Raw genomic sequence first — 56,187 nt, 5'->3', positions numbered from 1 at the left:
CGCGCCCGCCGCCCCGCCACCGGCCGCCGCCGTCCCGCCGCCGCCCCGCCCGCCCCTCCCTCTCGACGAGGACCCGCATGAAGACCCGCCGCTCGTCCCTGCTCAGCGGTTCCCTCGCCGTGGCCCTGCTCGCCACCAGCGCCTACCTGACCGTGGAACTGCGCGAGCGCGAGCAGCCGGCCGCGGCCGACGGCGCCCCCGTCCTCACCCTGGCCGCCCCGGCACCGTCCGGCGGCCCGACGGCCCGCGCCGCCGAGTCGTACCGCTACGAGAGGCTGACCGCACCCGCGCGCACCGTCGTCCGGGACGGCCGCGGCGCCGTCCTCGCCACCCTCACCGACGGTGCCCGCACGGCCGCCCTGACCGGCCCCGGCCGCACCTTCGCCGAACCCGGCACCACCAGCGCCACCGTCGTCGGCGACACCTGGGTACGCCTGATGCCGCAGCCCTGGAAGGCGGGCGCCGAGACGCAGGAGTGGTTCCGCACCTGGTTCCGGCAGTCGCTCGGCTCCACCTCCGACGACGTGCTCGCCGTCGCCGTCCAGTACCTGGCCGAGGCCCCGGAGGGCAAGGACGCCAAGGGGATCCGGTTCAAGGGCAACGCCTCGTTCGGCCCGCTCAACCCCAACGGCTCCAGCGGCAACGACCTGCGCCTGGAGGAAACCGACTTCCTCGACTACCTGGGCACCCCGTACACCTTCGCCGACAAGGTCACCCGCAAGCCCGACAGGGCACGCTACGGCGCGTTCGACTGCTCGGGCTTCGTCCGCATGGTGTACGGCTACCGCACCGGCTACCCGCTGCTCAGCAAGGACGTGACCGGCCCCGGACTGCCGCGCACCGCCAACGGGCTGGCCCGCCTCGGCCCCGGGATCCCCGTACTGCCCCTGGCCACCGCCCCCGGGAGCGACACCACCCTGCGCCCCGCCTCCACCGACCCGCTGCTCCCCGGCGACCTCGTCTTCTTCGAGATCGACGCCCGCACCGGCACCCGGCTCGACCACGTCGGCATCTACCTCGGCCTCGACACCGACGGCCACCCCCGCTACGTCTCCAGCCGGGAGGAGGCCGACGGCCCCACCTTCGGGGACAAGGGCGGCACCTCCCGCCTCGACGACAACGGCTTCTACGCCCGCGGCCTACGCAGCGCCAAACGCCTCTGACCCCCACCGGCCCCGGCCCCCCTCCACCTCCAGGGCGACCCCACCCCGCCGCACCCCACACGGCCGGGTGCCGTGGATTGTCAGTGCCGGTCGGCAGGATGCGGGTGACACAGCAGCCCGTGCCCGCTCCGAGGAGTACCGTGACCGCCGCCACCGAGCCGACCCACCACCCCGCCTTCCCGTCCCTGTGGTGCGCCACCGACCTCGGTCCGCACCGCCCGTGCGGCGGCACGTACGAGTGGTACGAGCCGGACGCGCTGCCGCCGCTGGACCCGGCCCGTTTCGACGGCGGCTTCGGGTGGCTCGGCGGTACGGGCCCGGCGGTGCCGGAGCTCGCCGGGCACCTCGATGCCGTGGCCGCCGGGCTGGCGGGCGCCGGGATCGCGCTGCCCGCCGACTTCACCGCTTTCCAGACCGGCTCCGGCAGCCACCGCGCCCTGGACGCGGTGTCGGCCACGGCCTGCTGGACGGACGTCTCCTCGCCGATACCGAGCCCGGTGGAGCCCGGGGCCTTCCTGGTCCGTTTCCTGCGCGACCAGCAGGACTGCGTGCACTGGTACCTCTACCTCCGCCCCACCGGCGAGGCCTTCGTGGTGGCCTCCCCGCTGGACCTCGTACACGCACCCGAGTGGGACGAACCGCCCGCACCGGCGGACCGGTCCGCGGCCATCGCCCGGTGCGCCTCCTCGTTCGAGGAGTTCGCGTACCGCTTCTGGGTGGAGAACCGCCTGTGGTGCGCGCTGCACGGCTACGGGGGGGAGACCATGGACGACCACCTCGCCGACTACCTCGCGCACTACGAGCGGGCCTGACCCCGACAGCCGGAGCACGCCCTGCCCGGTGAGGACCGGGCACGCGGAGCGGCGACCGCCGTGCCCCTGCTGCTCCCGGCGACGACCGGCGTCACACGCCCGGAGCGATGCCGTCCACATCCGCGCGGTCAGGCGGCCAGCAGCTCGGTGACCAGCCGGACGGCCTCCGGCACCTCGACGTGGTCGTCCGGGGTGGCCCCGAAGTGGGCGCCGGTGGGCGTCACCACGGCGGTCGCGCCGAGGCCGTCGACCAGGAGCCGGACGTGCCCGGTCGGGTCGGGCCGGTTGACCGGGTCGTCCATCGCCTGGAGGACCCGGAACCGCCGGGCCGAGCGGCGGATCCGCGCCCAGTCGAAGCCCCCGTCGAAGAACGGGGCGAGTTCGTCGTAGCCGACCTCGTGGGCGGAGGTCGCCACCAGGAGGACGCCCGCGAACACCCCGTTCGATCCGGGGTCGTGCTGCTCCAGGAAGCGGAGCACGTTGACGCCGCCGATGCTGTGCCCGACCAGCACGGTGGACCCGGCGGGGCCGGCGGCCAGGGCGGCTACCAGGCCGTCACCATCGAACGGATCGCCGCCCGCGCCGACGTCGCCAAGAGCACCATCTACCGCTGGTGGAAGTCGAAGGCGCCCCTGGTCATGGACACCTACCGCACCGCCGTCGAACAACGGATGCCGGAACCCGACACCGGCTCACTCGTCGACGACCTGACCGCCTTCACCGCCGCCCTGTACGGCGTCACCGCGCACCCGGTCCGCGTCCGGACCCTGCGCGGCCTGATGGCGGAGGCGCAGCTCGACCCCGCCTTCGCGGAACCCTTCCGGGACTGGGTGGAGAGCCGACGGGCCGTCATGCTCGCGATGCTCGTCCGCGGTGTGGAACGCGGCGACCTTCCGGACACCGCCGATCTGGACGCCGCGACCGACCAGCTCTTCGGCCTCTTCTGGTACCGCCTCCTGGTCGGTCATCAGCCGCTCGAACCCGCCCGGGCCGCCGGCCACGTCGACCAACTGCTGCACGGTCTGCGTGCACGCCACAACCGGTAGCCGTGCCGCGGCCGAGTGCCGCCCCCGGTCGAAAACCGTTCGATGCCGGCGGGGAGCCCCTCCTAGACTGACGATCATGCGTGCTGTTCGTACCCCGGCGCTGATCGCCGCCGCCATCGCCCTGCTCGGTGCCTGCACCGGAACGCCGGACCAGGGCCCCTCCGCCGGACCGTCCACCTCCCCGGCCGCCCGTGTCGGCGGGGGAGCCGGCGCCCCGACCGGCGAGCCGTCGCCGGCGCCCACCAAGGTCGACGTCCGCGCCCTCACCCCGGCCGAGCTCCAGAACCGGTGGTGGAGCTGGGCCGGGTCCACCGAGACCGCGCGCAACCCGGTCGTCGACACCGACGGCCGCCACTGCGCCGCGGGCCAGCAGGACGGCATCTGGCTGCTGGCCGGCACCTTCGGCGGGACCACCGCCCGCCGGTGCACCGTCCCCGCCGACACCCCGATCCTCTTCCCGGTGGTCAACAGCTACGGCACGTCCGGGAACTGCCTCACCTTCATGGACGCCGCCCAGGGCAGCGCGGTGCTCGACGGCAAGAACCTGACCATCGAGGCGCTGGGCGCCACGCAGATCAGGCCCCAGCGGGTGGCGAACGGCCCCGTGGCGGAGCACCGCGGCTACGAGAACTCCTGGGCCTGCGGCCTGTGGGTCCGCCTGGACGGGCTGGCCCCCGGCCCGCACGAGATCGTCTTCCGCGGCAGCTCCGGCGACTTCGCCACCGGCGTCGACTACCGGCTCACCGTCACCGACGGGCCGCTCCCCACTTCCTCCGTCGCACCGGCCGCCCTCACGGGCGCGTAACCGGGGCCCCGGGGAACCGCCTGCCCGAAACAGCACGCCACGGGCCCCGCCGTGTTCGGGTTCGGCCCGTCGAAGCCGTCGACGACCGCGAATCCGGCGTGGCGGGATCGCTCACGGAGACGTGACTTGATCCGGTCGGCTCGGTCGGGTGGGACGTCCCGTCGTTCCGGTTCAAGAGGGTGTCCGAGTTCTCGTTCCGGGGCTGCGGACAGATCAGCCCGGAATGAAGCCAGGGAGTGGTGAGTCGATGCGTCTGGTTCTCTTGCAGCCGCCGGCGTGGCCGTTGGACGGGCCGGCCGATTCGCTGGCCCGGGCGCTGGCAGTGCCGCGTATCAGTTTCGGTGATCTTCTGCGTGCCCAGGTCCGCCGGGGTACGGAGTTGGGGGTCCGCCTTTTCAAGATCATGGACTCCGGTGGGCCGTTCCCGGACGAGGTCATCACCGCGATCGTCCGTGACCACCTGTGCCGGGAGGCTCCTGCGGCCTTCCTCCTCGACGGACACCCGCTCAGCGCCGTCCAGGTACTCGCCCTGGACGAGCTGCTCCACGAGCTGGGCACGCCCCTCGATGGCGTGTTGCGCCTGCGGCTTCCCGAGCAGGAGGTGGAGCGCCGCATCCGCGACCAGGCGGCCCGTCGTCTCTGCCGTAGGGACGCGGCCCACCGATACGAGCCGTCGGTGGACACCCTCGTTGTCAGCGGCGTGTGCGACATCTGCGGCGGTGAGCTCTATCAACGCAAGGACGATGAGGAGACCAACGTCCGCGGCCGGTTCAGGTCCTACGAAGCGAGGGTGGAGCCCATCACCCGGCACTACGCCGACCAGGACCTCCTCGTCACGGTCGACGCTGCCGGCACGCCCGAGGAGATCACCGTGCGCGCGCTCACCGCGCTGCGCCGGCGGGGCCACTGACATCGGCTGAAGGGTGATGAACCCCGGTGCCTGCGACGACCCCGGGGCGGTACGGCCGCCCACAACCGGGCTGTGCCGTTGCGGGGGAAAGCGCGGCCCGGACCGGCTGAGGTGCCGGGGGTACGTACCGGCCCGCATCGACGGCCTGCGCACCGTCTCCGGTGCGCCTCTCGGCAACCGGCCGCTCGGCACCGTCACCGACGGGGAACCCGTCGAGATCTGCACCTACCTGCGGACCACGGGGCTGCCGCCGTCCGGGGTCGCTTTCTGACGGTCGATATCGCAAGTTCCCCGGGAGGCTGGTGGAACGGCCGGCGTTGCTTCACCGCGGCTCTCGGCGGTTGAGCCGGTAGATCAGGTAGGTGATGCCCAGGATGATGTCCACGGCTGCCCAGAGGCCGATGACGAGTCCGACGCCGATGGCGGTCCCGACGCTTCCGGCGTCCTGGCACGTCTTGAGTGCCTGGCCGGTGAGTCCGGAACAGTCCTTCGACGTCGAGTCGCTGGCGTTGTTCACCCCTGCGATGATCCAGATCACGAACAGCGCCTGCACTGCCATGAAGACCCAGAGGAAGACCTTGCGGCGTTTCTTCGTCCCGGCACCGGGAGAGTGGCTGGGTGGGGTCCCCGGGTATGGAAGCCCGTCTGGGTGTTGGTCACCGCCGAGGGTGTTCCCCCAACGTTGATCGGTGGGCGGCCGGGTCCAGTGTGGCCTGTTACCGGGATCCTGAGGGGCCTCTCCGGGAAGGGGCTGTTCGACCATGGAAGCCTCCGGCGTCAGATGTACAGCGGGAGCACATGGAGCCTGTAGTTCAAGGACGCGCCGAGCGGGGCGGCAGTGCAACCGGGAGGCTCACACGCGAGCTCCGGTCCCTCCGCGAGTGGCGGCGGCGACGCACACGGGGGCCGGCTGCGGCAGCCGACCGCTGGCCCGGCCCGCGGGACCTGGCGGATGCTGATCGCATGCATCGGGTGACCTCGCCCACGGTCAGGGCGCGTAGGCGGTCCGCTTCCCGGCGGGGCTCGTCGGCCGGGACCGCGTCGGGCTCGTCGCGGCGGGCGAGTGCCGTCGGCCACAGCCTGTCGCCTTGGGCCACGGCCCTGTCGGCCGTCGCGGCGGCGATCGGCCTGTTCTTCAGCGCCACGGTGGCGTTGTCGAGCGTCGATGCGACGCGCCAGCAAGCTGGAGCGGGATCGTCGTCAGCAGGCCGGACGGGTGGGTTTCTGGACCGAGCCGACCCCGAGGGCGATGAGACGGTCATCATCGCGAACCGTTCGCTGGATCCGGTGGCCCGGGTGGATCTGTGGTTCTACGCGCCGGACGCCGGCATCGATCCATCTGTGTACGAGTGGGTTTCCTGGGCTTCGAGGCCATTTCCACCCTGCACCTGGTTGATCTTCGCTCCTCGTGCCTTCGACGACTATCTGCTGGAGTACGGACTCGCGCAGGGCGGTGCGCCGATCCGGGCCGTCCAGTTCTTCGACGCGGACGGGCGATGGTGGTTGCGCGACCCGGACGGGCTCCGCAAGGCCGAGTACGAGCGTGTGACCGGTGAGGATGTCGGGATCGCGCCCGGCCGGCAGGAGCCGGCCGAGCACTGCGACACGTGAGCGGCCCGGCAGTCGATGCCCCGACCGGGACCATCGTCCGGGCCATGAGCGGCCCTGTCACTCGGGTGAGGTGAGGTTGGCGAGCGTGTCGGGCGGGGCCGGGACGGCAGGGTCGGCCATCGCTCCCGTTCCGGCGTCCTGTTGATGGAAGGCCACCCTCGATGCGCAGTACCGCTAGCGGTGGCTCACTTCCGGGGTGCCCGGTCCGCCGTCGGGGTCCACGGCGTAGACCCTGATCTCCTTGTCCGTGGTCAGCGTGATCCGGTCGGGGCCGGACCATTCGGCCTTCTCGAACACGCCGTGGCCGTTGTCGCCGTCCCACTCGCCCAGGTCCCAGTGGCGGGCGGACCACCCGCTGCCGGACACCAGCCTCACCCGGTAGACCGGGTCGATGGAGAACGCGACGTCGGTCACGCTCAGCACGCGGTCCGGGCGATCGGGGGAGACGCGGCGGCTGACCGGCCGGCCGTCGCCGGAGCCGGTCACGGCCGACATGAGCGCGAACGGCAGCCCGACGAGCAGGAGGGCCACCAGGACGCACGCGAAGCCGACCTGGGACCACGTGTCACGGAAGTCGAAGCGGAACACCACCGCGGCCACGCCCAGCACGACGGCCGCCCCGAGCAGCGGCACCGGGTGGTTGAGCCAGCGTTCGGCCTCCACCAGCCCACCCGACCCGGCTGCCTGGCGGCCGATCAGGTACGCGACCACCGGCACCACGGCCAGCCCCCCGAGCCACCGTGCGGTGCGTCGGTACCGCGCTTCGGACATCCGTTTCCCCCCGGTGCTCGTTCGTGCGTACGGTCATCATCACGAAACCGAGCGCGTCACCGGTTCCCCAGGCCGGCGAGGTGGGCGCGCAGGACGGGCTCCGCCTCCACCTGGAGTCCGGTTGGGCCGACGATCCCAACCCGTCACTGCAGGCCGTTCACCGGCACCTCCTGGCGATCCAGGCCATCGTGGAGACCTGACCCGCCGCGGAAACACGTCCGGGTCGTCGGGCGCCCGGTCTTCACCGCCCACCTGCCCGACGGCGTCCGTCGGGCGGTCGCCGACCGACCGGGACGAGCGCGCGCCGGACCGGGGCGGCGGCGGGCGGTTCGGGGACAGCCGGCCGTCCCTCCTCGGGAAGTCCGACCTGCGCGAGGGCTCCTGACGCGCGGTCAGGCCTGCGGGGCGCCCCTGTCCGCCGCCAGGCGGGTGAGCCACTCGCGCAGCAGGCGCTGCTCGGCGTCGCTCAGGACATCGGCATCGTCGGGGAGGGCGGCGCGCAGCGCGCGGGCGGCCGCGGCGGGGCCGGCCTCCGCGGCGGGGACCGTCGGTTCGGTGCGGGTGATGGCGGTGACCATGGCCTCGCGGAGAGCGGTCAGCAGCGCCGGATCGCGGCGTTCCGCCGGGGTGGAGTGCCAGGTGGTGACCGCGCCCCGACCGGTGGCCTGGATGATCTGGGCGGCCAGCTCCTCGTCGACCCGCAGCCACCCCCCGGCCGCCAGGCGGCGCACCCGGCCGTGGAGGATCTCCAGACCCGCGCGGTGTGCCATGTCCGCCCCCCGGCCGGTGGCCCTGTTCATGACCGCGAACAGCTCGGGGCGGGAGACCCCGAACTCCACCACCAGGTCCCAGCCGCGGCGCAGCTCCTCCACCGGGTCCTGCGGGTCGGGGTCGAGCCGCGCGCGCTTGCTCTCCAGGAACTGCGCGTAGCCGTGCTCGGCGACGGCTTCGAGGAGCCCCTCCTTGTCGCCGAAGAGGCGGTAGATCGCCGGCGGCTGCATTCCGGCCGCGGCGGCGACCGCGCGGGTGCTCACCGCGTCCGGGCCGCCGTTCTCCAGCAGCTCGACGGCCGCCTCGACGATGCGGTGGCGAGGGCTGTCGGTGGTGTCGCGGGTAACCATGAATCGATGGTATCGAAGGTTTGGTTCCATCGATATTCCAGTGTTACCGTCAAGGTGATTCCACTGGAAACATCCTCGGGAGAACCCCATGATCATCGTGACCGGAGCCACCGGAAGCCTCGGCCGCCGCACCGTCGAACGCCTCCTGGAACGCGTCGACGCCGACCGCGTCGGCGTCAGCGTCCGCGACCCCCGCAAGGCCCAGGACCTCGCCGACCGCGGCGTTCGCGTCCGGCAGGGCAGCTTCGACGACCCCGCCTCGCTTGCGCACGCCTTCGAGGGGGCCGAGCGGATACTCCTCGTCTCCCTCGACCGCACGGGCGAGGAGTGCGTCACCGGCCATCGCACCGCCATCGACGCCGCCGTGAAGGCCGGCGTCGGCCGCATCCTCTACACCAGCCAGATGGGCGCCGCCCACGACTCCCGCTTCCAGGCATGCCGCGACCACGCCCGGACCGAGGACCTGCTGCGCGCCACCGGCCTGCCGTGGACCGCGCTGCGCAACGGCTTCTACACGGCCAGCGCCCTGCGGTTCCTGGAGTCCGCCCGCCACACCGGCGACATCGCCCTCCCCGCCGACGGCCCCGTCGCCTGGACCGGCCACGACGACCTCGCCGAGGCCACCGCGGCGATCCTCGCCGGGGAGGGCCGCTTCGAGGGGCCCACCCCGCCGCTCACCGGCGCGGCGACGCTCGACTTCGGCGCCGTCGCCGAGATCGCGTCCGAGGCCACCGGGCGGCCCTTCACCCGCACCGTCGTCCCCGACGACGCCTTCCGCGAGCAGGCATGGGCGCACGGCGCCCCGGCCCCGATCGCCGACCTGATGCTGAGCATCTTCGCGGCGGCGCGGAACGGCGAGTTCGCCGCCGTCGATCCGACGCTGGCCGAGCTGATCGGGCGGGAGCCCGCCACCTTCGGCGCCCTGCTGGAGCGCGCCTGGGCCGCATAGGTTTCGTGGGGGCGCGCAGACGGCGCCTGTCGCCCAGGAGTCCGGCGGCCTCGGTCGGCTCGACGCGGGTGAAGGGGCGGAGCCCGTCCCACGCCCGTGCCGGCTCCGGACGATCCGCGGTGGGAGGCGCGGGTGCTGCACGCTCCACCCCGCTGGAGGACCGGAGGGCGCCGGGGGGCGGGGGTCGCGTGCTCAGTCAGGGTGCTGACACCTGGGGCACAGCTCATGGCGGCCCTCGGGTGTGATCACAGTGCCCCAGCTGCGGCATTCTTCGCAGCCGCGGGCCCGGTCGATGTTTGCGCGGACGGTAGGAGCGTGGGGGTGGGCTCCATGGGTCATGGGTGATTTTCCTCTGTAGAGCACTATCACTTATGCCCAGTTTGCCATCATTCGTATAGATATGCAGCACGGGTTGCCCGTGCTCTGCCCGGGCGGCAGGACACAGGTCCACGGCAGGCGCGAGGCGCGCCCGGACGCGGCGCCCCGGACGCCGCCGGAGACCCGGGCGCCGGTGCTGCCGGTGGGAGGCCGACCGCTTCACGACGGCCCGGTCCGGGTCGCGACCACGGCCCCGGCGAGGTTCACCGTCTACCGCGATCTGTTTCGCGTGACGGTGCGAGCCGATGATCAGGCCCTCGGCGAGGAGCCGGCCGCCGTGTCAGCAGCCCGGAGGGACGGAGCCCCGCAGGATGCAGCCCGGCGGGACGGGGTGGCCGGCGGGCCTGCCCGACCGGGCCGCCGCGCTCTCCCGCCCGGTGACCGGCCCCGGCGACGACCAGGCGTTCGCCGGCCGGGACCTGCCGATGGTGGCCGCCCCCGCCGATCGGTGGGGCACGGACCCGACGGGTACCGGGACGTGCGTGTGGGCCGAGCCCGCCTCACCCCGGCCCGCTACGCCCGAGGGCGGGCTCCGGCCCGTCCTGCCGTCCGTCTGCTCGTCCTGGCTCATGAGCCCCTGTCGCGAGGATGCTCGCCCCACGGTCCGTCCGGGCCGGTGCCGACCGAGGCTCAGGCCGGGGGCAGGGACGGCGGGTTGTCGAGGAGGAGGTCGTGGCCGACCTCGGTGAGGGTGTGGCGGACCTGCTTGCCCTCGCGGTGGGTGGCGATCAGGCCGGCCGTACGCAGGGCGGCGGCATGGGCGGAGGCGGAGGGCGGGGTGACGCCGAGCCGCTGGGCGAGCTCGGTGGTGGAGCAGGCGCTGCCGGCGATGGTGCGCAGGACGCGGGCCCGGGCGGGGCCGAGCACGGCGGCGAGGCCGTCGGCGGCCGGTGTCCGGGCCGCGGGCCCGGCGGTCGGGGCGGCGATCGGGTGCAGCAGCAGGCTCTGGCGGTCCGCTCCGGCCAGCAGACTGATGCTCCGTTGGACGAAGTAGTTGGGCCGCAGTTCCAGGCCCCGGCCGCCGAGCTCGAAGGAGCCCTCCAGCTCGCCGAGGGTGCACTCCAGCACCCCGTCGTCCCGCCAGACGGCCTTCGGGTGGAGCGAGCCGAGCATTGCGCCGATCCCGGAGCGTGCGGCGGTGCGGGCCCGGGCGGCGATGTCGGCCTCCAGGGCGCGGCGGATGTCGGGCCAGTCCGGGGCCAGGCAGGCCTGGAACAGCGCCCAGGCGCCGTCGCTGACCTCGCGCAGGCCCCGGCTGCCGTCCTCGCGCAACCGGGCCAGGGCGGCCGGGACTTCCGGGCCGCTGCCGAACATCGCGACCCCCTCCTCCACGGCCTGCTGCGGGACGGAGAGGAACGCGTCGAGCTCGTCGGTCAGCTGCCGGCGGACGGCGTCGAGATCCGCCACCATGAAGTCGGGGACGCCGATCGGGCTCGCGTTGACCACCTCGAGAAAGCGCACGGCCCGGTGGGGCACATGGCGGCGGACGTCCCGCCACCAGCGCTCGCTGCGCGACCCACTGCCCTGATGAACGCCCAACCGGGCCGAGCCGGCCATCAGGTGGTCGAGCGGGGATATGACGAACCGGGTCCTCGCGAGGTCCGCGACCCCGAACCTCAGTGCGATCACGAACCTTCCTCCGGCTCCCCGCAGCCGCCCTGACCTGCCGCGTTGTTGACTATTAGGCCCAGAGGCTAATGCATGGCCGTCCGGCCGTCCCCGTTGGCATGCTCTCTCTCGCCGGCGCGACCGAGGCCCGCTCCGGCCCCCACCACGAGGGGAGTGGGGGCCGGAGCACGGTCCTTGACCGGGTGTCCGCCGAACCGAACGCCCGGTGCCGCCCGGCGAACCCTGCCCGACCGGTGCCCGATCGGCTTCCGCCGGGCCGGGCCCGCTCGGTGCTCACCCGCTGTCAGGGGCGGCCGGTCGGTGTGGCGTTCCCGACCCCCGCAAGCACCGCGCGAGGACCGACACCACCCGCCCCGACCCGCCCCGACCCCGGACCCCGGCCGCGCCCGACCCCGGACCCCGGCCGCGCCCGACCGGCCGGAGCCGAAGGCGTCCAGGGAGCGCCGGCCGTCGTCAAACCTGGGTACTACAGAGGACTTGGCACCCCGGTATGACGGCTCGGGCCCCTCCGTGAACGTACGGTCCTCCTACCAGAGCACACCGGACGAGGAGGAACGGCGATGAGCAGGCGGGGACGGGCCGCGGCAGCGGTCCTGCTGGCGGCGACGGCGACACTGGGCGTGGTCGGCGCACCGGGCGCGGTGGCGGCGCCGGGGTGGGGCACCGAGCGGCAGGCCGGGGCCCGGCTGCCGCAGCCCACCGGGCCGTATCCGGTCGGCACGACGTCCCTGCAGCTCACGGACGACCGCCGGGACGACCCCTGGAAGCCCGGGCAGCACCGCAAGCTGATGATCAGTTTCTGGTACCCGACCACCCGGCCCGCCACCGGCGACGACCGCGCGCCGTACATGGTGCCCGCCGCCGCCCAGCACTTCGGCAGCGCCGGGAGCGTCGCCCAGAACGCCTACGGCTTCGAGCCCGGCCGCACCGACTGGGCGGGCATCCGCACCCACGCCCGCGCCGACGCGCCCGCCCTCCCCGGCGGCAAGCGGCCCGTCGTGCTGTACTCGGCGGGCTTCGGCGACCCCCGTACCTGGGGCACCGGCCTGGTGGAGGACCTCGCCTCGCGCGGCTACGTCGTCGTCACCGTCGACCACACCCACGACGCCTCCGAGGTCGCCTTCCCGAACGGGGACCTCGCCACCTCCGTCTTCCCCCCGCTGATGGACCAGCCCGGCCTCGACATCGGCGCCCTCCTGCGCAAGACGCTGCAGACCAGGGTCGACGACACCCGCTTCGTCCTGGACCGGCTCGCCGGGCTGCGCCCCGACAATCGGCTGCCGGCCGGCCTCGCCGCCTGCCTCGACCTCGACCGGATCGGCATGGTCGGCCATTCCGGGGGCGGCTCCGCGGCCCTCCAGACCATGCACGACGATCCGCGCCTCAAGGCCGGCGTCAACCTCGACGGCCAGCTGCACTTCCCCGGCCCGGACGGGACCGGGGTCCACCTGACCACCGTCGCCGAGGACGGCCTGAACCGGCCCTTCCTGCTCATGGGCACCCAGAACCCCGACTCCGGCAGCTACCACCAGCAGCCCGGCTGGGACGCCCTGTGGCGGCGCAGCACCGCCTGGCACGCCGACGTGACCCTCACCGGCTCCCGCCACGGCTCCTACACCGACGCGCAGTCCCTGCTGCCCCAGCTCGCCCGCCAGGGCGCGATCAGCGGGGCGAAGCTGACCGAGGACGTCGGCGACATCCGCCCGGACCGCGCGGTGCTGGCCACCCGCTCGTACGTCGCGTCGTTCTTCGACCGCTGGCTGCGCGGCCACGACGACCACCTCCTGGACGGCCCGTCACCGCGCTTCCCCGAGGCGGTCTACGAGCGTTAGCGCGGAACCGGAGCCGGACATGACGCGCACGACCCGAGCGCAGCGCGCCGAGTGGCAGCGCCTGCGCGACCACATCGCCCAGACCCGGGCCGAGCGCCACGGACCCGACCACGACATCGTCCTCCAGCACGCGCCGCGTGTGGAGCGCCACCGCCACGACGTCGCCGACCGGGCCCGAAGCCGCCCGCCGGGCGCTGTCACCGCCGAGCCCTAGCATGGCGCCACCGATCGATGACGGGCCGCGCGGCAGGTGACGCCGCGTCGGTCCGCCGTGCAAGGAGCTCCCCGTGTCCCCGACCGAGCCCGTCGCCCCGCCGTACGCCATACCCTGCCCGTGGCCGACGGACTCCGACTCCGGCGTCCGGTACGCCCTGGTCGACGGAGCGGGCCGGTTGGTGCGGGAGCCCGACCTCGGCGCCGTCGGCGCGTTCCACCCCCGCGATCTCGGCGGGTTCACCGCGCCCGCGGCCGACGCGCAGGGCCGCTGGGGCTACCTGGACGAGCGCGGCCGGTGGCGGCGCGAGCCGGATCTGCCCGCCGTGCGGGAGTTCGGCACCTACGGCCTCTCCCCGTACCAGGACGCCGACGGCCGCTGGGGCTACGCCGGGACGGACGGCATGCCCGTCTTCCACGCGGCCTTCGTCGAGGTCAGCCCCTTCCAGCACGGCCTGGCCGTCGTGCGCACCGAGGAGGGCCTGGGCTACCTGAGCCCCCGCAACCGCCTCGTCATCCGCGGACCGTTCGCCTGGGCGGGACCGTTCTCGGATGCCGGGCTCGCCCCGGTCCGGGTCGACGACGGCGACCCGTGCGGCTTCATCGACCGTTCGGGCCGCATGGTGATCGAGCCGCGCTTCGACGAGGCCCACCCCTTCGGCTCCGGGGGCAGCGCGCCGGTGCGCGTCGGTGACCGCTGGGGCCTGATCGACACGGCGGGCGAGTGGGTCGTCGAGCCGGTCCATCCGCTGCTGAACGCCTTCAACCGCACGGGTGTGGCGTACGTCCTCGGCGGCACCGCCGGTGACCGCTTCCGCGGCTACGTCGACTCCTACGGCGCGGTGACGGTCAGGGCGCGCCACCGGCTCTCGCAGACCTTCGGCTCCGCGCTGGTCCGCTTCGACGACGGCCGCACCCACGGCTACCAGGACTCCACGGGCCGGGTGGTCATCGACCAGGACTACGACTGGGCGGACGACTTCGACGACTTCGACGAGGCCGGCGCGGCCGTCGCCCACCGCCTCGACCGCGACGACGACACCGCGGGCCTCGGCGACCGCCCGCCCGGCCGCGCCTGGGGCGTGCTGCGCGCCGACGGGCGGTTCCTCCCCGTTCGGCACCTGGAACCGGTCACCGACGCCGGCGGCCGGGTGGTCGGCTTCGGCGACGGCATCGCGCCGTTCGTCACCCGTGACGGCGGGGTGGCGTACGTCGACCGCGAGGGCCGGGACGTCTGCCGGGTGGAGCCGTCCGCCGACGGCTCCGTACTGCGCCTCGTGGACGCGGTGGGCACCGAGCTGTGGCGGACCACCGCGGCCGAACGCACCTTCGCCCGCGTCGAGCCGGCCCACTGCAAGGAGGCCGCGTCCTACCTCGCCCACCCCGGCGCCCCCGGGCGGGACCTCGCCGACCTGGCCGATCTCGCCGACGAACTGCTCGCCGCCGAGCCCCGCCGCTTCGAGTTCGTCGGCTCGGTCCGCGACGACCCGGAGTGGGCCGGCGCCTCGTACGGCGCCGTGAGCGACGTCGCGCACACCTTCCTCCTCGCCGAGCACCGGCACGAGTTCCCCTTCCTGCACGGCTGGACCGTCGAACAGTTCGAGGCGATCGAGATGGAGGCGCTCGCCGCGCTCACCGCCCGCTTCGGCCCCTGGCTGCCCGGGGTGCAGGTGTCCCTGCGCACCGGCGACGAGGAGCACTCCACGGTCTGGCAGGTCGGCGAGCGGCGACTCGTCCTCCACTCCTCCCACCTGGCCGACGACGGCGACGTGGACCGGCGTCTCCGGCTCGCCGCCGTCCGGGCCGAGCCCACCGAGAACGCCGGGGCCACAACCGCCGCGGACCCCGACACACCCTGACCCCGCCCGGCCCGGGTCCGGCATCGCGACCGCCTTCGGAACGACCCGGTCGTGCCCGGCTCGATCACGCCCCCGGCGGGCGCTGCTGCCAGCGGAAGGCCCGGCTGTCGTAGTAGTTCCGACTCTGCGTCAACTGATCGCCGCTGCCTGGGTGTTCGGCCTCGGGCCAGTGCTTCAGGCCGAGCAGCAGACCGCTGGCGACGTTGACGACCATGCCGTTGCCGCAGAGTGTCCAGACCTGGCCGTTGTTCCCGTCGGCGCAGGTCTCCTGGACGAGCGGGGCACCGTCGGCCGTACTGCCGCCGGTGCCGAGGCAGCGGCCGGTGCCGGCGTTCCTGATCCGCACGTCGCTCCCGACCGGGATGACCGTCCAGGTCTGGTCGGCGCCGCGGTCGCAGGTGCGCTGGGTGAGGGCGCCGCCGGGGTCGGCCTGGGCGCAGAGGCCGGTCATCGCGTTGACCAGGGTCCGGGAGCCCGGGGGCGGGGTGGAGGCGGAGGGTGAGGGGGAGGCCGTGGTCGCGGTGGTGGACGGCGTGACGGACGCCGAGGGTGTGACGGGCGGGAGCGCGGGGGCCGGCGGCACGCTCGGGGACGCCGCCCGGACCATCGCCGGCGGGGGTACGGGCCGGCCGGGCGCCTGACCCGGCTGCGACACGACGGCGACGACGGCGACGGCGGCCGTGGTCGCCCCGGTGACGGCCGCGGCCGTCCACGCCGTCTTGGCGGTGCCGAGACGCGCGACGCCCAACTTGGCGGCGGCGGCCAGGTGGACGCCGTGTCCCGCGACGGCCGGCCAGAGGACGTGGGGGCTCCACAGCAGGAGACCCGCGGGCAGGAGCGCGCCGAGCCGGTCGTTGAGGTCGCGCAGGTCGCGCTCGGCCCGGGCGCAGTCGGCACAGGACCGGAGGTGGCGGCCGAGGTCGCGGGCGGCGCGCTTGTCGGCCCGGCGTATCGAGGCGGCGAGCAGCCCGCCGAAGTGGCGGCACTCCTCGCCGGCGGCCTGGTCGAGGTGGGCCCGCAGGTAGGCCTCGCGCAGGCCTTCGCGGGCGCGGGCGATGAGCGATCCGATGCCGCGGGCGGTGATGCCGAGGCGCCGGGCGGTCACCGCGGCGGGCTCCTGTTCGACCACCGCGTGCCACAGCACGGCCTGCCAGCGCTCGGGCAGCGACCGGTAGGCCCGCAGGACGAGTGAGCCCTCCTCGGCGGCGAGCACGGTGGACTCGACGTCCTGGCCGGCGGGCAGGGTGTCGGCCCAGGCCTCGAAGTCGTCCGACAATCGGGTGCGGGCGCCGTCACGCGCCCAGTCCACCGCAATGTGCCGGACGCAGGTCAGCAGGTAGGGGCGCCAGGCGTGGTGCGGTCCGGTTCCCGAGGCGGCCGAGCGGTAGGTACGGGCGAAGGCCTCCGCCGCGAGGTCGTGGGCGGTGGCGGCGTCCCGGCAGCAGGTGCGGGCGTAGGCGAGGACGGCGGCGTGGTGACGGGCGAACACCTCGCCCATCACGTCGTGGACGGCGGGCCCCGCCGCGGCCCGGGGCTCGCGCAGCAGCGCGGCCAGCTCGGCGTCGCCCAGGTCGGTGAGATCCGTCCGGAAGGCCGTCGTCAGTACGCTCAACGCTCGCTCCGATCTGCCCGTTCGATGGCCGGTCGGGTGAGGGTGCGCGGGGCCGGCGCCCGCGGTGCCGGCCGTCGCCCCGGCCGGATAGCGCGCAAGTGTGCACGCCCGCGTGCCTGCGCGGCAACGCGGGACGGGTCGCGGGCGGGGGCACGGCGGTCCGTCGGGTACGGGACGACCCGCGGGCGGGCGGACGCCCGTCGAAGCACCCCCGGCGCCCGGTGACGGTGTGAAGCCCGGATCATGCGCATCCGCACCATCGACCGACGGGACCGCCGGAGAACAAGTTCGGTAAAGCCTTGGCAAAGTTACGGGTCGCCCGGCGGCCTGCCCGGTCTCCCCCTCAGGAACTACGAACCGAAGGACACCCGCATGGCACGCCGTACCTCCCCGAACGACGCGACCCGCCGCTCGCCGGCCGCCCTCCTCCTCGCCGTCGCGGCCGCGAGCGCCCTGGTCGTCCCGGCCACGGCCCTCGCCACACCGGCGGAGGCCGCCGACCCGGGCCCGCAGAAGACCGACCGGCACCTCGTCGTCCTCGTCAACTTCCGCAACGCCAAGCTCGCCGAACCCGATGCGGACCGCAAGGCCGCCCACGACCGCTTCTTCGGCCCGGCGAACTCCCTGACCTCCTACTACGCGGCCAACTCCGGCGGGAGGTTCGCCGTGGTGCCGGCCAAGGAGGACGGCGTGATAGGACCGTTCGACCTCGACATGGACAACTCCACCTGCGACACCCGGAAGATGGCCGATCTCGCCCGCAAGGCCGTCCCGTCGGACGTCACGTACGACCACGTGTCGATCGTCATCCCCGGCACGAAGGCCTGCCAGTGGTGGGGTCTCGGCTACCAGCCCGGGAACGTCACCTGGCTCCAGGAGGGAGCCGTCAAGGACACCGCCGCCATCGTCCACGAGGTCGGCCACAACCTCGGCCTCGCCCACCAGGAATGGCACACCTGCACGCCGGGCAGCTTCACCGCCTGCACCGCCGACGGCCACAGCGCCCGGACGCCGATGGGCGGGGGCGGCGAGAAGAAGGGCCTCTCCGCACCGGAGCTCCTCTCCCAGAAGTGGCTGACCCCCCAGCAGACCACCACACCCACCGCCGCCACCACGGTGCGCCTCACCCCGCTGCACGCCCCCGCGAACACCCCCGGGGCGCGTGCCGTCGACCTCCCCCTGGGCAGCGGCGGCGACCGGGTCGTGATCGAGTACCGCACGCCCGACCCCGGCACCCCGGACATCAACGTCGCCCAAGGGGTCGTCGTCTACCGCGTGCCCAAGGGCCGGTACGACCACGCCGTCATGATCACCAACAGCAAGCGGGACGACAAGACCACCATCGGCTCGTTCAAGGGCGGCGCGGCCCTCACCGACACCGCGAGCGGCCTGTCCGTCAGCGTCACCGGCGCGACCGCCGCCGGCGCCGAGGTCCGGATCGAGCTCGGCGGGAGCACCACGCCGAACCCCGGACCCACGCCCACCCCGACCGCCTCCCCCGGCCGGCCCACCACCGGGACGACCCCGACCCACACCGTCACACCGACCCCCGCCCACCCGACACCCACCCGCTCCACCGACGACGGCGACGACGCGACCGACATCGGCAGCACCGCCCTCCCGCCCCTGCCCACCGGAACCACCACCACCGCGGCCGCCACCGGCGAAGCCGGCTCCCTCGCCCACACCGGAGCCAAGGTCACCGTCCCCGCCGTCGTCGGCACCACCCTCGTCCTCGCGGGCGGCGCCACGGCCCTCCTCCTGCGCCGCCGCGCCCAGCACCGCCGGCACTGACCGCCCCGGGTCCCGCTGACCACCCGGTCAGCGGGACCCTCCCGCGCCGCACCGGACACCACGTCACCCGTCCGAGACCCCTCACCCAAGAATCGGGACAGCCAGTGTCAGACCCAGCCGCCGACCCGCGCCCGGACGCCGAGCAGCCCCGTCGGTCAGCAGCCCGAACGCTCGCGACCCGCCACCGCGGCGCCCTCCTCGGCTACACGCGGCAGCTGTGCCAGGACGACCGGACCGCGCGCACACTCGCCGACGAGGTGTTCGCCGAAACCAACTCGCCGACCCTCCAGGCCTTCCGCAGGCTTCCCGAGGACGCCCAGGCCGAACTGTGGCGGTACCTGGAGGAGACCACCCGCCCGGCCGGCCACCCCTACGCCACCGCCGTCCCGCCCGTCCGGCTCGTCCGCGGCTTCCACGATGCCTACCTCCAGCTCTACGCCCTGCACACACCGCGGCGCGACTGCCGCCAACTCGTCGCCAGGCTCGGCGACGCCGTACGGCGCGCCCACGGGGACGATCACGCCCTCGAACACCACCTGACCCGCTGCCCCGACTGCGCCCACGCCCGCGTCGACCTCGTCGCCATCCACACCTGGCAGCGGCCCGTCCTCCTCACCGCGCTGCTGCTGTGGACGGGCACCCCGGGGCCCGCCACCCCGCCGCCGCTGCCCGTCCACGTTCCCCGGGCCGCTCGGCAGCCGGCCCCGCCCGCTCGCGCCGGCCACCGCCGCCGCCCTTCCGAGCGGACCCTCATGATCGGCCTCATCGTGCTCGGCCTCGCCGTCCTGACCGTGGCGGCGGCCGCCCGGCCGATGCCGTCCCCGGGCCCGCCCCCGGCCTCCTTGCCGAGCCCCCCGCCGCTCCGGCCGACCGACCCCACCCCACCGACCACCGCCGACACCGCCGACACCGCCGACACCGGCGCCACCGGCGCCACCGCGACCGCCGCCACCGAATCGCGCCCGCCGACGAGGTCCGCCACCTTCGCACCGTCACCCACGCGTCGGCCCGGCGGACCGCGCCTCGTCAACCTGCGCACCGGCCTGTGCGTCGCCCCCGGGGACGGCGACAGCGTCCACCTGGAGACCTGCACCGCCGCCGAATCCCAGTACTGGCAGTTCCTCGACGCCGACGGCGACGGGCTCCACCAGATCCGCAACGCCGCCGACGGCCGCTGCCTGGACGGAACCACCACCGGCGGCAACACCGTCACCGTCACCCTGCAGGCCTGCCACCCAGGTCGCCGGGAACAGCTCTGGAAGCCCGTCCCCGACCGCAACCCCGCCGCCCTCCGCCTCCACTTCGCCCCACGGGCAACGTCCAGCGACTACGCCGACCACCTGCTCGGCCCCGCCGACATCTGGCCGGGCCCGGCCAAGGCCGGCTCCCCACTCGTCCACCAGCCCAACTACTACAACAAGGAAGACTTCCTCTTCGCCGCGAGCTGACCCCCGCCCGCACCGTCCGAGGTCCCGGTGGCCGCGCCCGCCCGTGGGGTGCCGGCCGGGGTGTCGCCGCTTCCCACCCGGACGGCGACCAACTGCTCGCCATGGAGCGGGCCGGGGCCGCCCGCGCTCTCCGGGTGCGGGAGGCAGCGGATCGGGAGCGGCCCCGGCCGGTTCCTCCTCGACTCCCTCGCGCGGAGCACTCACGGATACGCGGAGCGCTCAGGGATACGCGGTCGACCTACGTGTGACCGGGCGCGTCGCCGTCGGTGACGCGGCGCCAGGCGAGGGCGAACAGTTCGGGAGCGGGGACGGCCGGGAGGATCTCCTGGTTGGTGAAGAGCGGGTAGAGGCCGGCCTTCCAGCTCTCCAGCGGAACACCCGCCCCGACACTGCCGTCCTGCCAGCCGCCGGGGAGGAAGAGGCCGCGCCCGGCCCGGGTGCGCTTGGCCGTCACGACCAGCTCCCCGGACGCGAGTTCGGCGCGGGCGGCCTTCATCCGGGCGGGCTTCCAGCCCGTCCACCGCGCGGTGTTGCGGTCGGTCGGAGCGGGAAGGGCCAGCAGTTGCAGGTAGAGGGTGGCGGCGTCCTCGCCGAGGCCGAGCGCCGCGGCCGCCCCGGCGACCAGGGCGGGCGCGCTGCGCCGCGGGTCCTGGGGCCAGCCGGCCGGTTCGTCGGCGGCGGAGCCGTCCGCGACCAGACGGGCGATGTCGTCGCCGAGCAGGGACCGGACGGCCTTCAGGTCCCATACCGCGTAGGACCCGGCGGCCAGTTCGTCGAGGAGGTCGAGCACCGGATCGTGGGCACCGGTGAGGGCGCCCGGTCTCAGGTGGGCCGTCTCACCGTCACGGCCGGGGGCGATGCCCAGCGCCCTGCCGCAGGCGAGCAGGGCGTCCGCCGGGCCATCGCCGGGGCCCGCCCCGGCGCGCGACCGGAGCTCGCCGGGCAGGGTGCTGTTCATGACCGTGCAGACCGACCCCAGATCGAGGTACAGACCCGGGTCGGCGACGCGTCGGCGAAGGGCGGCCAGCGCCTCGGGCAGCAGCGGGCGCAGCGGATCGCCGTACGGCAGGTGGTGGGCGAGCCAGCGCAGGGCCCGGACGGCCTTGCCGAGGTCGCCGGGGGCGGGTACGGCGGCCGGGTCGTCGGCGACGAGGGCGGGGCCGGCCTCGGTGCGGCGGACCCGTTGGATCGTGGTGCGGGTGATCCAGGGGACGGTCGACGCGTTGAGAACCGCCTCGATCTCGTGGACGGCGCCGTCGGTGACCTCGGTCTGCCGTTCCTCGGGCAGGACGATCCGGCGGCCGCGGCTGCGGGCCCAGGCGGTGGCGGCCGCGGCGACGGACAGGCCCGTACGCCACAGTTCGCCCGGGTCGGCGGGCAGCAGGGCGACGTGGATGTCGGAGAGCTCCTGACCGCTCAGCCAGGACCGGGCGGCCGCGGCCGCGGCGGGGGCGAGCCCGACGCCGGCGAGCCCTCCGGCCGTGGGGAGAGCGCTCCTCCAGTCGAGCATCGCCGGCGGGGCGGCCAGCAGCAGGGCCGAACGGGAACGGCCGATGCCGGTGACCCGGTCGAACTCCTGCGCCCACGCGACCGGGCGGGGGAGGGGCCCGTGCAGCCTCAGCAGGGCCGTGAACCCGGAGATCCACTCGGCCGCGGCGCCGTGCTCCAGCGGGTCCACCGCGATCGTGCGGAGATCGGCGACGGGACCGAACACACCGGACGGGTCGTGGTCGAGGGCGGTCCAGCGGCACTCGGAGGCGGTACGACGGACACAGGCCAGCAGGACCACGGTGCGCTCGCCGTGCCGGAGCACGTCGCCGACCTGCACCGTCGCGCCGCCACCGGCGACCAGGGTCTCACCGACCGTCAGGACCCGCAGCGACCGGGCACCGCCGGCGAACGGTTCCCGGACCAGCTCGTCCAGGAGCAGGGCGAGCGAGGCGCGCTGCTCCTGCGCGAGCAGCGGGGAGGAGGCGGCGAAGGCGAGCGGTGCGGTCCGGCCGAGCAGGTGGACCCAGCCGTGACCGTGGTAGTCCCCGTCGAACAGCCGGGTGCCCGTGCGCTCGACCGTCCAGCCCGCCCGGTCGCCCATCCGGTCGCCCACGCCGGGACCGTCGATGTCCGCCGACGGCCCGGTGACGAGAAGCCCGGTGGTGAGAAGCCCGGCGACGGCCCGCAGGTTGCGCAGTACGCGCCAGGTCGACCCGCCGCCGAGCTCGCTCCGGTGCAGACCGAGACCCGGGACGGCGCCGATGCCGGCCTCGACCGCCAACCGCAGTGAGCGGTCGTCCCCGTACTCCGGGAGATGCTCGGCCTCGACCGGGACGCGGTGGGAGCCGGAACCGGGGTCGGGGTCCGTCGGCCCGTCGCCGTGATCCCCCGCCCGCCGGACCGAGGTCGCGGGGGAGTGATCGGTGGTCATGTCAACGCCTGCCCTTCCGTTCGGCCCCGTGCCGGTGCGCCGGCGCCGTACTCGTGTCTTCGGGGCTGCGAGTGGCGCGTCCTGCCGCCGGTGACGGCTGACCTCCGGGCCTCGCCGGGGATCTCCGCTTCACCGCCGCCGTTCTCACAGCCACCTGGCCGTAGCTCCCACGTCCCCTGCGGAAAGACCTGATCAAGGCGCGCGGCTGCGCCTGCCGCACACCGCCCGGCGCGGAACGATCCAACCCCACCTACCATGCCCCATGACCTCACCAGCGCCCCAGCCACCCCCTAGGACACTGCTGTTGGGACGTTCCTCCGGCGAGGGATCATTTCACGGCACGGGGGACCGGCTTGAGGCGAGTGGTTGTGCGGGCGACCTCGGCTGCGGGGGCCCTCCTGGGGGTGCCCGGCGCCGGCCGCCAGGTCCGCGGGTCCTCCGCCGCCGGTTCGGCGGACCCGGAGCGGTGTGCGGGCCCGCCTATGCTGACCGGGTGAGAGCGACGGGTGAGCAGGGGCCGGGGCGGCGGGCGGATGCCGCGCGCAACCGTGCCCGGGTGCTGCAGGTGGCGCGGGAGCAGGTGGCGGCGGGGGACGACTCGTTGCAACTGAACGCCATCGCGCGGCTGGCCGGGGTCGGTGTGGGGACGGTGTACCGGCACTTCCCGAACCGGCACGCGCTGTGGGAGGCGCTGCTCGTCGAACGCTTTCGGGAGCTGGTCGAGGAGGCCCGGGCCGCGGCCGCGGACGAGGATCCGCTCGCGGGCCTGCGGAGGCTGCTGCGGTTCACGCTGGCGCGGGCCCTGGAGGACTCCGGGTTCGCCGCCGTACTGGAGTCGGCCACCGACACGGATGCCCGGACCGTCGAGCTGAAGCGTGAACTGGACAGTGCCACAGCCCGGTTGCTCGACCGTGCGCGTCTGACCGGCGCGATCCGCCGGGACATCGGGCCCGGTGACGTGCGTCGTCTGCTCTGCGGGGTCGAGCACGCGCTGCGCTCCGGTGAGCACGGCCCCGAGCGGGCCGAGGTGTATCTCGGCGTCCTCGTCGAAGGCCTGCGTCCGCCGCGCTGATCCCCCGCCACCGGGCGGTCCGGGCGGCGTCGGCCCCAGAAAACGGATAGCTATCCGAATCGTGTGCTAGCGTCCTCGTATGAAAACGGATACTAATCCGTTTCAAGGAGCCGAACGCGCGGGAGCGGAGGGCGGGCCCATGGAACAGCGGGCTGTGGTGACGGCGGGGACCGGGGGCATCGGGCTGGAGACCGCGGTGGGGCTGGCGGCGCAGGGGCTCGCCGTCACCGTCGTCGGACGCGACCCGGAGCGGGGCGCCCGCGCGGTCGAGCGGATCGGCGAGGCCGCGACCGCCGGCAGACCGCGCTTCCTGGCCGCCGACCTCGCCTCGCTCGCCGAGGTGCGCGCGCTCGCGGCCCGCCTGACCGCCGAGGGGCCGCTGAAGATCCTGGTCAACAACGTCGGTGCGATGTTCGCGCGGCGGCAGCAGACCGTCGACGGGATCGAGGCCACCTTCGCCGTCAACCACCTCTCGCCGTACCTGCTGACCGAGTTGCTGCTCGACTCGCTCCGGGGCGGCGGACCGAGCCGGATCGTGAACGTCAGCTCGTCGGCGATCGGCCTCGCCAAGCGCACCTTCACCGCCGTCGAGCCGCCGGGCGGCTACTACGGGTTCCACTGGTACGGCCGGGCCAAGCTCGCCAACCTCGTCTACACCCTGGACCTCGCCGAACGCCTGCACGACAGCGGAGTCGCCGTCCTCGCGGCCGACCCCGGCGGCGCCGCGACGGCCATGACCGACGGCACCATGACCTCACCTCAGATCGTCTCCCCGCCGCTGCGCCTGCTGTGGCCGCTGGTCCGCCGGCGGTTCGAACGCTCCACCGCCGGCCCGGCCTCGCTGGCCGCACGTTCCTCGATCGCCGCCGCGACCGACCCCGCCCTCGACGGCCGCACCGGACTGCTCATCGGTCCCGAGGCCCACCCCGTCCCGGTCTTCCGCGGCAGCACCGACCGGCGTGCGGTCGCCGACGTCCTGCGCCTCAGCCGCCGGCTGGCACCCACGGGGGAGCGGAGCTGAGCCGCGTCCCCCGCCGATGAGGTCGGCGTCGGTGCCGCCCGCCCGCTGAGCCGCGGTCTGCCGGTCTCCGGGGCCGGTGGGGTGGACACCGGCGCGGCCTGCGCGCGGTTCCCGCTGTCGGCCGGTGGCGGCGCCCGACGATGGCCCGGTGACCCCCTTCTTCTCGCGGCTGTTCGTCGTCGCGCCGCTACTCGGCGCGCACCTGCTCACCGGCGCGGCCGTACCGCTCGCGGTCGCGGCACCGCGGGTCGGGGCAGTCGAGACGATCGCCCCCGGTGTGGAGTACCGGATGTTCGAACTCGGCACCCCGCACGGTCCGGCCCGGGTGCACCGGCTGACGGTCGATCTGCGGCACCCCGGCGTCCGGGCCGGCCTGCTGCACACGGGCACGGTCACCGAACGCGCGACGGTGTCCTCGATGGCGACGGACCAGGGGGCGGTCGCCGCCGTCAACGGCGACTTCTTCCACCTCGGCGAGGACCAGCACCCCGGCGTCCAGGCGACCGGCGCTCCGTCCGGCGCGGCGGTCCTGGACGGGCGGCCGCTGAAGGGAGCGGTGCCGCAGGGCCAGCGCTTCGGCGGGGCCCTGCCGGCCGGGGGCAGCGGCGAGGAGGTGCTCGGCGTCGGCGTGGACGGCGTCGCCCGCACCGGGCGGCTGCGCCTGCGCGGCACCGTCCACACCCCGCAGGGCCCGCTCCCGCTGGGCGGTCTCGACCAGTACGCCCTGCCCGAAGGCTCGATCGGGCTGTTCGACCCGCGATGGGGCGCGGCCTCCCGCGCCCGCGCCGCCTGCGGCACCGACCGGCAGCGCTCCGCGCCCTGCACCGGGGAAACCCACGAGCTGACGGTCCGCCGGGGCGTGGTCGTCTCCGCCGACGCCGCTCCCGGCTCCGGGCCGATCCCGGCGGACACCCTGGTCCTGCTCGGGCGCGAGGAGGGCGCCCGGGCCCTGCGCTCGCTGCCGGTCGGCAGCCCGGTGCGGGTGACCTACCGGCTGGACTCCGACACCGAGGTGCCGTTCGCCTTCGCCCTGGGCGCCTACCACCTGCTCCGCGATCACCAGCCGCTACCGGGACAGGACGACAGGGCGACCGAGCCCCGCACCGCCGTCGGCCTGTCCGACGGCGGCCGCCTGCTCCACCTGCTGGCCACCGACGGACGCGGTGGCGACTCCACCGGCCTGACCGTCGCCGAACTCGCCGAACTGCTGCGCGCCTGGGGCTGCGAGGAGGGCCTCCACCTGGACGGTGGCGGCTCCACCACCCTGGCGACCCGCGACCCGGTCACGGGCCGCATCGCGGTCCGCAACCACCTCGACCAGGCCACCGAGCGCCGAGTGCCCAACGGCCTGGCGATCTTCGTCAATTGACGGACGATCAGGCGCACGCCCCTTGAAGACGCCGTGGCCCTCGGCTCCGCCGACCTGATCGGAAAGTTCAGGGTGTGAGCTCGCAACGGTCCGCGCACGAGGCGACGGCGTCCGGGTTCAGCGCCGGCCCTCGTGCTCGCGGATCTCGGACTCCACGAGGACGCGGGCGGCCCAGGTCATGGCCTCCTGCCCGGCCGCCGGGTGGTGCCGGGTCTGCCGGCGTTGCCGGATCGGGTTCGGCCCGTCTCGCCTACGCCGTTTCCACCGCCTCGTGCAGCCGCCGGAGGGTGGCGCGCATACCGGTGCGGTTGCGGTCGGCGCGGTCGGCGGCGGGGGTGCCGGTGAAGACGAGGCCGAGGAGTTCGGCGATCCGGGCGCCGCGCCCGCCGCGGCGGTGGTCGATCCAGTACTCGGTGACCAGGGTGCGCGAGGCGTCACCGTCGACCGGGTCGAAGCGGTAGCCCCAGCGGGCGATCGGCAGGCCGAAGGAGGTGACGTCGAAGGCGAACTCGCGGCCCGGGTCGGCGGTGACGATCCGGCAGACGGTGAACCAGACGAAGAACGCCCGCCGGTTGAAGCCGACGAAGGTCCGGCCGCGCTGCCAGATCGCGAACACCTCCGGACTGAACTCCTTGGTCCGGCGCAGGTCGGCCACCAGCGGGTACACGGCCGCCGGCGGCGCGGGGAACTCCAGCGACTCCTCGACGGTCCAGACGCGTTCGGTCAACTCGGCACTCCCATGGTGGTGTCGGCGGCTGGGGCCGCTTCGAGGACGGTACGGGCTGACGCGTCCTCCACGAACGACGCCATGGCCGACACCGTACCGAATCCAACGCAACGTTGCGTTGTATTTGTGATAACTTCCCGCCATGCCCGACCGATCCGCCATGCCCGACGGAACCACGGCCCTGCCCGACGGAACCACGGCCCCGCCCGCGGGTCCGCGCAAGGCCCGCGCGATCTTCGACGCCACCCTCGACCTGCTCGCCGAACAGGGCTACGACGGGCTCACCGTTGAGGGCGTCGCCCAGCGCGCGGGCGTCAACAAGACCACCCTGTACCGGTACTGGTCGTCCAAGGGGGCCCTGGTGAGCGCCGCCCTGATCGGTGCGCGCCGCCTCGAACTCGCCGTCCCCGACACCGGCAGCCTCCGCGGGGACCTGGAGGCCCTGGTCCGCCAGGTGGTGGGCCTGCTCACCGCCCCGCCGACCGCGGAACTCGCCGTCCCGGTCTTCGGCGCCGTCACCCGGAGCCCCGAACTGGCCGACTGCGTCCGTGACTTCTTCGCCGATCGACTCGCCCGCGAACAGGTCGTCCTGGACCGCGCCGTCACCCGCGGCGAACTTCCCGTCGGCACCGACCCGGCCCTCCTGATGGACCTGCTGGCCGGCGCGGTCTGGGTCCGCGTCGTCCTGCGCCGCACCTCGCTCGAACCCGACTTCCCCCAACGCGCCGTCACCGCCGTCCTCCACGGCATCGCCCCGGCCTGACCTGGCCGGTTGGCCGGGCCGTAGCCGGCGTGCGGCATCGTCGAGGTCCGGGAGTCGAAGGAGGCACCATGCCCGGCGGCAACGGCGGATCGTCCTGGTTCACCGGCCGGATCGACGACATCGCCGTCTACGACCACCCGCTCACCGACCGGACCGTCGCCGAACACCACGCGCTGCGCCCGATCGCACGGCTCGGGGCACACGGCCACGGGCGCAGGCGACGGTCAGGAATCGACCGGTCAGGAATCGAGAAGCCCCGGCCACCGCCCGACCTCTAGCGTGGTGGTCACCGAAGGGGACCGGTGAGCATCGCACTCGCGACCGGTTCCACCGGCGGACACACGCGTCGAGGTGGCGTCCGGGCCCTGCCCGGATACCGCGGCCGGCACGTGACCACCTCCGCACCGCACGATCACCCACGTACGAGGAGTACAACATGAAGGCGCACGTCAGCTCGATCCTGCTCGGCGTCCGGGACATGGACCGGGCCAAGGAGTTCTACACCGAGGGACTCGGCTGGACGATCCAGAGCGACTACGGCATCTCGGTGTTCTTCGCCTCCGACGGTGCCTCGCCCGTCGGCTTCTACAGCCGCGAGGGCCTGGCCGGCCAGGTGGGCACGGACCACGAGGGCAGCGGTTTCAGCGGTCTGGTCCTGACCTACGTCGTGCGCAGCGAGGCGCGGGTCGACGAGATCATGGCCGAGGCGCAGAAGGCCGGCGCGACCGTCCTCAAGCCCGCCGGCGCGCTGCCGTGGGGCGGGTACGGCGCCACCTTCGCCGACCCGGAGGGCTACATCTGGAGCCTCGGCTACAGCGCCCAGGGAGCCGACCAGCCCTACGCGGAGTAACCGCGCCCCGGACACGGGAAACGGCAGTGGCAGCGGGAGCGGTGACCGGGGCCGGCCGGGCGGGATCCGCGGTGAACCGGCAGGACGAACAGGAGAGAAGACCATGAAGTTCCACACCCACGTCGAACCGCCCGAGCCCATGCGGGGCCTGGAGGTCCCGCCCGAGGTGGTGGCGGCGCTCGGCGGGGGCGCGCGGCCGCCGGTGACGATCACGGTCAACGGGCACTCCTGGAAGAGCCGCGTCGCGATCCTGCGCGGCCGTCACCTGCTCGGCCTCAGCAACGCCAACCGGCGGGCCGCGGGCGTCGAGATCGGCGAGGAGGTCGAGGTCGAGCTGGGGCTCGACACCGAGCCGCGCGTCGTCGTCGAGCCCGCGGACTTCGCCCGGGCGCTGGACGAGGACCCGGCCGCCCGCGCCGCCTACGACAACCTCACCCACAGTCGCAAGCGCGAGCACGTACGCGCCATCGAGGGCGCGAAGCAGCCCGAGACGCGCCGCCGGCGCATCGAGAAGGCCATCGCCACCCTGCGGGGCTGACCCCGGGAGCAGGACCCCGGTGTGCCCCGTGATCCTGCGGCGCCCGCCGGGTGGGCGGGCGGGCCGGCTGACGTTCCGTCCGGCAGGGGGACGCCGTTCCACCCCGCGGTGGCGGTGCGGGGTGAGGTGCCCGTCCCGAACCGCGGGCCGACGCGGCAACCGCGGAGGCGGGCGGATGCGTCAGAGGCGGTGACACCCGACGTGAAGGAGTGGATTGTGCCCGGCAGGCCCCCGACGAATCCACCCGCCACCGCCACCGCCTCGGACAACCCCGTACCCGGCCGCGGCCCCGCTTCCCGACGGTGGGCGATCCTTCGGCACGCACTGTCCGTCGCCATGACGACGGCGGTCATCGTCATGACCTTCATGCTCATCACCCTTCCCGTCGTGGCGGTCTTCTTCATCGACAACGTGCCCATCGCCCATGACTACGCCAAGGCCGTCCTGACCGCCGCCGGCATGGGACTCGCCACAAGTGTGGTCATCCTCCCCGTCGCCTTCGGGTTCGAGCGGCTGGTCATGCGCGGTGGTGCCGTATGGAAGGTGCTGGCGGCATGCGCGCCCATGGTCTTCTCGGCCGCGGCTGTGCTGATCTTCGCCTCGCTGTTCAAATTCCAGCCACCGGCCGCCGTCGGTGACGCTCTCGCTTTTGCGAGCCTGTTCTTCCTGGGCTTCTCCGTGTACTGGTTGTCGCTCTGGTCGCTGAACGCCGTCCGCTACGGCGCTGGGCGCCTTGCCCGGCGCATGGGCCGAGGCCCGCGGTTCAGCCCCGCAGTACACGACGGGCGGCCGTAGGAGCGCGACCCGAGGTGACCGGCCCGCACCTGCCCGCACCGGGGCGGTGACCCGGCCCGGGTGCAGAGCGGGCCCGGTCAGCGCTCAACCGGCCGACCGGAGCGCCCGGTCACCGTGCGGCACCGACGGGGCCGCCCTGTGCCCTTCGCCGCTGCACTTCCTCGACGGTCATCGGGGCGAGGATCTTGTACACGTCGCCGACCCGCAGGTCGTCCGGCGTGCTGTACTCGCCGTGGGCGGCGATGACGAGGACGGCGACCCGGGAATCGGGTTGCCAGAAGGTCCGGTAGTGCGGTGCGTTCGCCGGGATCTCCGGGATCTCCAGCAGGGGGACGCCGCGCCGATCCAGCAGCCGGCGCAGCTTCTCGAACCGAAGCCTGGGGGCGAACCGCCCGTACCGGGCGCGGAGCGTCGTGTCGGCGGCCGTACGGTCCCGGCGTGCGAGCCGGTGCACCTGCAGGGAGAAGTGGTGGCCCGACCAGGGGCGGTCGGCGCGGGCACGGCCCCAGAAGAACTCGGTCAGCCCGTAGTCACGGACCATGTGGCGGTTGTCGAAGACGTGCTCGCCGTAGTCCGGCCCCAGGACCTCGCTGACACGGTCGGGAGAGTCGGTCGGGCGCACGCCGAGCACGGTGCCGGTGGTGACGACGTCCACGTAGAACGCCAGGGAGTACGGGGTCAACTGCTGCTCCTTGAAGCGGTTCGGCCGAAGGCGGTGGGCGCGGGGCCCGGTCGGCGCGGACACCACCCCCTGGGCCCCTGCCGGCCCGGGGCCGAGTCTGCCTCATCGGCCCGGGACCGGTGACCCAGGACCCGGAGCGCCCCGGGTCTCCCAGGGGGTGCCGGCGGGGGCGGGGTGTCCGAGGCCGGGTGCAGGATTCGGATCATGTCCTCACACGAGATCCCCACGACGACCGAGATCCCCGCGACGACGGGCCCGGACCCGGCCACGGTGCTCCACCGCACCGATTGGGCGGCACTCGCCCATGCCTACGGCCCGGCCGACACCACGGCGGACGATCTGCGCGGGCTGCTGGAGGAGGATCCCGAGGTCCAGGCCGCTTCGCTGGGCCGGTTGGAGATGTCGGTTCTCCATCAGGGCTCGCTGTACTCCGCGACCGCGCCGGCGGCCCTGTTCATCGCCGGGGTCCTCCCGCATCCGCGCACGCTGGCCCTTCACGAGAGCTTCTTCCCGTGGGACGACCGCAGACGCCCGCTCAGGGCGGCGCTGCTGGAATGGCTCGGCGAGTTCGCCGAGTCCGCGGCCTGGGACGACGAGGCCCTCGCCGAACCGCAGGACGCGGAAGAGATCGAGGAGTTGGAGGCCGTACGCGCGTGCCGGGCCGTCCGGCCGCAGATCTTCGATGCCGTCGCGCCGTTCCTCGACGACCCGGACGACGCGGTCCGGGAGGCGGCGCTCGGCGCCGTGACGCATCTGCTCGCGGCCGACGACCTCGCCGGTCGCGTACCCGTTGCGGCGGACCGGTTGGAGGGTGTCGCCCGTGGTCAGGGGCCGCGGCGTGAGCGTGCGGGCGCGCTGCTCACCCTGGCCCTGTGGGGACGGGACACCGGGGCGCTGCTCACCGACGAGGACCCGGCCGTACGCACGTGCGCCGCGCTGGGCACCGCGGACCCGTCGGCGGTGGACGTTCTGCTGGCCGTGCTGGCCGACCCCGCGGCGGTGGACGGCTGGTTCGACGAGCCGCTGCCGCAGGTCGACGGCCGGTTCCGTTTCACCGTGCTGCGCGGACTGCTCGAACGGGCCGAGAGCTTCGAGCAGGTCCTGCCCGCCGCGCTCGCCCTCGTCCCGTTGTGCAGCCAGTACACCGTCGACCGGGACTGGGGTCCGCTGCTCGCCTCCGCCTTCCGCGAGCCCCGTTCGGCGGGAGCCCGATTGACGCGGGCGCAGAGTGCCCTCCTGGCGGCCCTGGTGGAACAGGAGTCCTGCTGGGGGTCGATGGCGAACCGGGATGCCTGGCTGCGTACGGCTGGGCTGCCGGTGGAGCGCGGGCAGCTTCGCGCCCTTGTGCAGACCGGCGAGCTGCAGGGCTGAACCGGACGCCGGGAGGGCCCGGACACCGTGGAGCCGTCCGGTCCCTCCCGCGTGCACCGGCGGCGACCTCAGGCCGATGACCTGATGACCCGATGGGATCAGCCGGGCCGTTCCTGCCTCTCCGCCAGGTACCGGGCCAGGCACTCGGTGACCAGGATGTGGTCCTCGATCTGCGGCAGGCCGGAGACGGTGACCGTTCCGACCATCCCCGTGCCGCGCACCAGCAGCGGGAAGGAGCCGCCGTGCGCGGCGTAGCGCGCCGGGTCGAGGTCGAAGGCCCGCCCCTTGGCCCGGTGGCGCTCGCCCACCAGGTAGGAGGCCTCGCCGAACCGGCGGACCACGGCCGACTTGCGGCGGATCCAGTCGTCATTGTCGGCACTGGTGCCCGGCAGCGCGGCGTGGAAGGCCTGCTGCCCGCCGTGGTGGATGTCGACCGTCACCGACAGGCTCCGTCGCCGGGCCTCGGCGACGATCAGGGAACCCAGCCGCCAGACGTCGTTCAGGTCGGCCGTGGGAAGCTGCAGCTCCCGGTGCTGGCGCTCCAGCCCGGCGATGTCGAGGGTCACGGCGTCACCGCCGCGCCGTCGCGGGCGGAGCGCTGTGCGGCTTCCAGGACGCGCAGGGTCTCGACGGCGTCGCGCGCATCGACCGGGACGGGTCCGCGGCCGTGCAGGGCCTCGACCAGGCCCGCGTAGTAGTCCTGGTAGGCGCCGGGCAGGGTCGCCACCGGTTCGACCGTGTCCCCGGCGCGCAGTGCGCCCCAGCGCTCGCCGGCGAAGACGCCCCAGTCGGGGTCCGCGGGGGTGCGGCCGCGGCGCAGCGCGTCCTCCTGGCCGTCCAGGCCGTGGGTGACGTAGGCGCCCTGCGAACCCAGGACCCGGAAGCGGGCGCCGAGGTCGCCGGCGGTCGCGCTCATCCACAGGTGGGAGCGGGTGCCGTCGGTGTGGGTGAGGGCGACGAAGCTGTCGTCGTCGGTCGCGGCGCCGGTGCGGCGGGCGTCCAGTTCGGCGTAGACCCGCGTCGCGGGGCCGAAGAGCTGTAGCGCCTGGTCGACCAGATGGGCGCCGAGGTCGTAGAGCACGCCGCCGGCCTCGGCCGGGTCGCCCAGCTCCCGCCAGGCGCCGCTGAGCTCGGGGCGCCAGCGTTCGAAGCGCGACTCGAACCGGTTGACCCGGCCCAGCCGGCCCGAGGCGACCAGCTGCCGGACGGTGCGGAAGTCGCCGTCCCAGCGGCGGTTCTGGAACACGCTGAGCGGCAGCCCCCGCTCCCGGGCCAGCTCGGCCAGCTTCTCGCCCTCGGCGGAGGTGGCGGCGAGCGGCTTGTCGACCACGACCGGCAGCCCGGCCTCGAGGGCGGCGGTGGCCAGGGGGATGTGGGTGCGGTTGGGGGAGGCGACCACGACCAGGTCCAGGCCCAGCCCGGGTGCCTGCGCCCACAGCGCGTCGGCGTCGGGGAGCAGCGCGGCCCGCGGGTGGTTCCGGGCGGCCTGCTCGCGGCGTGCCGGGTCGGAGGTCACCACGGCCGCGAGGCGCAGGCCGGGCGTGGTGGTGATCAAGGGCGCGTGGAAGACCGCACCGGCGATGCCGTAGCCGATGAGTCCCACGTTGAGGGGCGGGGAATCCATGCCCCAAGTTAAACAACAGTGTGGACTAACCGGCAAGCTCCCATAATCGACAGGTGACCACCGACCCCGCCCCGCACAGCGCCCTCAACCTCGCCCTGCTCCGCGACCGCAACGACGCCGCCGTCCTGCGCGCGGTCCGCGCCGCCGCCGACAACGGCACCAGCCGGGTCGAACTGGCCACCCGTACCGGACTCACCGCCCAGGCCATCAGCAAGATCACCGCGCGCCTGCTCGACGACGGCCTGCTCACCGAGGCCGGGCAGGAACGCGTCGCCGGACAGAGCGGCAAACCCCGGACCCTGCTGCGCCTCGTCCCCGACTCCCGCTGCGCCCTCGGCGTCGAGATCGGCCGCCGCGAACTGCGCCTGCTCAGGGTCGACCTCACCGGCGCGGTCACCGCACAGGCCGGGGCGCCGGTCGATGCGGACGGCGAGCCCGGCCCGACCCTCGAACTGATCGCCGCCATGGTCCGGGACCTCACGGCACGGTCCGCGCCGGACCACGTCCTCGGCCTCGGCCTCGCCTGCCCCGGACCCCTCGACACCCGCGACGGCATCCTCCACCAGGTCACCGGGATGCCCACCTGGCACGGCCTGCACCTGCGCGAGGCCATGCAGGCGCGCACCGGGCTGCCGGTCCTCGTCGAGAAGAACACCACCGCCGGCGTCCTGAGCGGCCTCGGCCTCGACAACCGCGCCTTCATCTACCTCGGCGACGGGGTCGGGGCCGGTCTGGTCCTCGGCGGGCAGGTCCAGCGCGGGGCACGCACCAACGCCGGCGAGTTCGGCCACCAGTGCATCGACCCCGCCGGCCCGCTGTGCGCCTGCGGCGCCCGCGGATGCCTGGAGGCCGTCTGCCTCACCGCCCTGCGCGCCGGTCGCACCGGGGAGGCCGCGACCGCGCTCGCCCTCGGCGTCGCCAACCTGGTCCGGCTCCTCGACGTCGAGGAAGTCGTCCTCGGCGGCCCCGCCCTCCTCGCGGACCCGACACCCTACGAGACGGCGATCCGCGCCGAGCTCGCCGGCCGCCTGCCCGACCCGCACTGGCAGCACGTCACCCTCACCCGCGCCACCGACCTCGCCGTCCCGCAGGGCGCCGCCGCGCTGGCCCTGGCCCGCCTGTTCGGATGACGGCGCCCGCCGGCGTCCGCCCTCGGCCTGACTCTCCCGGGGATCCCGGTCGCTGCGATGTCGGCTGACGGCCCGCCGGGAACGGAGGTGCGGGACGTTCTCCCGGTCGAGGTGTCCACGGCGCCGGGTGCCGTTGGAGCGGCGGCTTTCGCATGTGGCGGGTCCGGGTCCGGCGGTAGGACCGGCGGCCTCCCCGAAGTCGTCGAGCACCGTCCTTCCGCGGGTTCGCGATCAGGGGTCGGTGCCGGCGCAGGGCACTTACGGGCCGGTCGGCCGGCTCGGGGGGATCGAGGCCTCGATGTGGGCGAGTTGGGCGGCAAGGATCTCCTCGAACGCGGCGCGGCGGTCGACCCCGAGGGGGCGGACGTCGCGGGCGAAGTGGGCCAGTGCGGGGAAGCGTTCGGGGTCGGCGCCGAGTACCGCGACGCGGAACAGCTCCATGCCCTGTTCGTACTCCTCCGGGGTGATGGTGCTGACTCCGGCCTCGGAGGCGATCAACGCGGAGATGAGGACCGCGAGCCGGTGGTAGCGCGCCGGGATCTCCTCGTCGGGCAGTCCCGACGCGCGCAGGGCTTGCAGCACCTCTTCCATGACCAGCCGGGACCCGGCGCCGCCTGACGCGTACCGTCCCCAGACCGCGGCGAGCTGGGGCTGCCGGCCGAACGTCTCCCTCATGCGCAGGGCGAGGGCGGTGATGCGCTCCTTCCAGTCACCCTCGGCGCGGTAGCCGTCCATGGAGGCCAGGAGGACCCGGTCGGCGACCGCGCGCAGCAGTTCGATCTTGCTGCGGAAGTGCCGGTACAGGCTGGAGGAATCGGTCCCGAGGGTGGCGGCGAGCTTGCGCACGCTGAACGACTCCGTGTCGCTCGTGCGCAGCAACTCCGCTGCCGCGTCCAGGATCTCCTCGGTCGACCAACGCCTGCGAGCTGCCATTTCGCCCCTCTCGTCGAGCCCAGTCTAGCCAATGCACTTGGTGTTGCACGCACCGCGTGCATAATGGCCTCATGAGCGCGCCGGGCGATCCGGCAGCAGGCCGGCCGGCGTGTCACGTGTGCCTGTCGCCCAGGTCGGGCGATGGATGTGGAACTCACCCCGAGCAGTGCGAAAGGACTCATGTCGTGAGGAACTCACTGGATCCCGCGGCGCTGGATGCCGCCGTCGAAGCCGTCCACCGCGCCGGGATGCCGGGCCTGTTCGCCGAGGTGCGCGACGGGGACCAGGTCTGGCGCGGCGCCGCCGGGGTGGCGGACACCGCCACCGGCCGCCCCGTCACCGCCGGCCTGCGGCACCGGGTCGGCAGCATCACCAAGACCTTCACCGCCGCCGCGGTCCTGCAGCAGGTCGAGGCCGGTCGAATCGGTCTCGACACGCCGATCGGCCGGTACCTTCCGGGGCTGGTGCCCCGAGGACGCGGTGGCGCGATCACGGTCCGGATGCTGATCAACCACACCAGCGGCCTCGCCGAATACCTCCCCTACGCCTACCCCTCGCTCAAGGCCCTCCCCGTCCTCGCGGACACCGGGCCGCAGAGCCTGGACGAACACCGGCTCACGCGGTTCGACCCCGTCGAGCTGATCGAGATGGGGGTCACCGCACCCGCCGTCGGCACTCCCGGCGGCACGCCGGGGACGTACTCCAACACCAACTACCTGCTCCTCGCCCGGCTTCTGGAAGAGGTGACCGGCACGGCGGCCGAGCGGTGCATCACCCGGAACGTCATCGAGCGCGCCGGACTCCGGGACACCGCGTTCCCCGTCGGACCCCACATCGAAGGGGAACACTCGCAGCTCTACGAGGCGTGGTTCGGCATGATCGACCCGCCGCGCGACTACAGCCTCTACGACATGTCGTGGACGGGGCCGTCGGCCTCGCTGATATCGACCGTCGCGGACCTCAACCGCTTCTACCGCATGCTGCTGGCCGGCGAGATCGTGAATCCGTCGTCGCTGGCGCAGATGCAACGGACCGTCCCGATCGTCTCCCAGGAGGGACGGGTGATCGACTACGGCCTCGGCCTGTACCCGACGGAGGGCCCCGGCCAGGGCACCTTCTGGGGCCACGGCGGCACGGTCTGGGGCGGCGGAGCACTGGCCATGACCCGTGCCGACGGCAAACGGCAGATGGCGGTCGCGGTGAACATGCAGAGGTGGAACAGGCTCGACCCTTCGGGCAGGCCGCAGCCCCATCCCATCGACGACGCGCTCGCGGCCCTCCACCGCGTGGCGATGTACGGCTGACCGGGACCACCGGCGAGGGGCGGCGCCACCGTGCAGCCCCAGTACCCGGACCACGGTGTCCGGACCGCGGTGTCCGGATCACCCCTCTCCCGGTGAGCCGATCAGCACCCCGGAAGGCACCGGCCGCACCGCCCCCCCGAAGACCGTCACAGGAAGGTCGTCCCGGCATGACCGCCGCCCCCGTCGATCCGTTCGCTCCCACGGCCCGCCTGCCCCGCGGCGGCCGGCCCTGTACCGCGACGAGAACCACGAACCCCGCCCAGGACGCCCCCGGGCCGCCCGCCCGCCCCGCGGAGGGCGGCGGTCGGCGCTCGACGGCCGTCGCCCTGCCGCACGGCACCCGGCCGCGGATACGGCCGGAAGGCGACGGGGCCCGATGAGTACCGAGCAGGCACGACCCCCGGATGCCGTGGGCCTCGGGGAGTTACTGCGCCCCGTCCGATCGCGGCTGGGCACGGCGATTGGTCTGCAGGCCGTCGCGGCGCTGATCGCCCTCGTACCGCTCGCCGCGGTGGCCGAACTGGCCCGGGTACTGCTGGTGGCCGGCCCGGTCGACCGGGGCCGGGCCTGGACGGTGGCCGTGATCGCGGCGGCCGCGTCGGCGCTCTGGCTGCTGCTGACCACCGCGGCGGGCACCCTCGCGCACCGTGCCGATCTGGACTTCCAGTTGTCGGTGCGCCGACGGCTGGTGGACCGGCTCGGCCGCGTCCCGCTGGGGTGGTTCACCGACCAGGGTGCGGGCGGTATCGGGAAGGCGGTCCAGCACGACGTCGACACGATGCACCACCTGGTCGCGCACACGCTGCTGAGCCTCACCTCCAGCGCGCTCACGCCGCTGGCGACGCTCGCGTACCTGTTCCGGGTCGACCGGCGGATGGCACTGATCCTGCTGATCCCGATCGTGGCCGGCGTCGCGCTGTTCGTCCGGACGGCGATGACCCTGGACGCGCAGACGGCGGCCTTCGACGAGGCGCAGCAGCGCATCGTCGGCAGGGTCGTCGAATTCGTCGAGGGCATCGCGGTGGTGAAGATGTTCGGGCAGGCCGGGCGGGCCCACCGGCAGTACGCGAAGGCCGCCGACGACTTCGCGGACTTCTTCCTCGCCTGGATCTCGAAGGCCTACCGGGCGAGCGCGCTCTCGCAGCTGGCGCTGAGCCCGGTCACCATCCTGCTCACCGTCCTGGCCGGCGGTACGGCGCTGGTCTCCTCCGGCCGCCTTCCGGCGGTCGAGCTGCTGCCGTTCACGATCCTCGGACTGGGGCTGGCCGGGCCCCTGCAGGCGCTGCACCACTACGGCGACGACGTGGAGAAGTCGCGTGCGGCGGCCAAGCGGGTCGGTGCGCTGCTCGTGGCGCCGGAGCTGGCACTCCCCACGGCACCGCGGCGGCCCGAGCTCGGCGGCGGCGCCCGGGTGGAGCTGTCCGGGGTGGAGTTCGGCTACGACGCGGACCGAACGGTGCTGAGCGGCATCGACCTGGTGCTCGAACCGGGCACCGTGACGGCACTCGTCGGGAGCTCGGGCTCGGGCAAGACCACCCTGGCCAAGCTGCTGCCGCGCTTCTTCGACCCGACCCGCGGCACCGTCACGATCGGCGGCGTCGACCTGCGCGACATCGCACCGGAGCAGCTGTACCGGCTGGTGTCGTTCGTCCTGCAGGACGTTCAACTGCTGGACGCCAGCGTGCGGGACAACATCCGCCTCGCCCGTCCCGACGCGGACGACGGGACGGTGCGCCGCGCGGCCCGGGCGGCGGCCGTCGACGAACGCATCCGCGCGCTGCCGCGGGGCTACGACTCCAGGGTCGGCCGTGAGGTCCGCTTCTCCGGTGGTGAGGCGCAGCGGCTGTCCATCGCGCGGGCGATTCTCGCGGACACCCCGATCGTGGTGCTCGACGAGGCGACGGCCCACGCCGACGCCGAGTCGGAGGCGCTGATCCAGGACGCACTGTCGGAGCTGGCGGTCGGGCGGACGGTGCTCGTCGTCGCGCATCGGCTGGCCCCGCTGGTCGGCGTCGACCGCATCGTGGTGCTCGACCGGGGCCGGACGGTCGAGCAGGGCACCCACGAGGAACTGCTGGCCGCCGGTGGACGGTACGCGCGGATGTGGCGGTTGCAGGAACGGACCGGGCCCGAGGGCGCCGACGATCACGACCCCCACGCCGGGGCCGGCACCGCGAAGGAGGGGGCACGGTGATCCGACGACTGTTCACCGCACTCGGCCCGGCGCACGACCGTGCGCTGCGCCGGCTGCTCGGCCGGTTCACCGTTGCGGCGCTGCTGCAGGGCGCGGCGTTCGTCCTGCTCGTCCCGATCCTTCGCGAACTGCTCGGCGAAGAACCGGAACGGGCCTGGCCGTGGGTGATCGTGCTCGCGGTGCTGTGGGTCGGCTGCGCGGCCGTGGGCTACCCGGCGACGCAGGCCGGCTTCCGGACCGGCGCGGGTCTGAGCCGCGACCTGCACCACCGGATCGGCGACAAGGTCGCGCGGCTTCCGCTGTCCTGGTTCACCGCCGATCGCGTCGGCGGACTCGGACGCCTGGCCGCGCATCGCGTGGTCGACATCATGGGGGTGCCGGCGCACCTTCTGCGGCAGTTGGTCGACACCTTCGTCACACCGCTGGTCGTGGTGCTCGCGATGTTCCTGTTCGACTGGCGACTGGCCGTCTCGATGTCCGTCGCCGCGGTCGCGGTGGCGCTGGTGTACCGCGTGGCCGGCCGTGCCCTGCAGGCCGCCGACCGGGACACGGACCGCATCCATGCCGATGCCGCCGGGCGGATCGTCGAATTCGCCCGGGCCCAACCGGTGCTGCGGGCCTTCGGCCGTACGGTCCGGGGGCATGCCGAACTCGACCAGGCGCTCGTCGCGCAGCACGCGGCCGGTCGCCGGACGTTGCGTGCCGCCGTGCCCGGCGTGGTCGCGCTCGGCTTCGTCGCGCAGGCGTCGTTCGTCGTGCTGCTGACCCTGGGCACCGACCTGGCGCTCGACGGCTCGCTGAGGGCGGCCGAACTGATCGCCCTGCTGGTGCTGGCGGTCCGGTTCGTCGAGCCGATCATGCTCACCGCGGAACTCGGTGGCGCGATCCGCGTCGCCGAGAACGCGCTGACCGAGATCGACGAACTGCTCGCCACCAGGACGCTGCCCGAACCGGCGGCGCCGCAGCAGGCGGACGGCGCCGACCTCGAACTCGACGACGTACGCTTCGGCTACGACGGCGCCACGGTCCTGGACGGGCTGTCGATGCGCGTGCCGCAAGGTCGGATGACCGCCCTGGTCGGTCCGTCCGGTGCCGGCAAGACGACCGTGATCAAGCTGATCGCGCGGTTTTACGATCCCGACGCCGGCACGGTCCGGGTCGGCGGTGTGGACGTACGCGAGATGCGGAGCGAGGATCTGATGGCGGCCATCTCCGTGGTCTTCCAGGACGTCCACCTCTTCGACGGGAGCATTCGCGACAACATCCGGGTCGGCCGGCCCGACGCCACCGACGAGGAGGTCCTCGCCGCGGCCCGCACCGCGCGGGTCGACGACATCGCCGACCGCCTGCCGGGCGGCTGGGAGGCGCCGGTCGGGGAGGGCGGCAGCCGTCTCTCCGGCGGTGAGCGGCAACGCATCTCGATCGCGCGCGCCCTCCTGAAGGACACCCCCGTGGTGCTGTTCGACGAGCCGACGGCGGCGCTGGACGCCGACAACGAGCACGCCCTGCAGCAGGCGATGGCGGCCCTCGCACGGGACCGAACCGTTCTGGTGATCGCGCACCGGCTGAACACACTGCGCGAGGCGGACCACATCGTGGTCCTCGACCGGGGTCGCGCCGTGGAGCAGGGTGACCACGCCGAACTGCTCGCATCCGACGGCCGGTACGCCCACTTCTGGCGCGAACGCCGGCGTGCCCACGGCTGGCGCCTGGCCCACCCGGCCACGGTCCGCCGGCGCACGCCCGCCGGGGGCTTCGAGGTTCCCCAGCACGCCGAACGAACCGGTGAGCGGCCGGCCGACGGGGCCGGGCCGCCTCCTTCTCCTCATCCCCGAGGAGGAGCCGATGGCCGAGCACGGACCCGATGGTGACGAGAACGGGAGCCGGCCGCCACGGCCCCGATCCCCGGTTGTCCGTCATCGCCCGGGCCGGATGGTGAGGGGCTGTCGGGAGGCGGTCGGTGGCGCGAACAACGTCCGGACGGTTTCGGCGGCCGTCTCACGCAGCCAGGCGTGGGCGCGGTCGTCGTCGTAGCGCTGGTGCCACAGCAGGTACAGGGGGACCTCGGGCAGCGGGAGCGGCAGTGGCAGTGTGGCGAGGCCGAGTCGTTCCCGGGCCGCGCGGGTGACCGCGTCGGGGAGGGTGACCACCAGGTCGGTGTCGAGGGCGAGTTGCAGTGCGAAGGTGGCGGTGGGGCCGGCGGCGACGACGCGTCGCTCCAGGCCGCGGGTGCTCAGCGCGTCGTCGATCGGGTCGCGCAGGCTTGCGCGTCGCGAGACGGTGAGGTGTTCGGCGGCCGCGTAGCGCTCGATGCTCAGCGGGCCTTCGGTGAGGGGGTGGCCCGGCCGGACGGCGACGATCAGCCGGTCGCCGCCGACGAGGCGGTGGCGGATGTCGGGGAGCGTGGGGGCGCTGGAGCTCGATTCGAGGTCGACCTCACCGCGGCGCAACTCGGCGTCGTCCGTCCCGGGTTCGGCGGACAGGCGCAGCCGGACGCCGGGGGCCCGGCGGTGGACGGCGGTGATCAGGGCGGTGCCGCAGGCGGCGGTCAGGGCGTCGTGCCAGCGCACGGTGAACACCCGGTCCAGGGCCGTCAGGTCGAGTTCCTGCTGGGCGGACAGGAGGTGATGGGCCTGCTGGACGAGGGCGTGGACCTGGGCGCGCATGGCCAGCGCGCGGGTGGTGGGGACCATGGTGCGGCCGGTGCGGACCAGGATCTGGTCGCCGGTGGCCTTGCGGATGCGGCCCAGTGAGCGGCTCATCGCCGGTGCGGTGACGTGGAGGCGTGCCGCGGCGCCGGCCACGCTGCCTTCCTCCAGCAGTGCGTCCAGGGCCGTGAGGAGGTTCAGATCCAGTTGCATGACAGTAACTCTACGAGTGAACAGCATGCACTTGTTGTTAACGACAGGGGCCCCTACCGTCGAAGTGCGGACGCGAGACAGACCGCCCGCACACATCGAACCCCAGGGAGCCCGCCATGAGCACAGCCATGCCTTTCGCCGCCGGTACGACGCTCCTGCCCGAGGTGACCGCGGCGGTGAAGGCCGCCGGCCTCACCCTGCGCGAGCGCCACACCCCGCACGCCCGGGGCGTGAGTCTGGAGGAGGTCGTCGCCGAGATCCACGCCAACGACGACGCGGTGCTGGACGTGCTGCGGGAGCCGCTGCTGCGGGCCCGGCGGGGATCGCGGTGGGCCGAGGACGAACTGGCCGGCGGTGCGCTCCCGTCGGGGGAGTGGTGGGTCGTCGACCCCGCCGAGGGCAACATCAACCACGTTCACGGCATGGAGGACTGGGCCGTGACCGCCACCCTGGTCCGCGACAACCGGCCGGTGCTCACCGTCGTCCACCTGCCGCTGACCGGCGACACCTACACCGCCGTCGCCGGCGGCGGCGCCCGCCTGGGCGGCCGGCCCCTGAAGGTGTCCGCCAAGACCGATCTGGGTGCCGCGCTCGTCGGCACCGGCCAGGCCAGGCCCGGTGAGGACGAGCGCACCTTCCGGCGGATCGGCGACTCGGTCACCGCCATGCTCGTCAACGGCCTGGTCGTGCGCGTGTCCGTTCCCGCCACGATGCAGCTCATCCACGTCGCGGCCGGACGCACCGACGCCTTCTGGCAGTTCTCCGACGTCCGCTCCGGACTGGTCGCCGGTGCGCTGCTGGTCTCCGAGGCCGGAGGCACCGTCACCGACCTGGCGGGCGAGCCCTGGACCACGGGCAGTCGCGACTTCCTGGCCGCCGCCCCCGGCCTCCACCCCGCCGCCCTCACGGTCCTGTCGCCGATCGCCTGACCGGACACCTCCGCTCCACCCACCTCACACCGCAGGGAGCATCCACCTCATGACCAGCATCGGCATGACCGACATCGGCATCCTGGGCGCCGGCCGCGTCGGCGCCAACCTCGCCGGCAAGCTCTCCGCAGCCGGACACCGTGTCACCCTCGGTGTCCGGAACCCGGAAGAGACCGCGGCCCTCGCCTCCGGCATCGCCCCGCGGATCGCCTTCGCCGACCAGCGCACCACCGCCCGCACCGCGGACATCGTGATCAACGCGACGCCCGGCGACACCTCCCTGGAGCGCCTGGCCGGCCTGCGCGCCGAGCTCCGCGGGAAACTCCTCGTCGACGTCTCCAACGCCACCCGCGACGCCGACGACGGTCTGCCCGGTGACCTGTGCTATCCCGGCAGCAGCCTCGCCGAGCACCTCCAGGCCGCACTCCCGGACACCCGTGTGGTCAAGACCCTCAACACCATGCTGTTCACGGTCATGACCGCCCCCGACACCCTGGCCACCCCACCGACCGCCTATCTCTCGGGCGATGACCGGAACGCGAAGAAGACCGTCACCGGCCTGCTCGGCGACCTCGGCTGGCAGCCCGCATGGATCGAGGACCTCGGCGGCATCACCACGGCCCGCGCCACCGAGGCCATGATCCTCCTGGTGCCCCACATCCTGCGCCGACACGGCTTCGAGCCCTTCGCCGTCTCCCTCACCCGCTGACCCCTCAGGACCGGGCTCAGGCCCGGCGGCGGACTCGTGCGAGGCAGCCGGGCACCGGCACGGACCACGCCCGCTGCGGGGGTGCGGACTCGCGCGGAGCGGGGTCGAGTTGGGGGTTCGGACGGGGTGCCCGGTGACGTGCGTGAGTACGTCGTCGAGCGCTCGGCCGATCCGGGAGGCGTCCTGATCGTGGACGACACCGGCGCGGCAGGGTCGTCCGGGCAGGGCCGACCATCCCTACGGCCCCGGCCGTTCCTGCCCGGGCCGCCGAACCCCCGGGGATCCTGCCGGTGGACGGCGCGGACGACCGTGCCGGAGCACTCCCGGCCGGACGCTGTTGTGCATGTTCCGGCCAAGTTGCCGCCTCCGCAGTTCGGTCACCGGAAATCCATGAAATCTCCACACTAGGGTGAGGCTCGTTCCACTGCTCGGCCATCCCCCCGACCCAGCGGGCGTCACGCGCGCCCGCCGCCAGGACTGGAGTGAACCGACCATGCGTCTCCGTCATCTGTGGAAGCGTCTGACCGGCGCGGTCGTCCGCCGCGGCATCGGCGCCACGATGGGCGCGCTCGCGCTCGTCGCCGCCTTCGCCCTCACCGGCACCGCCACCGGCATGTCGACCGCGGCCGCCCAGCCGTCCGGCTGGGGTGACGGCCCCGGCCGGTGGTCCTGCGCCGGCGCCGCCATCCCGGACGGCTGGGTCCTCACCGCCTACGACAGGAACGGTTGCAACGGCTGGAGCTCCTGGTACCAGCAGCCGGCCAAGGACGGGCTCTACACCTGCGGCGGCTCCCCGATAGTCCCCGGGTACGTCATCACCGACCACAGCCCGGCCGGCTGCAACGGTGTCGGCTCCTGGCGGCACAACCTCGTCAAGGACGGGATCTGGACCTGCGGCGGGTCCCCGATCGTCCCGGGGTACGTCGTCACCGGCTACCAGGTCTACGGCTGCCACAACGCCGGTCTCTGGTACCACCAGCTCCCCAAGGTCGGCCTGCTCACCTGCCCCAACTCGCCCATCCCGGCGGGGTGGCGCGCGGGCGCCCACTGGCCGACCGGCTGCAGCGGCCACGGCGGCTTCTACCTCGCCCGCGCCTGATCCCCGTCCCGCCTGACCGGTTCCCCCGAAGGGACGGGCCGGAGGCGCCGCACGATGTGCGGTGCCTCCGGCCCACCGGGCGTGGCGCGGCGTCCACACGTGGGCCGGGATCCCGGCGAAGAGGAAACGGCACGCCCTGGAGGCCGGCCACCACGTCACGGCCGTGGTCCGCGACCCGGCCCGACTGCCGCACACCGGCCACCCGGAGCTGCGCACCGTGACCGCGGACGCCATGGACCCGGCCGCGATCCGCGAGGCCGTGACCGGCCGGGACGCCGTCGTCTCGACGCTCGGACCCCGCAACCGCACCGACACCTCGGTCTGCACCGACATGGCCGGGCGGCGGCGCGGTCGGCCCGGGACCTGGGAGGAGGCCGCCGCCGCCGAGGCGACGGCTCACCGTTTCGCGGGGATCGGTTGCACCGACCGATCCCACCGCCCGACCCCCGAACGCCCATTGACGCCCCGTAGTGGTCTAGTCCAAGTTGTGCGTACGCATGTCCTGACCCGCTCTTCCCCCACACTGGAGCGCATCCTCATGACGCACGACCGACGCCGGCTCCACCGAGGCCTCGCCGCCGCAGGCGCCCTCTGCCTGGGCCCCGCAGCCCTGGCCCTGCTGCCCTCCCGCGCCGACGCCGCCACCGAACTGCTGGGCAACCCCGGGTTCGAGGCCGCCACGCTCGCCCCCTGGGTCTGCACCGGCACCGCCGCCCCCACGGCCGTCACCCCGCGCTCCGGCAGCGCCGCCCTGAGCGCCACCCCCGGCGCGGGCGACCTCGGCGCCTGCACCCAGACGGTCACCGTCCGGCCGAACACCGGCTACACCCTGACCGCCTGGGTCAAGGGCCCGTACGTCACCCTCGCCGCCGCCGGCACCGGGGTGTCCAGCTCCACCTGGGCCAACGCCCCCGCCTGGACGCAGCTGACCCGGAGCTTCACCACCGGACCGGCCACCACCCAGGTCACCGTCACGATCAGCGGCTGGTACGGCAGCCCGTACCAGGCCGACGACGTCTCCCTGACCTCGGCCGGCGCCACCCCCTCGTCGTCCCCGTCCTCGTCGGCGTCGGGTTCGGCCACGCCGAGCCCCACCGCAACGCCCACTCCCACACCCACCACGACGCCGACGCAGACGGCCACCACCACACCGACGGCGACGCCGACCGCCACCGCGACGTCCGGCAACACGGTCAGGGTCACCACCGCGCAGGAACTGCAGGCCGCGCTGACCGCCGCCGTCCCGGGCCGGACCATCCAGCTCGCCGACGGCACCTACAAGGGCAACTTCAGGATCACCTCGGGGGGTACGGCCGCCGCCCGGATCACCCTCGTCGGCTCGCCCCGCGCCGTCCTGACCACCACGACCGGCGGCGGCTACGGCCTCGCCCTGGCGAACGCCCCGTACTGGACCGTGCAGGGCATCACCGTGACGGGCGCCCAGAAGGGCATCATGGTCGACGCCTCCGACCACGTCGTGCTGGACTCGGTGACGGTGAACCACATGAAGATGGAGGGCGTGCACTTCCGCAACTCCTCCAGCTACGGAGTGCTGCGCAACTCGACCGTGCACGACACCGGCACCGCGCGCGACGGCAAGGGCGAGGGCGTCTACGTCGGCACCGCCAACACGCTCACCGACAAGAGCGACTACGTGCAGATCCTGAACAACGTGATCGGCCCGAACATCGGCGGCGAGAACGTCGACCTCAAGGAGGGCACCACCGGCGGCCTGGTCTCCGGCAACCGCTTCGACGGCAACGGCCTGACCAACGTCAACTACGACGACTCCTGGATCGACGTGAAGGGCAACGACTACGTCATCGAGAACAACACCGGCGTGCGCACCATGAACCACGGCTACGAGACGCACAGCCAGGACCCGGGCTGGGGCTGCGGCACCGTGTTCCGCAACAACCGCTCGGACCTGACGGGCGCGAGCGGGACCCACGCCGCGAAGTACGCGATCAACGTGACCAACCGGTCCGCCTCCTGCCCGGTCACCGTCACCGCCGACAACACCGTCACCGGCGGCACCGCGCTCACCAACCCGGGCGTCCGCGTCGGCTGACCCCCTTCCCGGCGGGGCCGCAGGACTCTACGGCTCCGCCGGGGCGGGCCCTCCCGCGCTCAGGCACCGCCCGTCGGCGGCGCCGTCGAGGTCTTCGGGGACGGCGGTGGGGAGGGTGTCCCACCAGCCGGTGCCGGCGGCGAGCGGGTAGCCGTACGCCACGCCACCGCCTGCCGGGGTTCGGCGATCACGGGACCACCGTCAGCACGATCTTGCCTTGGATGTGGCCCTGTGCGGCTCGCGTGTGTGCGCGGCCCGCCTCGGGCAGCGGGTAGGTGCTGTCCACCCCGACCTGGAGCTTGCCATCGTCGAACAGGCGCCCGATCTCGGCGAGCTGGGGGCCGTTGGAACGCACCTGTATGTTCGAGACGGTGATGCCCAGACGCGCCGTCTCTTCCGGGTCGTACCGGGCGAAGAACACCGGAAGCATGGTGCCGCCGCGCTTGAGGACGGTCAGGAAGCGTGAGCTGTCCGGGCCACCGACGGTGTCGATCACCAGGTCGACGCCGCTGACCGCGTCCGCGGCCCGCGTCCTGGTGTAGTCGATGAACTCATCGGCGCCGAGCTCGCGCAGGAACCGCTCGTGCCGGCCCGAGGCCACCGCGATGACGTGGGCCCCCTTCCACTTCGCCAGCTGCACCGCGAAGTGGCCCACTCCACCGGCTGCCCCGTTGACCAGCACGGTCATTCCTGGCGTGATCGGCACCGGCCGGTGCACCCGGCCGGTGAAGGGGGACGGCACGTCGTGGCCGAGATCAACCAGGTACTGCCAGGCCGTCAACACGGCCATCGGCGCCCCGGCCGCCTGCACGTGGTCGATACCGGCCGGCTTGTGAGCCAGGTCCGAAGCCGGCGCGGCCACGTACTCGGCGTACGTCCGGCCGTCGAATCCGGGGAACCGCAGCATGCCGAAGACCTCATCGCCGACGGCGAACCCCAGCACGTCCGGAGCGACCGCCTCGACCACGCCCGACATGTCCGTTCCGGGGATCAGGGGGAACTCCAGCGCCGGCCTCATCTCGGCCGGCATGACCTTCATCCCCTCACGCAGGTACCAGTCCGGCGGGTTGATGCCCGCCGCGTGCACCCGGACGAGCACCTCGCCCGGGCCGATCCCGGGAACCGGCACCTCGCCGTACTGCAGAACTTCCGGCCCGCCCGCTTCGTGGAACTGGATCGCCTTCATCACGCCTGTCGCCTTCTCGGGGAAACGTTGCTCCTTCAGTCAAGGCCCGGGTCGGCACGGCCGTCCAAGACCGGTTCGGCAACCCGGTCATTCCGAAACGGTATGACGCGTACGCTCGAAGGGTGAACGATCCCGGGCAGGACCTGGAACTGCGGCTGGTGCGCTACTTCACCGTGGTGGCGGCGCACCAGCACTTCGGCCGGGCCGCCGCCGAACTGCACGTGGCCCAGCCGGCGTTGAGCCGCCAGATCCAGCGGCTCGAGAAGTATCTCGGCGTACGCCTGCTGGACCGCACACCCCAGGGCACCCGGCTCACTCCGGCCGGCCGGACATTCCTCCCCCGGGGCCAAGCCCTGTTGCAGGCCGCCCGCCAGGCCGAGCTGGCCGTGCGTGAGCAAACCCAGACCGAACGAATCGCCATCGGCTACGTCGAAGACCTGGTGATCACTGCCGCCGTACGGGAACTGCGCCGCCATCACCCTGACGCGGAGATCAGTGTCGTCGGTGTTCTTGTCGCTCTCCGGCGTGGGCAGGCTGATGCAGCCCGGTACGCGCACGATGGACTGGCCATCACAAGGAGCCCGGGCGGCATGCCCGGCACGTCAAGGGGTTGAACAACCCGCACGTGCGGCGATGCGATGTGGGCCGGAAGGCCGGGTGGCGGCGATGGCTTCCGCAGCCGGTCGGGCATGGCAGCGATGAACTTCTTCGATGCGACTACTTCGAGGCCGCGGTGTTCCAGGTGGCGATCCAACCGGTGGTCAGCAGTGCGGCTGCGCCGGCCGAAGCCATCGCGGTCCCGGTTCCCACGGCTGTTGCGAGCACGCCGAAGCAGACCGGGCCGATGCCCTGCAGCGTCATGGTGCCGGAATGCAGCAGTCCGAACGCCTGGCCCTGGGTGTCGGCCGGCAGACAGTCCAGAAAGGCCCGCTGCAGCCCCAGGGCGTAGGCGAAGCCGGTCCCGGCAAGCAGCAGCAGGACCGCACTCGTTGCGGCTTCGGGGTCTGCCGCGAAGGCCAGCAGAGGAAGTCCCGTCACTGCGGCCAGCGGGACCACCAGCCGTTCCCGCACCTGAGGCCGCAGGAGGCGACCGACGATCAGGTCACCGCCCAGCATGCCGACGGGCAGGCAGGCCATCAGCAGGGCGTAGGTGCCGGTGGCGAAGTGGTGCTGCCCCGCGTAGGCGATGACCAGTCCTTCGGCGCCGGCCGCGGATGCGGCCGGCAGCCATTGCGCCAGCAGCAGCCGTCGCGAGCCCCGGGTACGCAAGAGGGTGGCTGCCCCGTGGAGGCTGGCCCTCGCCGGGGAACCGGCTGGCTGGCCTTCGGGGCGCAGGCCCGGCAGGCCCAGGCGTGCCGCGGCGGCGGCCGCGAGATGAAGTACCGCGCCGACGGCGATTGCCTGTCGGGTTCCGAGGGCCGCGACGGTTGCCCCGCCGACGGCCAGGCCCGCCAGTTGCGCGGCCGAGGCGGCCATGCTGTTCAGCGATCGTCCCAGCACGTAGGCGTCCCCGGTCAGCCAGTGGGCCACCAGCCGTCCCGAGGCGCCGTGGAACAACGGTGTCAGCAGGGCCACGAGCGCCACCAGCGCCAGGTTCGCCGCGATGGGCAGCGGCAACAGTGCCAGGGCCAGTGCCGTCGCGCCCTCCAGCAGATAGCCGCCGGCTATCAGCGCCCTCGGTGGCAGCCGGTCGGCGAGCGAGCCGAGCAGCACGGTGCCGAACATCTGGGGCAGGAAGCCCGCCCCGAAGGACACCGCGCTCAGGAAGGGTGAACCGGTGGTGGTGAAGACCAGCACGGAGAACGCCGAGATGCGCAGCGAATCGGCGGTGATCGCAACGGACCGGGTGAGGAAGAGCAGCCTGAACCCGGGCTCGGCCAGGACCTCTTTGTAGGTGGTGCGACGCGGCACCGTAAGGGTTGTCGTCATGCGCTGCAGCCTCTCGGAGCGCACTCCCGCCGAGCGAATGATTCGTCCCCCGACGTAAGGTCGTAGGCTCGTCGCATGCTTCGCTTCGAAGTCGCCGCCGAGGCCCTGCTGCGCAGCCGCTTCGCCATCTCTCCTGCTTTCGAGCTGGCCGGCCTGCTGCGGGTCCTGCAGGGCCGGGGCGGTCAGCTGCCCGCCGCGTGGGCGGCGCGGTTGCGGCCCGTATTCGACCGGTTGCGTGGCGGGACCGATCTGGATGTGGCGCTCGCCCTGCACACACCACGGTCCGGTGCTGATTTCGTCGCCGTACCGCCGAAGGGCCTGACCCAGGCCTGGGCCGACGACCTCGCCGTCATCCGGGCCACGCCACTGGCACAGGCTCGCGCCGAGATCGCCCGGGTCACGGCCGTACAGCCGGTCCGGCATCCCGGGATCCGGCAGGTCCTGGCCGCACCGGATGTCGTCGAGCGGATCGCCGTCGCGCTGGACCAGGCCTGGCACGAGCTGCTGGCTCCCGACTGGCCGCAGCTGCGCGCGATCTGCGAGCGAGATGTGGTGCACCGCGTGGGCCTGATCGGCGAGCACGGCTGGGAGGCCGCGATCGAAGAGCTCCACGACGGCGTGCTGTGGCAGAACGGGGCGATCGAGCTCGACCTTCTCGGCGGTGACACCGTTCGGCTGGCCGGGGAGGGACTGCTGCTGATCCCCTCGGTCTTCGTCTGGCCGGCCGTGGCGGCCCACCTGGAGGCCCCCTGGCCGAAGACCCTGATCTACCCCGCCCGCGGCACCGCCGCCCTCTTGGAGACACCGCCCGCTGCCACCCCCGAAGCCCTGGGCGCGCTTCTCGGACGTTCCCGCGCCCGGATCCTCAGCGCACTGCACACTCCGGCCAGTACCAGCCAACTCGCCCGCCAGCTCCGCCTGGCAACCGGCGCAGTCGGCGACCACCTGGCGGTCCTGTTCAACGCCGGCCTGCTCAGCCGTGCTCGATCGGGACGGTCCGTGCTCTACCGGCGCACCGCGCTGGGAGACGCACTCGCAGCCACCGCAGAGGATGAACCGGCCGGCAGCCACGGTTTCCTGACCGAACCGCTGGCACCTGCCCGTGAGCCGGAAGGCATGCCGGGGTCTCGGAAACGAGGTGTCCGCGGTCGGGGTGAGCCGCGGCGCGAGGCCCGGATGCCGGGTGTCGTCCCAGCTGATCCGGTCCGTCCCTGACATCCCCGGCACCCGACCCGTGCAGCCCCGGGGCCGAGTGGTTCGGGAACCCGCGGCGGAGGTTCCCGCCGTGGATGCCGACAGGCGTCAGGCTCGGCGGGCGGAGGCTGTGAGCCGGTCGGCGAACGCGATGACGAGGTCTCGGAGTTCGTCCGGTCGCTCGATGACGAACGGCCGGTCGAGCGAGGCGAGCACAGGAGGCAACCAGTCGAGCCGCTCCGCTCTCAATTCGACGTGGAGCCAACGCGCGGTGTGCGGATCCGCGCCGTCCGCGGGAACGGGCTCCGCCACGCTCGCGACGCTGGCGGGAAGTCGGGCGCGGACCTGTTCGACCGTCCCGTGGATCCGCAGCGTCACTTCGTGCCGGTAGGCGGCCTGGGCGAAGCCCGACAGGACGCGACGTGCCGGATCGAGCCCGGCGGGCGGCTCGAACGAGCCCGGCAGGGTCCTCGCGTCCGCGATGCGATCGAGCCGGAAGGTCCGGTCCTGGCCGACCTCGGGATCGGCGCCCGTGACGTACCACCGGCCCTCATGGGGGACGATCCCATACGGGTGCAGTGTGCGCTCGCTCCGTCGGCCGTCCCGGTCGGTGTACCTGATCGAGATCGGGCGGCGATGGCGTACCGCATCGGCGACGGCGAGCAGAACCCCCGTCTCCGGGGCGGCCGACTCGCCAGGCGCAGCCGTGAAGGCGAGGGATTCCATGACGGCGTCGAGACGACGGGCAAGACGCTCGGGCAGCGCACGGCGGATCTTGGCCGCCGCCGTCTCGCCCGCGGTCCCGGCCGCCGCCGGCAACCCCGCCCGGCGGCCGGCGACGAGACCGAGCAGCACGGCGAGCGCCTCGTCGTCGTTGAGCATGAGCGGAGGCAACCGGTACCCGGGGGCGAGCCGGTACCCGCCATAGCGGCCACGGACCGCCTCGACGGGGATGTCGAGGTCGACCAGGTGGTCCACATACCGCCGCACGGTGCGCCCGTCGACACCGAGCCGGTCGGCGAGTTCCGCCATCGTCCTGGTGCCGCCCGACTGCAGGAGTTCCAGGAGGGTGAGCACGCGACTGGTAGGTCGAGCCATGACCACAACCCTAGCGTCGATACTGGACCGATTCTGTCCACTATCTGCTCTAGCGTCCGAGGTGCAACGGCTTCACCAACCCGAGGAGAACACCATGGACTTCGTTTCGACCCGGATCATCACCGCCGACGTCGCACGCCTCGTCGGTTTCTACGAGCGAGCCACCGGAGCACAGGCGCACTGGTCCACCGAGGACTTCGCCGAACTGCGGACCGCCGGCGCGACCCTCGCGATCGGCAGCACCCGTACCGTGGCACTCTTCGCACCCGGCTGCGCCCGTCCGGCCGACAACAGCACGGTGATCATCGAATTCCTCGTCTCCGACGTGGACGGGGTCCACCGGGACCTGGTCGATTTCGGCGCCGACTTCGTGACCGGGCCCACCACGATGCCCTGGGGCAACCGCTCGCTCCTGCTCCGTGACCCCGACGGCAACCTCGTCAACTTCTTCACCCCTGTCACACCGGCGGCCATCGAGAGGTTCGCCCGCTGACGACGACGCGGCCGCCAGGGCGGGGCCGGTCCCGGCGCGGCACGCTCCGTACGGACCGGATCATCCGAGACTGCGAGCGAATCGCCGCGTCGGCCCGCCGCCACCGCGGCAGCATCGGCCAGGGCGGCCATCCGTCATGGTCCGCCACCGTCGGGCGGCTCAGAGGCGGCTCGATCGAGGGTTGACCGCTATGACCTTCGAAGGCGGCCGGGCCGGACCGCCTCCCACGAACGCCCGTTTCGAACTCCGGGAGCCGGCTGGCGTGGTCTCGGTGAGTTCAGGGGGACTTCAGCGAAGAGGGATAGGGCTTCACCCTGCTGACACCGTCGCTGTCGGCGCATGCCTCGAATTCCTGGTAGGCGACGCAGACTTCGGCGTGTTGAGGCCGGTTTTCGGACGGCAGCATGGGGGTGTACCTCCCGTTCTTCGAGTTTCCGATCAAGCGGTCACTCTTGAGTGACAGGGCATCTCCTTTGTCCGACTTCATGTAGACGGACACGATTCTTTGATCCTGGAACGGATCGATCTCCGCCCACAGCGCCCGGCAGGCCGCGCTGTACGACAATGAGATCAGGCCGTACTCCGTTTTGACACCGGCCGCCGTTTCGGCGTCATTGACACACTGGTGCTCTCTGGGGTCCTCCCCCCGGCATGTGAGGTGATGGCATTCCTTCGCGGCGGTGCCACTCATCGTTCCGTTCGGGCCCGGGGGCGACTTCGTTGTCAATGGAGCCCGGTCGAGCAGATAGGCCGCACCGGCAACTCCGGCGAGTGCCAGGAGCAACGCCATACCGACGACCATGGAAAGGCCGATCGGGCGGGTCCGCCGTGGGAAGCTCTCGTCCGGGCCTGACGCCGTTGCGGGCCGGCCGCCGTCCGGCTGCACCGCCCCACTACTCCACCCCACGCCGGCTGCTGTGTGCTCGGAGCCTGTCGTCGGGTCCTGTTCTCGTCGGCCGGCGGGAGAGGTCCCGGCCGCTATCCGATCTCGAGCCTCCATCCAGGCGTCGATACGCCCTTCCTCCCCGCAGGCGCGAAGGAACGACCGCAAGGTCTCCGCGCTCGGCAGCGCATTCCGGCGTAATCCATCGGACAGAGTGCTGCGTGCCAGCACCGCACCTTGCCCGGCCGCACGTTCTTCCAGCTGTCGGTAGGTCAGCCCCGACCGTTCCTTGAGCTGTCGCAGCAACGCGACGAACGCAGCGGCATCCCGGGCTTCCCGCGGTTCCAACTCCCCTTGATGGCCCATGTCCGGCATTATTGTCGAGCGCATGTCACTGGACAAGGTTGCTCCCGGCTTCCGTCCATCGCCGGACAGGATCCCGGACATGCCGCTGACCAGGCCGGACGGAAGCAGACTGTCCGGGCCGGCGGCTTGCCGTTGCCGCGGCCCGGCAAGGTCGGCAGAGTCTGTGGTGCCCGGCCGGACGGACCGTCGCTACGACTGGCACGACACGGGTCGCCCGGAAACGATCCCGGCCCGCCGGACCGGCCCTGCCGGACAATGTGCCGGCGGCGGCCCGAGTTCCGCGATGCGAACCCCAAAGGGCCTATCCGGGCGACGGACTGCCGGGCAGTCATGGGTCCGGTTCCGGGGGAGCGGGATCGGCATCTCCAGCGATTCGCCGGTTGATGCGGATTGCGTAACCCCGCACAGCAGCGCAATTCCTGCCCGAGAAGAGAAGGAGAGTCATGCGCTTTCACCATGTCCTCGCGACCGCCGTGGCCGCCGTCACCTTGACCGCCGGTTCCGTGGCCCTCACCACCGGAACGGCGCACGCCAAGACCACCTTCCTGCGCACCACGCACAACCTCGCCGGGGTGGAGTACATCAGCGAGACCGACACCTTCCGGCTCTGGGACAACGCGCCGGACGACACCCTCATGGCCCGCGTCGAGTGGAAGAAGGTCAACAGCAGCACCGTCAGGGGCACGCTGTGGCACCGCTGGGAGAACGGGACCAACGGACGGTCGTCCAACCAGAACCCCAACACCGGCATGAAGTCCGGAGACCAGTTCACCTTCCGGGTGTGCGCCGTGGACAGGGGCCAGGTGAAGGAGTGCTCCAGCTGGGGCACCGCGTGGTACTAGAGATCGTCCTCAAAGCTCAGATCCGGAGCGGGATCGAGGCGATGGTGACGGCGGCCTGGTAGGACTCACGGGTTTTGTCACGGCGGGTGGCCAGGCCGCGCCATTGCTTCAACCGGTTGAAGCAGCGTTCGACGACGTTGCGGAGCCGGTAGGTCGGCCGGTCGAACCCGGGCGGGCGGCCTCCGCGCGAACCCCGGTTGAGTCGGCCGGGCGCCTGGTCGATGCGTTCGGGGACGGTGTGCCGGATTCCGCGTCGGCGCAGGTGGGCGCAGATCTTGTGGGAGCTGTAGCCCTTGTCGGCGATCACGTGGTCGGGCCGGGTGCGTGGGCGCCCCGGCCCGACCCCGGGAACGCGGATCGATTCCAGGACCGGTTGGCAGACGGGCGCAGCCGTTCACGTTGCCGCCCGACAGGACGAGGCCGAGCGGGCGGCCCCGCCCGTCGCAGGCCAGGTGGAGCTTGGTGCTCAGCCCGCCACCCCCGAAGCGGGCAGGCCCTGCACCTGCCCGCCCCGATCGTCTCCCTCCGGCGGGCCGACCCGTCCCGCCGGACCGGACGAACACGCGGCCCGAGGGGGACGGCAGGCGCCCCCGAGCACGGCCGTGGCAGCGGCGGCGCTCGCGCAGGTCGGTTCCGCACGGTCCGGCTCGGCCGTTGTCGCACCGTGGCGGCACAATGTCCGGCGCACGGGTTTCGAACAGGGATGGTGGTGGGCGTGGAGTCGACGGCGTCGGAGCGGCTCAGAGTGCTGCTCGGCGAGCCGAAGGCGTGGGGCCGTGCGGATACCCGACTGTGGGAGGCATCGGAAGCCCGCCTGGGCGTCGCACTGCCGAGCGACTACAAAGCGTTCATGGACCTCTACGGCCCGGGTGTCCTGAACGGGTTCCTCGGGTTGAGCAGGCCCGTCGACGGTACCGAGCAGGAGGCCGAATCCCTCTGGGGTCCGTACCTCTGGGGCGGGACGATCGACGAACAGGACTACCCCGACTGGGTCCGGCCCTGGGCCGGCGAGGGCCGGCTCATCACCTGGGGCGGTGTCGAGGACGGCACGCTGTTCCACTTCCTCGCCCTGGAACCGGATCCGGACGACTGGCGCATCGTGATCACGAGTGCCGAGGACGGCGATTGCCACGAGACCGCCGGCCCGTTCGTCGAGTTCCTCCTACGCTGCCATGACGGAGTCGACAGGCCGTCGTTCATCCTCCAGAGCTGGATGCGGGGCGGTGTCACGTACGAGCAGGACGACACCTGGGGCGACGAAGGAGGCCCGCGCCCGTGAGCCGCAGTGCCCGGCCGCGGTGGAAATTCACCGCCGCCCGCCCCTGCCGGACCTGCCCGGCTACCCGCGCCCGGGGACAGTCCGACCCCGCCGATCCGCGACACCACCGGCCTGCCGAGCCCGGACCACGTGCTGCACATGGTTGTCGACGGCCTTGTGGGTGCCGATAAATCATCCGGCCTGGTCGCAGCCTTGTCACCTGGCCGCGGGTCGCGTCTGTCGGCCTTGTGGTTGTCTTCCCCGCGGGGCAGCACGGACGGCATGATGATCTGTTGTGCTGCCGCGCCTGGCCTACCTCGCCATGACCAACACCTTCGCGCTGCTGCGGCCGCTGCCGATGGGCAGCCGGGAGAAGGACATCGAGATCCTGGCGCTGCGGCACCAACTGCTGGTTCTGCGGCGCCGGGCCGCGAAGCCGGTGTTCACCGACACGGACCGCGCGGTCCTCGCGGGGCCGCCCCACCACCTCCCCACCGACAGGCTGCGGCGCCTTGTGTCGC

52 protein-coding genes and 4 pseudogenes are annotated in these 56,187 nt (G+C 73.3%); 37 read left to right on the top strand and 19 right to left on the bottom strand.

All coding sequences use genetic code 11. The annotated features are described in order from the left end of the window. Positions 1–77 precede the first annotated feature (77 nt). Together ACWEQL_RS08480 and ACWEQL_RS08475 are read left to right on the top strand one after the other, a co-directional pair. The gene (locus ACWEQL_RS08480; protein ID WP_452149426.1) at positions 78–1,163 is read left to right on the top strand and encodes a C40 family peptidase; all 1,086 of its coding nucleotides are present in this window, start codon (positions 78–80) and stop codon (positions 1,161–1,163) included. A 140-nt stretch (positions 1,164–1,303) separates the two neighbouring features. Beyond that, positions 1,304–1,975 (top strand): hypothetical protein, encoded by a 672-nt coding sequence (locus ACWEQL_RS08475; protein WP_452149425.1) that lies wholly within the window; start codon positions 1,304–1,306, stop codon positions 1,973–1,975. 128 nt (positions 1,976–2,103) lie between these two features. Here the strand turns inward: ACWEQL_RS08475 and ACWEQL_RS08470 are convergent, their stop codons facing one another. Further along, entirely contained in the window at positions 2,104–2,454 is a 351-nt protein-coding gene (locus tag ACWEQL_RS08470; RefSeq protein ID WP_452149424.1) for a hypothetical protein, read from the bottom strand. Here ACWEQL_RS08470 and ACWEQL_RS08465 point away from each other — a divergent pair. The 3 genes from ACWEQL_RS08465 (at position 2,431) to ACWEQL_RS08455 (ending at position 4,736) form a co-directional block, all read left to right on the top strand. Continuing rightward, the gene (locus tag ACWEQL_RS08465) at positions 2,431–3,021 is read left to right on the top strand and encodes a TetR/AcrR family transcriptional regulator (protein ID WP_452149423.1); all 591 of its coding nucleotides are present in this window, start codon (positions 2,431–2,433) and stop codon (positions 3,019–3,021) included. The two genes, ACWEQL_RS08470 and ACWEQL_RS08465, sit on opposite strands and share 24 nt — an antisense overlap. Before the next feature lie 76 nt (positions 3,022–3,097). Beyond that, entirely contained in the window at positions 3,098–3,826 is a 729-nt protein-coding gene (locus tag ACWEQL_RS08460; protein WP_452149422.1) for a signal protein, read from the top strand. A 247-nt stretch (positions 3,827–4,073) separates the two neighbouring features. Continuing rightward, positions 4,074–4,736 carry an adenylate kinase family protein gene (locus ACWEQL_RS08455; protein ID WP_452149421.1) on the top strand — a complete coding sequence of 221 codons (663 nt, stop codon included), beginning with the start codon at positions 4,074–4,076 and terminating at the stop codon, positions 4,734–4,736. Between the two features lie 322 nt (positions 4,737–5,058). Here ACWEQL_RS08455 and ACWEQL_RS08450 read toward each other — a convergent pair whose 3' ends face one another. Beyond that, positions 5,059–5,295 (bottom strand): hypothetical protein, encoded by a 237-nt coding sequence (locus ACWEQL_RS08450; RefSeq protein ID WP_452149420.1) that lies wholly within the window; start codon positions 5,293–5,295, stop codon positions 5,059–5,061. Between the two features lie 404 nt (positions 5,296–5,699). Between ACWEQL_RS08450 and ACWEQL_RS08445 the strand changes: the two genes are divergently transcribed. Next, positions 5,700–6,347, top strand: coding sequence for a hypothetical protein (locus ACWEQL_RS08445; RefSeq protein WP_452149419.1), 648 nt, complete (start codon positions 5,700–5,702; stop codon positions 6,345–6,347). 174 nt (positions 6,348–6,521) lie between these two features. Here ACWEQL_RS08445 and ACWEQL_RS08440 read toward each other — a convergent pair whose 3' ends face one another. Next, positions 6,522–7,118, bottom strand: coding sequence for a hypothetical protein (locus tag ACWEQL_RS08440; RefSeq protein ID WP_452149418.1), 597 nt, complete (start codon positions 7,116–7,118; stop codon positions 6,522–6,524). A gap of 23 nt (positions 7,119–7,141) precedes the next feature. Here ACWEQL_RS08440 and ACWEQL_RS08435 point away from each other — a divergent pair, with 23 nt between their 5' ends. Then, positions 7,142–7,318 carry a hypothetical protein gene (locus ACWEQL_RS08435; RefSeq protein ID WP_452149417.1) on the top strand — a complete coding sequence of 59 codons (177 nt, stop codon included), beginning with the start codon at positions 7,142–7,144 and terminating at the stop codon, positions 7,316–7,318. Between the two features lie 192 nt (positions 7,319–7,510). Here the strand turns inward: ACWEQL_RS08435 and ACWEQL_RS08430 are convergent, their stop codons facing one another. Beyond that, positions 7,511–8,239, bottom strand: coding sequence for a TetR/AcrR family transcriptional regulator (locus ACWEQL_RS08430; protein ID WP_452149416.1), 729 nt, complete (start codon positions 8,237–8,239; stop codon positions 7,511–7,513). A gap of 88 nt (positions 8,240–8,327) precedes the next feature. Between ACWEQL_RS08430 and ACWEQL_RS08425 the strand changes: the two genes are divergently transcribed. Beyond that, positions 8,328–9,188, top strand: coding sequence for an SDR family oxidoreductase (locus tag ACWEQL_RS08425; RefSeq protein WP_452149415.1), 861 nt, complete (start codon positions 8,328–8,330; stop codon positions 9,186–9,188). A gap of 1,008 nt (positions 9,189–10,196) precedes the next feature. Here the strand turns inward: ACWEQL_RS08425 and ACWEQL_RS08420 are convergent. Next, positions 10,197–11,195 (bottom strand): ArsR/SmtB family transcription factor, encoded by a 999-nt coding sequence (locus ACWEQL_RS08420; RefSeq protein WP_452149414.1) that lies wholly within the window; start codon positions 11,193–11,195, stop codon positions 10,197–10,199. A gap of 560 nt (positions 11,196–11,755) precedes the next feature. On the opposite strand from ACWEQL_RS08420, the gene ACWEQL_RS08415 reads away from it, so the two are divergent. From ACWEQL_RS08415 to ACWEQL_RS08405, 3 genes are all read left to right on the top strand, one after another. Then, positions 11,756–13,027: an alpha/beta hydrolase family protein gene (locus tag ACWEQL_RS08415; RefSeq protein WP_452149413.1), complete on the top strand. Its 1,272-nt coding sequence runs from the start codon at positions 11,756–11,758 to the stop codon at positions 13,025–13,027. Between the two features lie 19 nt (positions 13,028–13,046). Continuing rightward, a complete protein-coding gene (locus ACWEQL_RS08410; RefSeq protein ID WP_452149412.1) occupies positions 13,047–13,241 on the top strand; it encodes a hypothetical protein in 195 nt (64 codons plus the stop codon). Positions 13,242–13,314: 73 nt separating this feature from the next. Continuing rightward, complete coding sequence (locus tag ACWEQL_RS08405; RefSeq protein ID WP_452149411.1) at positions 13,315–15,099, top strand: WG repeat-containing protein; 1,785 nt, start codon at positions 13,315–13,317, stop codon at positions 15,097–15,099. A gap of 64 nt (positions 15,100–15,163) precedes the next feature. On the opposite strand, the gene ACWEQL_RS08400 is transcribed toward ACWEQL_RS08405, so the two are convergent. Continuing rightward, positions 15,164–16,711 carry a sigma-70 family RNA polymerase sigma factor gene (locus ACWEQL_RS08400; RefSeq protein ID WP_452149410.1) on the bottom strand — a complete coding sequence of 516 codons (1,548 nt, stop codon included), beginning with the start codon at positions 16,709–16,711 and terminating at the stop codon, positions 15,164–15,166. A 372-nt stretch (positions 16,712–17,083) separates the two neighbouring features. Here ACWEQL_RS08400 and ACWEQL_RS08395 point away from each other — a divergent pair, with 372 nt between their 5' ends. Together ACWEQL_RS08395 and ACWEQL_RS08390 are read left to right on the top strand one after the other, a co-directional pair. After that, positions 17,084–18,505, top strand: coding sequence for a hypothetical protein (locus ACWEQL_RS08395; protein ID WP_452149409.1), 1,422 nt, complete (start codon positions 17,084–17,086; stop codon positions 18,503–18,505). 104 nt (positions 18,506–18,609) lie between these two features. Next, entirely contained in the window at positions 18,610–19,953 is a 1,344-nt protein-coding gene (locus ACWEQL_RS08390) for an RICIN domain-containing protein (RefSeq protein ID WP_452149408.1), read from the top strand. A gap of 238 nt (positions 19,954–20,191) precedes the next feature. Here the strand turns inward: ACWEQL_RS08390 and ACWEQL_RS08385 are convergent, their stop codons facing one another. Then, on the bottom strand, positions 20,192–22,375 hold the full coding sequence (locus ACWEQL_RS08385) for a hypothetical protein (RefSeq protein ID WP_452149407.1): 2,184 nt from the start codon (positions 22,373–22,375) through the stop codon (positions 20,192–20,194). 493 nt (positions 22,376–22,868) lie between these two features. On the opposite strand from ACWEQL_RS08385, the gene ACWEQL_RS08380 reads away from it, so the two are divergent. From ACWEQL_RS08380 to ACWEQL_RS08370, 3 genes are all read left to right on the top strand, one after another. Further along, complete coding sequence (locus tag ACWEQL_RS08380) at positions 22,869–23,447, top strand: TetR/AcrR family transcriptional regulator (RefSeq protein WP_452149406.1); 579 nt, start codon at positions 22,869–22,871, stop codon at positions 23,445–23,447. A 139-nt stretch (positions 23,448–23,586) separates the two neighbouring features. Further along, positions 23,587–24,468, top strand: a complete 882-nt coding sequence (locus tag ACWEQL_RS08375; RefSeq protein WP_452149405.1) for an SDR family NAD(P)-dependent oxidoreductase — start codon at positions 23,587–23,589, stop codon at positions 24,466–24,468. 148 nt (positions 24,469–24,616) lie between these two features. Next, positions 24,617–25,837 carry a phosphodiester glycosidase family protein gene (locus tag ACWEQL_RS08370; RefSeq protein ID WP_452149404.1) on the top strand — a complete coding sequence of 407 codons (1,221 nt, stop codon included), beginning with the start codon at positions 24,617–24,619 and terminating at the stop codon, positions 25,835–25,837. A 250-nt stretch (positions 25,838–26,087) separates the two neighbouring features. On the opposite strand, the gene ACWEQL_RS08365 is transcribed toward ACWEQL_RS08370, so the two are convergent. After that, positions 26,088–26,564, bottom strand: coding sequence for an SRPBCC family protein (locus ACWEQL_RS08365; protein WP_452149403.1), 477 nt, complete (start codon positions 26,562–26,564; stop codon positions 26,088–26,090). A 142-nt stretch (positions 26,565–26,706) separates the two neighbouring features. Here ACWEQL_RS08365 and ACWEQL_RS08360 point away from each other — a divergent pair, with 142 nt between their 5' ends. The 5 genes from ACWEQL_RS08360 to ACWEQL_RS08340 all read left to right on the top strand — a co-directional run bounded on the left by ACWEQL_RS08360 (position 26,707) and on the right by ACWEQL_RS08340 (position 29,510). Next, positions 26,707–27,327 carry a TetR/AcrR family transcriptional regulator gene (locus tag ACWEQL_RS08360; protein WP_452149402.1) on the top strand — a complete coding sequence of 207 codons (621 nt, stop codon included), beginning with the start codon at positions 26,707–26,709 and terminating at the stop codon, positions 27,325–27,327. A gap of 68 nt (positions 27,328–27,395) precedes the next feature. After that, complete coding sequence (locus tag ACWEQL_RS08355; protein WP_452149401.1) at positions 27,396–27,605, top strand: hypothetical protein; 210 nt, start codon at positions 27,396–27,398, stop codon at positions 27,603–27,605. Between the two features lie 158 nt (positions 27,606–27,763). Continuing rightward, positions 27,764–28,177: a VOC family protein gene (locus ACWEQL_RS08350; RefSeq protein ID WP_452149400.1), complete on the top strand. Its 414-nt coding sequence runs from the start codon at positions 27,764–27,766 to the stop codon at positions 28,175–28,177. Positions 28,178–28,280: 103 nt separating this feature from the next. Continuing rightward, complete coding sequence (locus tag ACWEQL_RS08345) at positions 28,281–28,715, top strand: YdeI/OmpD-associated family protein (RefSeq protein ID WP_452149399.1); 435 nt, start codon at positions 28,281–28,283, stop codon at positions 28,713–28,715. Positions 28,716–29,051: 336 nt separating this feature from the next. Further along, complete coding sequence (locus ACWEQL_RS08340; protein WP_452149398.1) at positions 29,052–29,510, top strand: hypothetical protein; 459 nt, start codon at positions 29,052–29,054, stop codon at positions 29,508–29,510. A gap of 109 nt (positions 29,511–29,619) precedes the next feature. Here the strand turns inward: ACWEQL_RS08340 and ACWEQL_RS08335 are convergent, their stop codons facing one another. Then, entirely contained in the window at positions 29,620–30,192 is a 573-nt protein-coding gene (locus tag ACWEQL_RS08335) for a hypothetical protein (protein ID WP_452149397.1), read from the bottom strand. 204 nt (positions 30,193–30,396) lie between these two features. Between ACWEQL_RS08335 and ACWEQL_RS08330 the strand changes: the two genes are divergently transcribed. Next, positions 30,397–31,563, top strand: coding sequence for a HEAT repeat domain-containing protein (locus ACWEQL_RS08330; protein WP_452149396.1), 1,167 nt, complete (start codon positions 30,397–30,399; stop codon positions 31,561–31,563). A gap of 98 nt (positions 31,564–31,661) precedes the next feature. On the opposite strand, the gene ACWEQL_RS08325 is transcribed toward ACWEQL_RS08330, so the two are convergent. Together ACWEQL_RS08325 and ACWEQL_RS08320 are read right to left on the bottom strand one after the other, a co-directional pair. Further along, positions 31,662–32,129, bottom strand: a complete 468-nt coding sequence (locus ACWEQL_RS08325; protein ID WP_452149395.1) for a heme-degrading domain-containing protein — start codon at positions 32,127–32,129, stop codon at positions 31,662–31,664. Continuing rightward, positions 32,126–33,187, bottom strand: a complete 1,062-nt coding sequence (locus ACWEQL_RS08320) for a Gfo/Idh/MocA family oxidoreductase (RefSeq protein WP_452149394.1) — start codon at positions 33,185–33,187, stop codon at positions 32,126–32,128. Before ACWEQL_RS08320 ends, ACWEQL_RS08325 begins: the two co-directional genes overlap by 4 nt. A 53-nt stretch (positions 33,188–33,240) precedes the next feature. On the opposite strand from ACWEQL_RS08320, the gene ACWEQL_RS08315 reads away from it, so the two are divergent. After that, positions 33,241–34,317, top strand: coding sequence for an ROK family protein (locus ACWEQL_RS08315; RefSeq protein WP_452149393.1), 1,077 nt, complete (start codon positions 33,241–33,243; stop codon positions 34,315–34,317). Between the two features lie 258 nt (positions 34,318–34,575). On the opposite strand, the gene ACWEQL_RS08310 is transcribed toward ACWEQL_RS08315, so the two are convergent. Then, positions 34,576–35,250 (bottom strand): TetR/AcrR family transcriptional regulator, encoded by a 675-nt coding sequence (locus tag ACWEQL_RS08310; RefSeq protein ID WP_452149392.1) that lies wholly within the window; start codon positions 35,248–35,250, stop codon positions 34,576–34,578. 185 nt (positions 35,251–35,435) lie between these two features. Here ACWEQL_RS08310 and ACWEQL_RS08305 point away from each other — a divergent pair, with 185 nt between their 5' ends. The 3 genes from ACWEQL_RS08305 to ACWEQL_RS08295 all read left to right on the top strand — a co-directional run bounded on the left by ACWEQL_RS08305 (position 35,436) and on the right by ACWEQL_RS08295 (position 40,619). Beyond that, positions 35,436–36,554, top strand: a complete 1,119-nt coding sequence (locus ACWEQL_RS08305) for a serine hydrolase domain-containing protein (protein ID WP_452149391.1) — start codon at positions 35,436–35,438, stop codon at positions 36,552–36,554. A 376-nt stretch (positions 36,555–36,930) separates the two neighbouring features. After that, positions 36,931–38,748 (top strand): ABC transporter ATP-binding protein, encoded by a 1,818-nt coding sequence (locus tag ACWEQL_RS08300; RefSeq protein WP_452149390.1) that lies wholly within the window; start codon positions 36,931–36,933, stop codon positions 38,746–38,748. Beyond that, positions 38,745–40,619 carry an ABC transporter ATP-binding protein gene (locus ACWEQL_RS08295; protein ID WP_452149389.1) on the top strand — a complete coding sequence of 625 codons (1,875 nt, stop codon included), beginning with the start codon at positions 38,745–38,747 and terminating at the stop codon, positions 40,617–40,619. Before ACWEQL_RS08300 ends, ACWEQL_RS08295 begins: the two co-directional genes overlap by 4 nt. Positions 40,620–40,664: 45 nt before the next feature. On the opposite strand, the gene ACWEQL_RS08290 is transcribed toward ACWEQL_RS08295, so the two are convergent. Then, positions 40,665–41,609 carry a LysR family transcriptional regulator gene (locus ACWEQL_RS08290; RefSeq protein WP_452149388.1) on the bottom strand — a complete coding sequence of 315 codons (945 nt, stop codon included), beginning with the start codon at positions 41,607–41,609 and terminating at the stop codon, positions 40,665–40,667. Between the two features lie 116 nt (positions 41,610–41,725). Here ACWEQL_RS08290 and ACWEQL_RS08285 point away from each other — a divergent pair, with 116 nt between their 5' ends. From ACWEQL_RS08285 to ACWEQL_RS08265, 5 genes and pseudogenes are all read left to right on the top strand, one after another. Further along, the gene (locus ACWEQL_RS08285; RefSeq protein ID WP_452149387.1) at positions 41,726–42,538 is read left to right on the top strand and encodes an inositol monophosphatase family protein; all 813 of its coding nucleotides are present in this window, start codon (positions 41,726–41,728) and stop codon (positions 42,536–42,538) included. 64 nt (positions 42,539–42,602) lie between these two features. Continuing rightward, complete coding sequence (locus tag ACWEQL_RS08280; RefSeq protein ID WP_452149438.1) at positions 42,603–43,247, top strand: NADPH-dependent F420 reductase; 645 nt, start codon at positions 42,603–42,605, stop codon at positions 43,245–43,247. 493 nt (positions 43,248–43,740) lie between these two features. Next, positions 43,741–44,346 carry a hypothetical protein gene (locus ACWEQL_RS08275; protein WP_452149386.1) on the top strand — a complete coding sequence of 202 codons (606 nt, stop codon included), beginning with the start codon at positions 43,741–43,743 and terminating at the stop codon, positions 44,344–44,346. Positions 44,347–44,407: 61 nt separating this feature from the next. Beyond that, a pseudogene (locus ACWEQL_RS08270) lies at positions 44,408–45,319 on the top strand (NAD(P)H-binding protein); the annotation flags it as partial. A gap of 141 nt (positions 45,320–45,460) precedes the next feature. Continuing rightward, positions 45,461–46,417: pseudogene (locus ACWEQL_RS08265) on the top strand (right-handed parallel beta-helix repeat-containing protein); the annotation flags it as partial. 27 nt (positions 46,418–46,444) lie between these two features. Here the strand turns inward: ACWEQL_RS08265 and ACWEQL_RS08260 are convergent. Next, positions 46,445–46,579, bottom strand: a complete 135-nt coding sequence (locus ACWEQL_RS08260; protein WP_452149385.1) for a hypothetical protein — start codon at positions 46,577–46,579, stop codon at positions 46,445–46,447. 25 nt (positions 46,580–46,604) lie between these two features. After that, positions 46,605–47,603 (bottom strand): NADP-dependent oxidoreductase, encoded by a 999-nt coding sequence (locus ACWEQL_RS08255; RefSeq protein ID WP_452149384.1) that lies wholly within the window; start codon positions 47,601–47,603, stop codon positions 46,605–46,607. A 122-nt stretch (positions 47,604–47,725) separates the two neighbouring features. Between ACWEQL_RS08255 and ACWEQL_RS08250 the strand changes: the two are divergent. Next, a pseudogene (locus ACWEQL_RS08250) lies at positions 47,726–48,100 on the top strand (LysR family transcriptional regulator); the annotation flags it as partial. Positions 48,101–48,320: 220 nt separating this feature from the next. Here the strand turns inward: ACWEQL_RS08250 and ACWEQL_RS08245 are convergent. Further along, a complete protein-coding gene (locus tag ACWEQL_RS08245) occupies positions 48,321–49,532 on the bottom strand; it encodes an MFS transporter (protein ID WP_452149383.1) in 1,212 nt (403 codons plus the stop codon). A gap of 75 nt (positions 49,533–49,607) precedes the next feature. Here ACWEQL_RS08245 and ACWEQL_RS08240 point away from each other — a divergent pair, with 75 nt between their 5' ends. Next, complete coding sequence (locus ACWEQL_RS08240; protein WP_452149382.1) at positions 49,608–50,747, top strand: winged helix-turn-helix domain-containing protein; 1,140 nt, start codon at positions 49,608–49,610, stop codon at positions 50,745–50,747. An 87-nt stretch (positions 50,748–50,834) separates the two neighbouring features. Here the strand turns inward: ACWEQL_RS08240 and ACWEQL_RS08235 are convergent, their stop codons facing one another. Beyond that, the gene (locus tag ACWEQL_RS08235; protein ID WP_452149381.1) at positions 50,835–51,824 is read right to left on the bottom strand and encodes a helix-turn-helix transcriptional regulator; all 990 of its coding nucleotides are present in this window, start codon (positions 51,822–51,824) and stop codon (positions 50,835–50,837) included. A gap of 94 nt (positions 51,825–51,918) precedes the next feature. Between ACWEQL_RS08235 and ACWEQL_RS08230 the strand changes: the two genes are divergently transcribed. Continuing rightward, positions 51,919–52,317 carry a VOC family protein gene (locus ACWEQL_RS08230; protein WP_452149380.1) on the top strand — a complete coding sequence of 133 codons (399 nt, stop codon included), beginning with the start codon at positions 51,919–51,921 and terminating at the stop codon, positions 52,315–52,317. Between the two features lie 277 nt (positions 52,318–52,594). On the opposite strand, the gene ACWEQL_RS08225 is transcribed toward ACWEQL_RS08230, so the two are convergent. After that, positions 52,595–53,647, bottom strand: coding sequence for a DUF2690 domain-containing protein (locus ACWEQL_RS08225; protein WP_452149379.1), 1,053 nt, complete (start codon positions 53,645–53,647; stop codon positions 52,595–52,597). Positions 53,648–54,009: 362 nt separating this feature from the next. Between ACWEQL_RS08225 and ACWEQL_RS08220 the strand changes: the two genes are divergently transcribed. Next, positions 54,010–54,408, top strand: a complete 399-nt coding sequence (locus ACWEQL_RS08220; RefSeq protein ID WP_452149378.1) for a hypothetical protein — start codon at positions 54,010–54,012, stop codon at positions 54,406–54,408. Between the two features lie 16 nt (positions 54,409–54,424). Here ACWEQL_RS08220 and ACWEQL_RS08215 read toward each other — a convergent pair whose 3' ends face one another. Continuing rightward, positions 54,425–54,766 carry a transposase gene (locus ACWEQL_RS08215; protein ID WP_452149437.1) on the bottom strand — a complete coding sequence of 114 codons (342 nt, stop codon included), beginning with the start codon at positions 54,764–54,766 and terminating at the stop codon, positions 54,425–54,427. A gap of 387 nt (positions 54,767–55,153) precedes the next feature. On the opposite strand from ACWEQL_RS08215, the gene ACWEQL_RS08210 reads away from it, so the two are divergent. Further along, positions 55,154–55,687 (top strand): SMI1/KNR4 family protein, encoded by a 534-nt coding sequence (locus tag ACWEQL_RS08210; protein WP_452149377.1) that lies wholly within the window; start codon positions 55,154–55,156, stop codon positions 55,685–55,687. A 274-nt stretch (positions 55,688–55,961) separates the two neighbouring features. Next, a pseudogene (locus tag ACWEQL_RS08205) lies at positions 55,962–56,187 on the top strand (integrase); the annotation flags it as partial.

The sequence above is a fragment of the Kitasatospora sp. NPDC004240 genome (assembly GCF_053603215.1).
This window is presented reverse-complemented; position numbering and strand designations above follow the sequence as displayed.

Coding starts and splice junctions, on each gene's coding strand:
- ACWEQL_RS08220 (WP_452149378.1), top strand. CDS start 54,010: ATGCGCTTTCACCATGTCCTCGCGACCGCCGTGGCCGCCGTCACCTTG.
- ACWEQL_RS08430 (WP_452149416.1), bottom strand. CDS start 8,239: ATGGTTACCCGCGACACCACCGACAGCCCTCGCCACCGCATCGTCGAG.
- ACWEQL_RS08425 (WP_452149415.1), top strand. CDS start 8,328: ATGATCATCGTGACCGGAGCCACCGGAAGCCTCGGCCGCCGCACCGTC.
- ACWEQL_RS08310 (WP_452149392.1), bottom strand. CDS start 35,250: ATGGCAGCTCGCAGGCGTTGGTCGACCGAGGAGATCCTGGACGCGGCA.
- ACWEQL_RS08375 (WP_452149405.1), top strand. CDS start 23,587: ATGGAACAGCGGGCTGTGGTGACGGCGGGGACCGGGGGCATCGGGCTG.
- ACWEQL_RS08245 (WP_452149383.1), bottom strand. CDS start 49,532: ATGACGACAACCCTTACGGTGCCGCGTCGCACCACCTACAAAGAGGTC.
- ACWEQL_RS08455 (WP_452149421.1), top strand. CDS start 4,074: ATGCGTCTGGTTCTCTTGCAGCCGCCGGCGTGGCCGTTGGACGGGCCG.
- ACWEQL_RS08230 (WP_452149380.1), top strand. CDS start 51,919: ATGGACTTCGTTTCGACCCGGATCATCACCGCCGACGTCGCACGCCTC.
- ACWEQL_RS08225 (WP_452149379.1), bottom strand. CDS start 53,647: ATGTCCGGGATCCTGTCCGGCGATGGACGGAAGCCGGGAGCAACCTTG.
- ACWEQL_RS08395 (WP_452149409.1), top strand. CDS start 17,084: ATGGCACGCCGTACCTCCCCGAACGACGCGACCCGCCGCTCGCCGGCC.
- ACWEQL_RS08480 (WP_452149426.1), top strand. CDS start 78: ATGAAGACCCGCCGCTCGTCCCTGCTCAGCGGTTCCCTCGCCGTGGCC.
- ACWEQL_RS08350 (WP_452149400.1), top strand. CDS start 27,764: ATGAAGGCGCACGTCAGCTCGATCCTGCTCGGCGTCCGGGACATGGAC.
- ACWEQL_RS08285 (WP_452149387.1), top strand. CDS start 41,726: ATGAGCACAGCCATGCCTTTCGCCGCCGGTACGACGCTCCTGCCCGAG.
- ACWEQL_RS08355 (WP_452149401.1), top strand. CDS start 27,396: ATGCCCGGCGGCAACGGCGGATCGTCCTGGTTCACCGGCCGGATCGAC.
- ACWEQL_RS08300 (WP_452149390.1), top strand. CDS start 36,931: ATGAGTACCGAGCAGGCACGACCCCCGGATGCCGTGGGCCTCGGGGAG.
- ACWEQL_RS08290 (WP_452149388.1), bottom strand. CDS start 41,609: ATGCAACTGGATCTGAACCTCCTCACGGCCCTGGACGCACTGCTGGAG.
- ACWEQL_RS08345 (WP_452149399.1), top strand. CDS start 28,281: ATGAAGTTCCACACCCACGTCGAACCGCCCGAGCCCATGCGGGGCCTG.
- ACWEQL_RS08410 (WP_452149412.1), top strand. CDS start 13,047: ATGACGCGCACGACCCGAGCGCAGCGCGCCGAGTGGCAGCGCCTGCGC.
- ACWEQL_RS08280 (WP_452149438.1), top strand. CDS start 42,603: ATGACCGACATCGGCATCCTGGGCGCCGGCCGCGTCGGCGCCAACCTC.
- ACWEQL_RS08240 (WP_452149382.1), top strand. CDS start 49,608: ATGCTTCGCTTCGAAGTCGCCGCCGAGGCCCTGCTGCGCAGCCGCTTC.
- ACWEQL_RS08275 (WP_452149386.1), top strand. CDS start 43,741: ATGCGTCTCCGTCATCTGTGGAAGCGTCTGACCGGCGCGGTCGTCCGC.
- ACWEQL_RS08330 (WP_452149396.1), top strand. CDS start 30,397: ATGTCCTCACACGAGATCCCCACGACGACCGAGATCCCCGCGACGACG.
- ACWEQL_RS08415 (WP_452149413.1), top strand. CDS start 11,756: ATGAGCAGGCGGGGACGGGCCGCGGCAGCGGTCCTGCTGGCGGCGACG.
- ACWEQL_RS08320 (WP_452149394.1), bottom strand. CDS start 33,187: ATGGATTCCCCGCCCCTCAACGTGGGACTCATCGGCTACGGCATCGCC.
- ACWEQL_RS08235 (WP_452149381.1), bottom strand. CDS start 51,824: ATGGCTCGACCTACCAGTCGCGTGCTCACCCTCCTGGAACTCCTGCAG.
- ACWEQL_RS08450 (WP_452149420.1), bottom strand. CDS start 5,295: ATGGCAGTGCAGGCGCTGTTCGTGATCTGGATCATCGCAGGGGTGAAC.
- ACWEQL_RS08385 (WP_452149407.1), bottom strand. CDS start 22,375: ATGACCACCGATCACTCCCCCGCGACCTCGGTCCGGCGGGCGGGGGAT.
- ACWEQL_RS08360 (WP_452149402.1), top strand. CDS start 26,707: ATGCCCGACCGATCCGCCATGCCCGACGGAACCACGGCCCTGCCCGAC.
- ACWEQL_RS08340 (WP_452149398.1), top strand. CDS start 29,052: ATGACGACGGCGGTCATCGTCATGACCTTCATGCTCATCACCCTTCCC.
- ACWEQL_RS08255 (WP_452149384.1), bottom strand. CDS start 47,603: ATGAAGGCGATCCAGTTCCACGAAGCGGGCGGGCCGGAAGTTCTGCAG.
- ACWEQL_RS08445 (WP_452149419.1), top strand. CDS start 5,700: ATGCATCGGGTGACCTCGCCCACGGTCAGGGCGCGTAGGCGGTCCGCT.
- ACWEQL_RS08460 (WP_452149422.1), top strand. CDS start 3,098: ATGCGTGCTGTTCGTACCCCGGCGCTGATCGCCGCCGCCATCGCCCTG.
- ACWEQL_RS08440 (WP_452149418.1), bottom strand. CDS start 7,118: ATGTCCGAAGCGCGGTACCGACGCACCGCACGGTGGCTCGGGGGGCTG.